The sequence below is a fragment of the Mycobacterium sp. 852002-30065_SCH5024008 genome (assembly GCF_001665645.1).
Lineage (GTDB): Bacteria > Actinomycetota > Actinomycetes > Mycobacteriales > Mycobacteriaceae > Mycobacterium > Mycobacterium paraffinicum.
Genome location: NZ_LZSZ01000004.1, coordinates 1 through 54563, shown reverse-complemented (window position 1 = coordinate 54563; position 54563 = coordinate 1). Strand labels below are relative to the sequence as shown.

At 68.0% G+C, this 54563-nt stretch carries 62 protein-coding genes and 1 pseudogene (1 of these 63 running past the window's edge); 32 read left to right on the top strand and 31 right to left on the bottom strand.

What is annotated here, in order from left to right; genetic code table 11:
• Window positions 1–286, top strand: the final stretch of a protein-coding gene (locus A5781_RS00345) for an acyl-CoA dehydrogenase family protein (RefSeq protein ID WP_067199338.1). The gene continues 875 nt to the left of window position 1, outside the view; only the last 286 of its 1161 coding nucleotides appear in the window; the start codon falls outside the window, past its left edge; the stop codon is at window positions 284–286.
• Window positions 287–879: 593 nt separating this feature from the next.
• On the top strand, window positions 880–3099 hold the full coding sequence (locus tag A5781_RS00340; RefSeq protein WP_067199335.1) for an LGFP repeat-containing protein: 2220 nt from the start codon (window positions 880–882) through the stop codon (window positions 3097–3099).
• 23 nt (window positions 3100–3122) lie between these two features.
• On the opposite strand, the gene lexA is transcribed toward A5781_RS00340, so the two are convergent.
• Window positions 3123–3821, bottom strand: a complete 699-nt coding sequence (gene lexA / locus A5781_RS00335; protein WP_067199332.1) for a transcriptional repressor LexA — start codon at window positions 3819–3821, stop codon at window positions 3123–3125.
• Window positions 3822–4110: 289 nt separating this feature from the next.
• Here lexA and A5781_RS00330 point away from each other — a divergent pair, with 289 nt between their 5' ends.
• From A5781_RS00330 to A5781_RS00320, 3 genes are all read left to right on the top strand, one after another.
• Window positions 4111–4605: a LysM peptidoglycan-binding domain-containing protein gene (locus tag A5781_RS00330; RefSeq protein ID WP_067199328.1), complete on the top strand. Its 495-nt coding sequence runs from the start codon at window positions 4111–4113 to the stop codon at window positions 4603–4605.
• A 103-nt stretch (window positions 4606–4708) separates the two neighbouring features.
• Window positions 4709–5173 (top strand): transcriptional regulator NrdR, encoded by a 465-nt coding sequence (gene nrdR, locus A5781_RS00325; protein ID WP_046184812.1) that lies wholly within the window; start codon window positions 4709–4711, stop codon window positions 5171–5173.
• A 38-nt stretch (window positions 5174–5211) separates the two neighbouring features.
• Window positions 5212–5694, top strand: a complete 483-nt coding sequence (locus tag A5781_RS00320) for a peroxynitrite isomerase (protein WP_067199325.1) — start codon at window positions 5212–5214, stop codon at window positions 5692–5694.
• 7 nt (window positions 5695–5701) lie between these two features.
• On the opposite strand, the gene A5781_RS00315 is transcribed toward A5781_RS00320, so the two are convergent.
• From A5781_RS00315 to A5781_RS00305, 3 genes are read right to left on the bottom strand one after another with little or no spacing between them, the layout of a single operon-like run.
• On the bottom strand, window positions 5702–6388 hold the full coding sequence (locus A5781_RS00315) for a PhzF family phenazine biosynthesis protein (RefSeq protein ID WP_067199321.1): 687 nt from the start codon (window positions 6386–6388) through the stop codon (window positions 5702–5704).
• A 36-nt stretch (window positions 6389–6424) separates the two neighbouring features.
• Window positions 6425–7456, bottom strand: a complete 1032-nt coding sequence (locus A5781_RS00310; RefSeq protein WP_067199318.1) for an alpha/beta fold hydrolase — start codon at window positions 7454–7456, stop codon at window positions 6425–6427.
• A 42-nt stretch (window positions 7457–7498) separates the two neighbouring features.
• Window positions 7499–8473, bottom strand: coding sequence for a proteasome assembly chaperone family protein (locus tag A5781_RS00305; protein ID WP_067199314.1), 975 nt, complete (start codon window positions 8471–8473; stop codon window positions 7499–7501).
• Window positions 8474–8671: 198 nt separating this feature from the next.
• Here A5781_RS00305 and A5781_RS00300 point away from each other — a divergent pair, with 198 nt between their 5' ends.
• Window positions 8672–9511, top strand: a complete 840-nt coding sequence (locus tag A5781_RS00300) for a serine protease (protein ID WP_067199311.1) — start codon at window positions 8672–8674, stop codon at window positions 9509–9511.
• Here the strand turns inward: A5781_RS00300 and sthA are convergent.
• Window positions 9508–10923, bottom strand: coding sequence for a Si-specific NAD(P)(+) transhydrogenase (gene sthA, locus A5781_RS00295; protein ID WP_067199308.1), 1416 nt, complete (start codon window positions 10921–10923; stop codon window positions 9508–9510). The genes A5781_RS00300 and sthA overlap by 4 nt on opposite strands.
• A gap of 111 nt (window positions 10924–11034) precedes the next feature.
• Between sthA and A5781_RS00290 the strand changes: the two genes are divergently transcribed.
• Window positions 11035–12093, top strand: a complete 1059-nt coding sequence (locus A5781_RS00290; RefSeq protein WP_067199637.1) for a DUF4192 domain-containing protein — start codon at window positions 11035–11037, stop codon at window positions 12091–12093.
• A 19-nt stretch (window positions 12094–12112) separates the two neighbouring features.
• On the opposite strand, the gene ideR is transcribed toward A5781_RS00290, so the two are convergent.
• The 3 genes from ideR to A5781_RS00275 form a co-directional block, all read right to left on the bottom strand.
• Window positions 12113–12802: an iron-dependent transcriptional regulator IdeR gene (ideR, locus tag A5781_RS00285; RefSeq protein WP_067199305.1), complete on the bottom strand. Its 690-nt coding sequence runs from the start codon at window positions 12800–12802 to the stop codon at window positions 12113–12115.
• A gap of 126 nt (window positions 12803–12928) precedes the next feature.
• Window positions 12929–13918: a sigma-70 family RNA polymerase sigma factor SigB gene (gene sigB, locus A5781_RS00280; RefSeq protein ID WP_082939153.1), complete on the bottom strand. Its 990-nt coding sequence runs from the start codon at window positions 13916–13918 to the stop codon at window positions 12929–12931.
• A 108-nt stretch (window positions 13919–14026) separates the two neighbouring features.
• The gene (locus tag A5781_RS00275; RefSeq protein ID WP_369817658.1) at window positions 14027–14440 is read right to left on the bottom strand and encodes a DUF3099 domain-containing protein; all 414 of its coding nucleotides are present in this window, start codon (window positions 14438–14440) and stop codon (window positions 14027–14029) included.
• A gap of 45 nt (window positions 14441–14485) precedes the next feature.
• Here A5781_RS00275 and A5781_RS00270 point away from each other — a divergent pair, with 45 nt between their 5' ends.
• Window positions 14486–14725 (top strand): DUF3039 domain-containing protein, encoded by a 240-nt coding sequence (locus A5781_RS00270; RefSeq protein ID WP_066950325.1) that lies wholly within the window; start codon window positions 14486–14488, stop codon window positions 14723–14725.
• On the opposite strand, the gene A5781_RS00265 is transcribed toward A5781_RS00270, so the two are convergent.
• Together A5781_RS00265 and A5781_RS24690 are read right to left on the bottom strand one after the other, a co-directional pair.
• The gene (locus A5781_RS00265) at window positions 14722–15717 is read right to left on the bottom strand and encodes a YihY/virulence factor BrkB family protein (protein ID WP_067199294.1); all 996 of its coding nucleotides are present in this window, start codon (window positions 15715–15717) and stop codon (window positions 14722–14724) included. The two genes, A5781_RS00270 and A5781_RS00265, sit on opposite strands and share 4 nt — an antisense overlap.
• A 64-nt stretch (window positions 15718–15781) precedes the next feature.
• A complete protein-coding gene (locus A5781_RS24690) occupies window positions 15782–15967 on the bottom strand; it encodes a hypothetical protein (RefSeq protein ID WP_082939152.1) in 186 nt (61 codons plus the stop codon).
• 136 nt (window positions 15968–16103) lie between these two features.
• On the opposite strand from A5781_RS24690, the gene A5781_RS00260 reads away from it, so the two are divergent.
• Window positions 16104–16460, top strand: coding sequence for a DUF952 domain-containing protein (locus A5781_RS00260; protein ID WP_067199290.1), 357 nt, complete (start codon window positions 16104–16106; stop codon window positions 16458–16460).
• Here the strand turns inward: A5781_RS00260 and A5781_RS00255 are convergent.
• The 3 genes from A5781_RS00255 to ppgK all read right to left on the bottom strand — a co-directional run bounded on the left by A5781_RS00255 (window position 16409) and on the right by ppgK (window position 19432).
• On the bottom strand, window positions 16409–16822 hold the full coding sequence (locus A5781_RS00255) for a RidA family protein (RefSeq protein WP_067199287.1): 414 nt from the start codon (window positions 16820–16822) through the stop codon (window positions 16409–16411). The two genes, A5781_RS00260 and A5781_RS00255, sit on opposite strands and share 52 nt — an antisense overlap.
• Window positions 16823–16925: 103 nt before the next feature.
• On the bottom strand, window positions 16926–18446 hold the full coding sequence (locus A5781_RS00250; protein ID WP_156624266.1) for an RNA polymerase sigma factor: 1521 nt from the start codon (window positions 18444–18446) through the stop codon (window positions 16926–16928).
• A gap of 176 nt (window positions 18447–18622) precedes the next feature.
• Window positions 18623–19432: a polyphosphate--glucose phosphotransferase gene (gene ppgK, locus A5781_RS00245; protein ID WP_067199281.1), complete on the bottom strand. Its 810-nt coding sequence runs from the start codon at window positions 19430–19432 to the stop codon at window positions 18623–18625.
• A 103-nt stretch (window positions 19433–19535) separates the two neighbouring features.
• Here ppgK and A5781_RS00240 point away from each other — a divergent pair, with 103 nt between their 5' ends.
• The gene (locus A5781_RS00240; RefSeq protein ID WP_067199280.1) at window positions 19536–20414 is read left to right on the top strand and encodes an inositol monophosphatase family protein; all 879 of its coding nucleotides are present in this window, start codon (window positions 19536–19538) and stop codon (window positions 20412–20414) included.
• 8 nt (window positions 20415–20422) lie between these two features.
• On the opposite strand, the gene cei is transcribed toward A5781_RS00240, so the two are convergent.
• Entirely contained in the window at window positions 20423–21076 is a 654-nt protein-coding gene (cei, locus tag A5781_RS00235) for an envelope integrity protein Cei (protein WP_067199277.1), read from the bottom strand.
• Window positions 21077–21269: 193 nt separating this feature from the next.
• Between cei and A5781_RS00230 the strand changes: the two genes are divergently transcribed.
• The gene (locus tag A5781_RS00230; RefSeq protein ID WP_007171590.1) at window positions 21270–21572 is read left to right on the top strand and encodes a DUF4193 domain-containing protein; all 303 of its coding nucleotides are present in this window, start codon (window positions 21270–21272) and stop codon (window positions 21570–21572) included.
• A 13-nt stretch (window positions 21573–21585) separates the two neighbouring features.
• Here A5781_RS00230 and A5781_RS00225 read toward each other — a convergent pair whose 3' ends face one another.
• The gene (locus A5781_RS00225) at window positions 21586–22071 is read right to left on the bottom strand and encodes a DUF3093 domain-containing protein (protein ID WP_067199274.1); all 486 of its coding nucleotides are present in this window, start codon (window positions 22069–22071) and stop codon (window positions 21586–21588) included.
• A gap of 25 nt (window positions 22072–22096) precedes the next feature.
• Here A5781_RS00225 and dut point away from each other — a divergent pair, with 25 nt between their 5' ends.
• Together dut and A5781_RS00215 are read left to right on the top strand one after the other, a co-directional pair.
• Window positions 22097–22561, top strand: coding sequence for a dUTP diphosphatase (gene dut, locus A5781_RS00220; RefSeq protein ID WP_067199272.1), 465 nt, complete (start codon window positions 22097–22099; stop codon window positions 22559–22561).
• Window positions 22558–23310, top strand: a complete 753-nt coding sequence (locus tag A5781_RS00215) for a DUF3710 domain-containing protein (RefSeq protein WP_067199270.1) — start codon at window positions 22558–22560, stop codon at window positions 23308–23310. The genes dut and A5781_RS00215 overlap by 4 nt, the downstream gene beginning before the upstream one ends.
• Window positions 23311–23320: 10 nt before the next feature.
• Here A5781_RS00215 and A5781_RS00210 read toward each other — a convergent pair whose 3' ends face one another.
• Window positions 23321–24022: an alpha/beta fold hydrolase gene (locus A5781_RS00210; RefSeq protein ID WP_067199268.1), complete on the bottom strand. Its 702-nt coding sequence runs from the start codon at window positions 24020–24022 to the stop codon at window positions 23321–23323.
• 137 nt (window positions 24023–24159) lie between these two features.
• On the opposite strand from A5781_RS00210, the gene A5781_RS00205 reads away from it, so the two are divergent.
• Both A5781_RS00205 and A5781_RS00200 read left to right on the top strand, forming a co-directional pair.
• A complete protein-coding gene (locus A5781_RS00205; protein WP_067199265.1) occupies window positions 24160–24528 on the top strand; it encodes an OB-fold nucleic acid binding domain-containing protein in 369 nt (122 codons plus the stop codon).
• A 74-nt stretch (window positions 24529–24602) separates the two neighbouring features.
• Window positions 24603–25244 carry a DUF3159 domain-containing protein gene (locus A5781_RS00200; protein WP_067199633.1) on the top strand — a complete coding sequence of 214 codons (642 nt, stop codon included), beginning with the start codon at window positions 24603–24605 and terminating at the stop codon, window positions 25242–25244.
• Here the strand turns inward: A5781_RS00200 and A5781_RS00195 are convergent.
• Together A5781_RS00195 and A5781_RS00190 are read right to left on the bottom strand one after the other, a co-directional pair.
• On the bottom strand, window positions 25241–25918 hold the full coding sequence (locus A5781_RS00195) for a TrkA family potassium uptake protein (protein ID WP_067199263.1): 678 nt from the start codon (window positions 25916–25918) through the stop codon (window positions 25241–25243). The two genes, A5781_RS00200 and A5781_RS00195, sit on opposite strands and share 4 nt — an antisense overlap.
• 13 nt (window positions 25919–25931) lie before the next feature.
• Window positions 25932–26600, bottom strand: a complete 669-nt coding sequence (locus A5781_RS00190) for a TrkA family potassium uptake protein (protein ID WP_156622740.1) — start codon at window positions 26598–26600, stop codon at window positions 25932–25934.
• A gap of 128 nt (window positions 26601–26728) precedes the next feature.
• Between A5781_RS00190 and A5781_RS00185 the strand changes: the two genes are divergently transcribed.
• The 4 genes from A5781_RS00185 to dxs all read left to right on the top strand — a co-directional run bounded on the left by A5781_RS00185 (window position 26729) and on the right by dxs (window position 33569).
• The gene (locus tag A5781_RS00185; protein WP_067199256.1) at window positions 26729–28723 is read left to right on the top strand and encodes an APC family permease; all 1995 of its coding nucleotides are present in this window, start codon (window positions 26729–26731) and stop codon (window positions 28721–28723) included.
• 29 nt (window positions 28724–28752) lie between these two features.
• Entirely contained in the window at window positions 28753–29946 is a 1194-nt protein-coding gene (locus A5781_RS00180; RefSeq protein ID WP_067199252.1) for a class I SAM-dependent RNA methyltransferase, read from the top strand.
• A gap of 191 nt (window positions 29947–30137) precedes the next feature.
• On the top strand, window positions 30138–31601 hold the full coding sequence (locus tag A5781_RS00175) for a cation:proton antiporter (protein WP_082939162.1): 1464 nt from the start codon (window positions 30138–30140) through the stop codon (window positions 31599–31601).
• Window positions 31602–31655: 54 nt separating this feature from the next.
• Window positions 31656–33569, top strand: a complete 1914-nt coding sequence (dxs, locus tag A5781_RS00170; RefSeq protein ID WP_067199249.1) for a 1-deoxy-D-xylulose-5-phosphate synthase — start codon at window positions 31656–31658, stop codon at window positions 33567–33569.
• Window positions 33570–33622: 53 nt separating this feature from the next.
• On the opposite strand, the gene A5781_RS00165 is transcribed toward dxs, so the two are convergent.
• The 4 genes and pseudogenes from A5781_RS00165 to A5781_RS00155 all read right to left on the bottom strand — a co-directional run bounded on the left by A5781_RS00165 (window position 33623) and on the right by A5781_RS00155 (window position 36545).
• A complete protein-coding gene (locus A5781_RS00165) occupies window positions 33623–34912 on the bottom strand; it encodes a ribonuclease D (protein WP_067199246.1) in 1290 nt (429 codons plus the stop codon).
• A 1-nt stretch (window position 34913) separates the two neighbouring features.
• On the bottom strand, window positions 34914–35549 hold the full coding sequence (locus tag A5781_RS00160; protein WP_067199242.1) for a DUF3000 domain-containing protein: 636 nt from the start codon (window positions 35547–35549) through the stop codon (window positions 34914–34916).
• Window positions 35546–35624, bottom strand: a pseudogene (locus A5781_RS26490) (hypothetical protein); the annotation flags it as partial. The pseudogene A5781_RS26490 and the gene A5781_RS00160, both read right to left, overlap by 4 nt.
• Window positions 35625–35723: 99 nt before the next feature.
• Complete coding sequence (locus tag A5781_RS00155; RefSeq protein ID WP_067199238.1) at window positions 35724–36545, bottom strand: enoyl-CoA hydratase/isomerase family protein; 822 nt, start codon at window positions 36543–36545, stop codon at window positions 35724–35726.
• Between the two features lie 47 nt (window positions 36546–36592).
• Between A5781_RS00155 and hemE the strand changes: the two genes are divergently transcribed.
• The 4 genes from hemE to A5781_RS00135 are packed head-to-tail and all read left to right on the top strand — an operon-like array spanning window position 36593 to window position 40450.
• Window positions 36593–37654, top strand: coding sequence for a uroporphyrinogen decarboxylase (gene hemE / locus A5781_RS00150; RefSeq protein ID WP_067199235.1), 1062 nt, complete (start codon window positions 36593–36595; stop codon window positions 37652–37654).
• Entirely contained in the window at window positions 37651–39003 is a 1353-nt protein-coding gene (locus tag A5781_RS00145) for a protoporphyrinogen oxidase (protein WP_067199232.1), read from the top strand. The genes hemE and A5781_RS00145 overlap by 4 nt, the downstream gene beginning before the upstream one ends.
• Before the next feature lie 5 nt (window positions 39004–39008).
• Window positions 39009–39704: a hydrogen peroxide-dependent heme synthase gene (gene hemQ / locus A5781_RS00140; protein ID WP_067199229.1), complete on the top strand. Its 696-nt coding sequence runs from the start codon at window positions 39009–39011 to the stop codon at window positions 39702–39704.
• Entirely contained in the window at window positions 39701–40450 is a 750-nt protein-coding gene (locus A5781_RS00135; protein ID WP_067199226.1) for a class I SAM-dependent methyltransferase, read from the top strand. Before hemQ ends, A5781_RS00135 begins: the two co-directional genes overlap by 4 nt.
• Window positions 40451–40531: 81 nt before the next feature.
• Here the strand turns inward: A5781_RS00135 and msrB are convergent, their stop codons facing one another.
• Genes msrB through A5781_RS00115 form a run of 4 tightly spaced genes read right to left on the bottom strand, consistent with a single transcriptional unit; the run spans window position 40532 to window position 44600 of the window.
• On the bottom strand, window positions 40532–40939 hold the full coding sequence (gene msrB / locus A5781_RS00130; RefSeq protein WP_067199223.1) for a peptide-methionine (R)-S-oxide reductase MsrB: 408 nt from the start codon (window positions 40937–40939) through the stop codon (window positions 40532–40534).
• The gene (gene aftC / locus A5781_RS00125; protein ID WP_067199219.1) at window positions 40936–42246 is read right to left on the bottom strand and encodes an arabinofuranan 3-O-arabinosyltransferase; all 1311 of its coding nucleotides are present in this window, start codon (window positions 42244–42246) and stop codon (window positions 40936–40938) included. Before aftC ends, msrB begins: the two co-directional genes overlap by 4 nt.
• A gap of 18 nt (window positions 42247–42264) precedes the next feature.
• Window positions 42265–43824 carry an alpha/beta fold hydrolase gene (locus A5781_RS00120; RefSeq protein WP_067199216.1) on the bottom strand — a complete coding sequence of 520 codons (1560 nt, stop codon included), beginning with the start codon at window positions 43822–43824 and terminating at the stop codon, window positions 42265–42267.
• Window positions 43825–43838: 14 nt separating this feature from the next.
• A complete protein-coding gene (locus tag A5781_RS00115) occupies window positions 43839–44600 on the bottom strand; it encodes a pyrimidine reductase family protein (protein WP_067199213.1) in 762 nt (253 codons plus the stop codon).
• Between A5781_RS00115 and zapE the strand changes: the two genes are divergently transcribed.
• Window positions 44599–45696: a cell division protein ZapE gene (zapE, locus tag A5781_RS00110; RefSeq protein WP_156624262.1), complete on the top strand. Its 1098-nt coding sequence runs from the start codon at window positions 44599–44601 to the stop codon at window positions 45694–45696. The two genes, A5781_RS00115 and zapE, sit on opposite strands and share 2 nt — an antisense overlap.
• On the opposite strand, the gene A5781_RS00105 is transcribed toward zapE, so the two are convergent.
• The 3 genes from A5781_RS00105 to A5781_RS00095 all read right to left on the bottom strand — a co-directional run bounded on the left by A5781_RS00105 (window position 45674) and on the right by A5781_RS00095 (window position 47518).
• Window positions 45674–46174 carry a GNAT family N-acetyltransferase gene (locus A5781_RS00105; protein ID WP_067199206.1) on the bottom strand — a complete coding sequence of 167 codons (501 nt, stop codon included), beginning with the start codon at window positions 46172–46174 and terminating at the stop codon, window positions 45674–45676. The genes zapE and A5781_RS00105 overlap by 23 nt on opposite strands.
• On the bottom strand, window positions 46162–46686 hold the full coding sequence (locus tag A5781_RS00100) for a hypothetical protein (RefSeq protein ID WP_067199203.1): 525 nt from the start codon (window positions 46684–46686) through the stop codon (window positions 46162–46164). Before A5781_RS00100 ends, A5781_RS00105 begins: the two co-directional genes overlap by 13 nt.
• 70 nt (window positions 46687–46756) lie before the next feature.
• Window positions 46757–47518, bottom strand: coding sequence for a Clp protease N-terminal domain-containing protein (locus A5781_RS00095; RefSeq protein ID WP_067199200.1), 762 nt, complete (start codon window positions 47516–47518; stop codon window positions 46757–46759).
• 50 nt (window positions 47519–47568) lie between these two features.
• Here A5781_RS00095 and A5781_RS00090 point away from each other — a divergent pair, with 50 nt between their 5' ends.
• The 4 genes from A5781_RS00090 to A5781_RS00075 all read left to right on the top strand — a co-directional run bounded on the left by A5781_RS00090 (window position 47569) and on the right by A5781_RS00075 (window position 50409).
• A complete protein-coding gene (locus A5781_RS00090; protein WP_231990554.1) occupies window positions 47569–47961 on the top strand; it encodes a DUF732 domain-containing protein in 393 nt (130 codons plus the stop codon).
• A 59-nt stretch (window positions 47962–48020) separates the two neighbouring features.
• Window positions 48021–48338: a DUF732 domain-containing protein gene (locus A5781_RS00085; RefSeq protein ID WP_067199193.1), complete on the top strand. Its 318-nt coding sequence runs from the start codon at window positions 48021–48023 to the stop codon at window positions 48336–48338.
• 136 nt (window positions 48339–48474) lie between these two features.
• Window positions 48475–49986 (top strand): sodium:alanine symporter family protein, encoded by a 1512-nt coding sequence (locus A5781_RS00080; RefSeq protein ID WP_067199190.1) that lies wholly within the window; start codon window positions 48475–48477, stop codon window positions 49984–49986.
• 81 nt (window positions 49987–50067) lie between these two features.
• Window positions 50068–50409 carry a DUF732 domain-containing protein gene (locus A5781_RS00075; protein WP_067199180.1) on the top strand — a complete coding sequence of 114 codons (342 nt, stop codon included), beginning with the start codon at window positions 50068–50070 and terminating at the stop codon, window positions 50407–50409.
• A gap of 168 nt (window positions 50410–50577) precedes the next feature.
• Here the strand turns inward: A5781_RS00075 and A5781_RS00070 are convergent, their stop codons facing one another.
• The gene (locus A5781_RS00070) at window positions 50578–51498 is read right to left on the bottom strand and encodes a cation diffusion facilitator family transporter (RefSeq protein ID WP_067199176.1); all 921 of its coding nucleotides are present in this window, start codon (window positions 51496–51498) and stop codon (window positions 50578–50580) included.
• An 84-nt stretch (window positions 51499–51582) separates the two neighbouring features.
• The gene (locus A5781_RS00065; RefSeq protein WP_067199174.1) at window positions 51583–51795 is read right to left on the bottom strand and encodes a hypothetical protein; all 213 of its coding nucleotides are present in this window, start codon (window positions 51793–51795) and stop codon (window positions 51583–51585) included.
• 685 nt (window positions 51796–52480) lie between these two features.
• Here A5781_RS00065 and A5781_RS00060 point away from each other — a divergent pair.
• From A5781_RS00060 to A5781_RS00045, 4 genes are all read left to right on the top strand, one after another.
• Entirely contained in the window at window positions 52481–52786 is a 306-nt protein-coding gene (locus tag A5781_RS00060) for a DUF732 domain-containing protein (RefSeq protein ID WP_082939149.1), read from the top strand.
• 374 nt (window positions 52787–53160) lie between these two features.
• The gene (locus tag A5781_RS00055; protein WP_156624260.1) at window positions 53161–53904 is read left to right on the top strand and encodes a hypothetical protein; all 744 of its coding nucleotides are present in this window, start codon (window positions 53161–53163) and stop codon (window positions 53902–53904) included.
• A gap of 88 nt (window positions 53905–53992) precedes the next feature.
• Window positions 53993–54223: a hypothetical protein gene (locus A5781_RS00050; RefSeq protein ID WP_067199165.1), complete on the top strand. Its 231-nt coding sequence runs from the start codon at window positions 53993–53995 to the stop codon at window positions 54221–54223.
• 128 nt (window positions 54224–54351) lie between these two features.
• On the top strand, window positions 54352–54563 hold a 212-nt coding region (locus tag A5781_RS00045), incomplete at its 3' end, for a hypothetical protein (protein WP_067199162.1).

Here is a 54563-nt window from a genome sequence, read left to right as displayed (position 1 = left end):
CGCCGAGCTGGCGACCGAGGCGACGGTGGTGCGCATGATGGTCGACGAGTTCATCCGGCTGCACCTGGACAAGAAGCTGACGGCGGAGCAAGCGGCGATGGCCAAGTGGTACTCCACCGAAAAGCAGGTGCACCTGATCGACCGTTGCCTGCAACTGCACGGCGGCTACGGCTACATGCGCGAATACCCCGTCGCCCGTGCCTATTTGGACGCGCGGGTGCAGACCATCTACGGCGGAACGACCGAGATCATGAAAGAGATCATCGGACGCAGCCTCGGGGTCTAGCGCTAACACGTTGGTCGACAACGCCATCGGCCGGCCAATTCGCACTCTGACGGCAAACCTCATCAATGCCCGGCGCGCGGGGCGATTTTTCGGATAGATCGGTGAAGGGTTAATGGCTTCACGTACCGTCGGCACATGTGTTCGGGGTATGTCGCCCGCGTAATGGCGCACCGTCGAGCCGAAAAGCGCGACGCCGCTGACGACCCCGGTAGGTCCGACAACACCCGCGGGCGCGCAATCGCAGCGCGCGACGGCAGCCGTGCGCGATTGCGCAGGCGGGCGTCGGGTTCGGGGTGGGGCACCAATACGAATACGTGGCGCGACCGATGCTGCTGCCGGTCGCGATTTGAGCGTGGCTCTGCATCATTTCGACATCGGCGTGGTATCCGTTTTTGTAATATTCGTGATTTGACTTCGCATTTTTCGTTCGCGGGAGCAAAGTTATGCGCGCCCGGCGATAATGCGGATCGGAACGGGGTTGTTTCCCCGCGGTCGGACTACGGCCCGCCTGCCGGCTGTGCAGGCACGGGCCTAGCCGCTGACAGGGGCATGGCCGTCGGCTGGGAGGCTTGGTGAACGGGCAGAGAGGTCACATGCGCAGGCTGGTCGGGAGCGCGCTGGTCACCTTGACCGCCACGGCAATAGCCGTCGGCTTGCTGGCGCCGCCGGCAGCGGCGTCTCCCATCGGCGACGCCGAGGCGGCCATGATGGCGGCCTGGGAGAAGGCTGGCGGCGACGGCTCACCCCTGGGCGCCCGGAAGGGCGATGTGTATCCCGCCGGGGATGGTTTCGCGCTGGACTTCGACGGCGGCAAGATGTTCTTCACCCCGGCGACCGGCGCCAAATTCGTCTACGGGCCGATCCTGGACAAATACGAGATGCTGGGCGGGCCCGCGGGCAGCGATCTGGGCTTTCCCGCCATCAACGAAGTGCCCGGCCTCGCCGGGCCCGACAGCCGCGTGAGCACCTTCTCCGCCAGCGACAAGCCGGTGATCTTCTGGACGCCCGAACACGGCGCGTTCGTGGTGCGCGGCGCGATCAACGCCGCCTGGGACAAGCTGGGCAGTTCGGGCGGCGTCCTCGGCGTCCCGGTCGGCGACGAAACGTACAACGGCGAGGTGTCCGCCCAGAAGTTCAGCGGCGGCCAGGTCTCGTGGAACAGGCAGACGAAACAGTTCTCCACCGAGCCGCCCGCACTGGCCGACCAGTTGAAGGGCCTGCAGGTGGCGATCGATCCCACCGCGGCCATCAACATGGCCTGGCGCGCGGCCGGCGGGCCCAATGGGCCGTTGGGGGTGAAGAAGGGGACGCAATATCCGATCGGCGGCGACGGAATCGTCCAGGACTTCGCCAACGGCAAGGTCTATTTCAGCCCCGCCACCGGCGCGAACGCCGTCGAGACCAACATCCTGGCCAAGTACGAGTCGCTCGGCGGACCCGCCGGCAGCGACCTGGGTTTCCCCACCGCCAACGAATCCGACGGCGGCATCCCGTCCAGCCGCATGGTCACGTTCTCCGGCGCCGACAAACCGGTGATCTTCTGGACGTCGGAGCGCGGCGCGTTCGTGGTGCGCGGCGCCATGAAGGCGGCGTGGGACAAACTCCGCGGACCGACCGGCAAGCTGGGCGCGCCCGTCGGCGACCAGGCCGTCGACGGCGACGTCGTCTCCCAGCAGTTCGCCGGCGGCAAGATCTCGTGGAACCGGGCGAAGAACACGTTCAGCACGGATCCCGCCAACCTTGCGCCGCTGCTGTCCGGCCTGCAGGTGTCTGGCCAGAACCAGCCGAGCAACTCGGCGATGCCCACCCACGCCAAGAAGTTCACGTGGCAGTGGTGGTGGCTGCTGGCCGCCATCCCGGTGCTGGTGCTGGTCGTCGTGGCGGGGTTGCTCGCGATCGGTTGGCGTCGGCGTCGCGCCATACGCGAGGATGCCGGCTACGAGCCTCCCCGCGACCTCGATGCCGGTTACGACGCCGGCGCCGAGCGGCAGTGGGAACGCGACGATGTCACCAACGAGCATTTCGCGCATCAGCCGGAAGCGCCCGAGGCGGCCGGCCGGGTCAGCTGGCGGCGCGGCGGCGCCGAAGAGGATTCATTCGAGCAGGACCCCGACGCGGTGGACACCGACTCCTTCTCCGCGGTCTCGCCGGCGGCCCTGTCGGAGGCCGGCTACCCCGAAACGGAGACCGAATACGCCGAATCCGATTACGCCGAATCCGATTACGCCGAATCGGATTACGCCGACGGGGATTACGCGGACGAGGATTACGCCGAGATCGAGTACGCCGACGATGAGCGGGAGTCCGCCTACGCGGACGCCGCCCGCGGGGACGATGACCATGCGGAGGCCGAATACCTCGACCTCGCCGTGGCGCCAACGCCCCCGGCCCCCGAGTTCGGCGCCGGTGGCCCCGACGTCGCCGCCCCCGAGGGCGAGTATCCGGATGTTGCGGTCACGCACGTCCCGGCGGACGTCGCCGAGGCCCGAACTCCAGAGGCCGCCGCTCCGGAAGCCGCCGCGCCGGAAGCCGTCGCGCCGGCGGCTGCCGCCGCATCCGAGCAGCGCAGCGGGCGGCACGCGGCCACCGATGATGAGGACACCGCCGGGGGAGCCGGCCCGGCCGGGCGCCCGACCATCCATCTACCGCTCGACGATCCCTATCAGGTGCCCGACGGATACCCGATCAAGGCGAGCGCCCGCTTCGGGCTGTACTACACACCGGGCAGCGAGCTCTACCACGACACGCTCGCCGAAATCTGGTTGTCCAGCGAAGAAGTGGCGCAGGCCAACGGCTTCGTCAAGGCGGACTGAGCCGGCCGGAAGTCCGCGACGGGCTAGACCTTGCGGATCACCGTGACGACCTTGCCGAGCACGGTCGCGTCATTGCCGGGAATGGGATCGAACGCGGGGTTGTGCGGCATCAGCCATACCTGACCGCCGGCGCGCTTGAACGTCTTAACGGTGGCCTCCCCGTCGAGCATGGCCGCGACGATGTCGCCGTTGTCGGCGACGTTCTGCTGGCGCACCACCACCCAGTCGCCGTCGCAGATCGCCGCCTCGATCATGGAGTCGCCGACGACCTTGAGCAGGAAGAGCGTGCCCTCGCCGACCAGCTCGCGCGGCAGCGGGAAGACGTCCTCGACCGCCTCCTCGGCGAGGATGGGGCCACCGGCCGCGATGCGCCCGAGGACCGGAACGAACGTCGGCTCCGGCAGGGCGTCCGAGCCGGCGACGTCGGTGGTGCGGGCCGCCACCTCGTCGTCGGCGCCGCGGACGTCGACCGCCCGCGGGCGGTTCGGGTCGCGACGCAGGTATCCCTTGCGCTCCAGGGTGCGCAGTTGATGAGCCACCGACGAGGTCGACGTCAGACCGACGGCGTCGCCGATCTCCCGGATGCTCGGCGGATAACCGCGACTGGTGACCGACGCGCGAATGACGTTCAGAATCGTGCGTTGCCGTTCGGTCAGCGATGGATCCACGGCGCGCAGCCGACCGTCCGCGCCGGCCGATGAAGTGTCGTTGCTGTCGCTCATGGCACTGAATGTAACCCCATGGCGGCCGAGAATCAAACATGTGTTCGACTAGCGTGTCGCGCCGCCGGGCAGCCGCAAACCCACCCGCCGAAGTCGTTAATCACAAAGGTGTAACTCTTCGGCAGACCGGGTATTTCAGCCGCATGTCAGCTCTAGCGACCACGGACTTGTCGGTGGCGGGGTCTAGCGTTCGACTCGTGCGACACGCTTCGCTCACATGTTCGGATTTCGAACACACGAGCGATACAGTCGAACAGCTGAGCGAATCAAGTTGACCGGAGGAACGCAGATGACAACCATCCACACGCTGGCGCCGCGTACCAGCAGCCCTCGGCGTCCGGTCAACGGACCGGTCCAGGGGCTTCGTTACGGCCGGGACGGGCTGGCCCGTTCCCGCCGGCCCGGTCCGTCGAGGCCGGCGGGCGCGCCCACGCGTTATTACGGCACCGGCGTCGCGATGTCCGCCGCGCCGCATCGCAAGCGTCCCGTCACGGTGGTGACCACCGTCTGGTTGGCGCTGGCGGCCGGCGCGATCACGCTGTGGCTGGGCCTCGTCGGGAACGTCGGTCAGGTGCTCAACGGCGACGCCGGGAGTTCGGCTGCTCACGTACCCGACCGATTGGCCGTGGTCCGCGTCGAGGCGGGGGAGTCGCTGCAAGACGTCGCTCACCGGGTGGCGCCCGACGCGCCGGCGCGCCAGGTTGCCGACCGCATCCGCGAACTCAACGCCATGAACTCACCGACGCTGGTGGCGGGCCAAACGCTGATCGCCCCGGTCGGCTGACCACCGCCCTCGCTGGGGTCGGCTGCATTCGCCGCGCAGGTGAGGGCACGGGTACGCTCGTGCTGCGGTACCTGGTGTTTGTCGGCACGGCGAAGGAGCGGCCATGCATTGCCCGTTCTGCCGGCATCCCGATTCCCGGGTGATCGACTCGAGGGAAACCGATGAAGGGCAGGCCATCCGGCGCCGCCGATCCTGCCCCGAGTGCGGGCGGCGTTTCACCACCGTTGAGACCGCCGTTCTCGCGGTGGTCAAGCGCAGCGGGGTCACCGAACCTTTCAGCAGGGAGAAGGTCATCAGCGGTGTCCGCCGGGCCTGCCAGGGCCGCCAGGTGGACGACGACGCGCTGAACCTGCTGGCTCAGCAGGTAGAGGACACCGTGCGGGCCGCGGGTTCCCCGGAGGTCGCGAGTCACGAGGTCGGGCTGGCCATCCTCGGCCCGCTGCGCGACCTCGACGAAGTGGCTTACCTGCGGTTCGCATCGGTATACCGGTCCTTTGAGTCCGCGGACGATTTCGAGCGCGAGATCCAGGCGCTGCGCGAGCACCGCCAGGTGACAACACCGAGCTGACGGCCGGGCCCAAGCCGCCCGGGCCTAGGCTCGGTTTCATGCCCACCGACTTGCATCCCGATCTCGAGGCACTGGCACCACTCCTGGGAACCTGGGCTGGCCAGGGTGCGGGCGAGTACCCGACGATCCAGCCCTTCGACTACCTCGAAGAAGTGGTCTTCTCCCACGTCGGTAAGCCGTTTCTGGCCTACGCGCAAAAGACCAAGGCGCCCGACGGCAAGCCGTTGCACGCCGAGACCGGATATCTTCGCGTGCCGCAGCCCGGTCACGTCGAGCTGGTGCTGGCGCACCCGAGCGGCATCACCGAAATCGAGGTCGGCACGTATTCGGCCGCCGGCGGCCAGATCGAAATCGAGCTGTCCACAACGGACGTCGGCCTGACCCCGACCGCCAAAGAGGTGACCGCGCTTGGCCGTTCCTTCCGCATCGACGGCGACGAGCTGTCGTATTCGGTCCAGATGGGCGCGGTCGGGCAGCCCTTGCAGCACCACCTGGCCGCGGTGCTGCACCGGCAGCGCTGAACCGGGGTCAGTTCAGGTGCGTCACACCGTCATTGACGACGCGCCCGGCCACCCCCACCCAGCCCTCAGCGTTCCACGTCGTCTCGATGACCGATCCCTTGCCCTGGGTGATGTGTAGGTCGCGGCTGAGGTAGTCGGTGATGCGCATCGCTGCCGAGCCGGTCGCCTCGTCTTCCGGCACACCGAGGTTGGCGGCAAACACGCGGGCGCGTACCGATCCGGCGGCCCGGTCGGTCCACGCCCACAGGTAGTGCGCCGTGTCGTCGGAAAAATCTCCCGGGTCGGCGGCGAGAAGGTCGTCGGCTGAATCGAATTCGTGCAGGGCGACCTCGGGAGCCCAGTCCGAACGTGCGCTGATGCCCGCGCTTTCCGCCCCATAGCTCACCTGCACGATGCCGGCCGTCACCTGCAGCGTGTTGATCGGAGTTCCGTTCTCGCGCAGCCACCACGCCGCGCCGACGGTCGGGTGCCCGGCGAACGCAATCTGGATTAGTGGGGTGTAAATGGTGGCGTGCGCCGTCGTTGATCCGCCAGCCGGAAGATCGACGAAAACCGTTTCGCTATAGCCCAATTGAGTTGCGAGCCGTTGCCGAGCGGCGGGCTCGACCTGGGCGGCATCCACGACACCGAGCGGATTGCCGAAATTCCCCTCCGAATCGGTGAACACCCGCAGCACGGTGACGTCGATACCCATGGCCCGACTGTACGGCCCCGGGCGCGGCCGCGGGGTTCAGGTGGCGCTGCGTTCGTCGGATCCCATGGCGTTCAGCACGGCGACGCGGGTGGGGGTGGGGCCGGTGACGGCCTTCTCGCCGCCGCCGCTGCGGAGCAGCTCGCGCAGGGCCGCCTGATCGTATTCGGCCGGCGAGGTGGTGTCGACGAAGCGTTCGACCACGTCGATGAAGCGAGCGGGGTCGTCGTGGAAGGGGAAGTGGCCGGAGCCCTGGAAGATTTCGAGGCGGGAGCCGGGCATCGCGGCGTGCGCCATCCACCCATGACGAACCGGGACGACCACATCCTTGGTGCCCCAGACGATCTGCACCGGGATGGCTTCGGTCAAATAGCACCGATCGAGCATGGTGACGATCTGTCCGCGCCAGTCCACCACCGCCCGCAGGGTCCGGCTGAACGCCGCCGACGCCGTCGGCTCCGGCAGGTCATCGAGGATCCGCAGGACGTTGGGCAGGTCGCGGCCCAGGCCGGTCGATCCGATCGCCAGGCCCGCGATCCGTCCCGCTAGCTGCACCGCCGGCAACACCAGGGGAAGCCGCAGCAAGGCCAGCGCCTCGCTGCCCATCGGCAACGAGGCCAACCGGAAGGCGACGTTGACGTCCTTGGTGACGCCGCCGGCCGCGACCAGGATCAGCCGGTCGACCAAATGCGGGAACTGGTAAGCGAATTGCATGGCCACGCCGCCGCCCAGCGAATGGCCGACAACCGTCACCCGCTCGATGTCGAGCACGCTGAGCAGGTCGCGCATCCCGTTGGCGTAGGCGGCGACCGAATAGTCGGCGCGCGGCTTGTCGGATCGCCCGTGGCCCAACAGGTCCGGGGCGATGACGGTGAACCGCTGGGCGAGCTTGGCCTGCACGGTGTTCCAGGTGGTGGAGTTGTCACCGATGCCGTGGACCAGCAGGATCGCCGGCCCGTCACCGGCGATCCGGTAGGCCCGCTTGTAGCCGTGGATGGTGCGGAACTCCAGCCGGGGCTCGCTGACCTCCCGCACCGGGCGGAGAGTGCTCTTGCGCTTCCGCTCGGTCATGTCGCCACCTTGGTGTCGGGCCGGGAAGGCCGGGCGGAACGGTCAGGCCTGGTCGTCGTCGCCGCGCTTCTTCTCCGCCTCCTGGGCGAGGAATCGCTCAAACTCTGCGCCAAGCTCGTCGCCGCTAGGCAGGTCCTCGTCCCGAGTTAGTAACGACCTGTTCTCCTGAGCGTCGATGAAGGCATCGTACTGGCGCTCGAGCGCGGTCACCACTTGAGCAACCTCCGCGCTCGCCTCGACCTGCTCGTCGATCTTGGTCCGGATCACCGCCGCCGCTTCGGTCAACGCCGTCAACGGCAGCTCGAGCGACGCGATCTTGGCCACCTGCTCGAGCAACGCCTCGGCGGCCGCCGGGTAGTCGGTTTGCGTCAGGTAGTGCGGCACATGCACGGTGTAACCGACGACCTCGTGGCCGTGCTGGGCCATCCGATATTCCAGCAGGTTCGACGCGCTGCCGGGGACCTGGATCTCCGAGATCCACGGCGTGAACTCGGCGATCAACTCGGGGGTGTTGGAGTGCGCGGTCATCGTGATGGGCCGCGTGTGCGGAACCGCCATCGGCACGGTGCCCAGGCCGATGGTCTGGCGAACGTTGAGGCGCTCCGCCAGCAGGCGGACCGCGGTGATGAAGCGCTCCCACTTCAGGTCCGGTTCCATTCCGGCGAGGAGCAGAAACGGGGTGCCGATGGTGTCGCGCAACGCGTACAGGCTCAGCTCGGGGTCGTCGTAGTTCGTGAAGTGATCGGTCTTGAAGGTCATCAGCGGCCGCCGCGACCGGTAATCGAGCAATTCGTCGATGGCGAAGGACGCCACCAGCTCGGAGTCCAAAGCCGCCTTCAGATGCGACGAGGCCAGCCGGATCGCGTGACCGGCATCCGAGAAACCTTCCAATGCGTGCACCAGCACCGGGCCTCGCCCGTCCGACGTCGACAGCTGGGGCGCGGGCAGCTCGAGCTCGTACATGCCGGCCTGTCCCGGCTGGTAGTGCTGCTCCTGCGGGTCCTGATCGTGAGCCATCGGAATCGCCTCCTCTCGGGGGTTTCACCAGGGTGCCCTACCAGTGTCCCCCGAATCGGTGGGCACCAATATCAAACAGCGATGTGAAGTTCGGGTTTAATCCACGAGTGAACATGTCGGGGGGTCGCTCGTGAGTTTTACCGGCGAGCCGGTCGGCACGCGACGCGTCGAAATCTGCTCTCTGTGCAGGTGTCAGGCATGATGAAACCGATGCGCGTACCGACCCTGTTGCTGTGCTTGGTGGTCGCCGTGGCGACGTCGGTGACGTCGTGCAAGCGGCCGCCGAATGATCGTGCGACGGCCCCGCCGGCGCCGGCCGTGCGCAGCAGTGCGCCGGTGCAGCGGCTCGGCACGCCCCAGCAAAAGGCGGTGGCGGGCCCGGTGGACCCGGACAAGCGCGTCGGCGCCATCTTCATTGACGGCGGTCCGCTGCACGTGTGCACGGGCTCGGTGGTGCATTCCGCGGGCGGCAACCTGATGATGACCGCGGCGCACTGCCTGGCCGGGGCCTCCAAGATCACCTTCGTGCCGGGTTTCGTCGGCGACGCGCCCCCCGCGCCGGCCGATGTGTGGAAGGCCGACGCCGTCTACCTCGATCCCCGCTGGACCGCCAGCAAGGATCCCAGCGCCGACTACGCGATCGCACGGCTGAGTAACGACGTCGGCGGTTCGGTGGAGTCGCACGCCGGCCTCGCGCTGACGCTGGGCACGACGCCGCCGCCCGGTAGCCACGTCACCGTGATGGGCTATCCGGCCGGTGTGGGTGGCGCTCCCATCGGGTGTCAGGCGAGCACGTCGTTGACCGAGGCCGGATTTCCCTCGTTTCCGTGCGAGGGGCTGGTGGACGGCACCAGCGGCGCGCCCTGGGTCAGCGGTACCACGCTGACCGGGGTGATCGGGGGTTTCGAGCGCGGCGGGTGCGCCGCGAACGTGTCGTATTCGGCCCCGTTCGACGCGCAGACCGCGCGACTGTTGGCCCGTGCCGATGCCGGCGGCCCCGGCGACCCGGTTCCCGGGGAGCTCGACGACAGCTGCTAGGCGCGGAACTGGTTGAGCGCGCGCACTTTGTTCATCACGTCGAGCGCGGCCACCTTGTAGGCCTCCGAGAACGTGGGGTAGTTGAAGACGGCGTCCACCAGGTATTCGACGGTGCCGCCGCAGCCCATGACGGCCTGCCCGATGTGCACCATCTCGGTGGCGCTGGTGCCGAAGATGTGCACGCCCAGCAGCTTGAGATCGTCGGTGGACACCAGCAGCTTGAGCATGCCGTAGGAGTCGCCGGCGATCTGGCCGCGGGCCAGTTCGCGGTACCTGGCCACGCCGACCTCGTAGGGGATCGCGTTCTTCGTCAGCTCGACCTCGGTGGCGCCCACGTAGGAGACCTCGGGGATGGAGTAGATGCCGATCGGCTGCAGTTCGGTGATCCCGTCGGTCGGCTCCCCGAAGGCGTGGTAGGCGGCCAGCCGGCCCTGTTCCATCGAGGTCGCGGCCAGCGCGGGGAAGCCGATCACGTCACCGACGGCGTAGATGTGCGGCACCTTGGTCTGGAAGAAGTCGTCGACGAAGATCCGGCCGCGGTTGTCGGCCTCCAGCTCGGCGTTGTGCAGGTCGAGGTGGTCGGTCTGACCCTGCCGCCCGGCGGAATACATCACGGTCTCGGCGGGGATCTGTTTGCCGCTGCCCAGGGTGGTGACGGTGCCGGCCGAGCCGACGTCGACCGCGGTCACCTCCTCACCGAACCGGAACGTCACCGCCAGGTCGCGCAGGTGGAACTTCAGCGCCTCCACCACTTCGGGGTCGCAGAAGTCCAGCATGTCGCTGCGCTTCTCCACGACGGTGACCTTGGTGCCCAGCGCGGCGAACATCGAGGCGTATTCGATGCCGATGACACCGGCACCCACCACCACCATCGAGGTGGGCAGCGATTTGAGGTCGAGGATCCCGTCGGAGTCGAGCACCCGCTCCTCGTCGAACTCGACGCCGGACGGCCGCGCTGGCCGGGTGCCGGTGGCGATGACGATGTATTTGCCGCTGACGGTTAACTTTTCGCGACGGGACGGGTCTTCGACCTCGATGGTGTGCGGGTCGACGAACCGGCCATGGCCCAGCAGCAGGTCGATGCGATTGCGCATCAGCTGGTTGCGCACCACGTCGACCTCCTTGCCGATCACGTGCTGGGTGCGGGCCAGCAGGTCGGCCGGGGTGATCTTCTCCTTGACGCGATAGCTCGCGCCGTACAGTTCCCGTTGGCTCATCCCGGTGAGGTAAAGGACGGCCTCGCGCAACGTCTTTGACGGGATGGTGCCGGTTTGGACGCACACCCCACCGAGCATCTGGCCGCGTTCGACGACCGCGACGGTCTTGCCGAGCTTGGCCGAGGCGATGGCGGCCTTCTGGCCGCCGGGCCCCGAGCCGATGACCACCATGTCGTACTCTTGCGCCGAACTCATGGGGTAACAGTAGAGCAGCAGAACTCACAGTGCTGGGTTCATTCACAGGCCCGGGATTCCATCCGTTCTCCCGAGCACCGGCTGACGGTGCGGCACGTCAGCGTGGTGCCCATGACGACGCATCGACGTGACTTCAAACTGAACCGGCCCGGCGCACTCATCGCCGCGCTGCCTGCCGTCCTCGGCTTCGTTCCCGAAAATTCATTGGTACTGGTGTCTTTGGATGGTGGCGACCTCGGAGCGGTGGTGCGTGTCGACCTGTCCGACGAGCTCGCCGCGCGGGTCGGACACCTCGCGGAGGTCGCCGCCGCGGCCCGGCCCGACGCCGTGATCGCGGTGATCGTCGACGCGGAGGGGGCGCACTGCCCGTGCTGTAACGACGATCACCGGCTGGTGTGCGATGCGCTCGCAAAGTCGTTGTCCGAGCACGACATCGAGCTGTGGGCCGCACACGTGGTCGACCGGGTCGCCCTCGGTGGGCGCTGGCACTGCGTGGACGGTTGCGGCTCGAGCGGCCTTGTCGACGATCCGTCGGCGTCGCCGCTGGCGGCCGCGGCGGTGCTCGACGGCAGGCGGCTGTACGCGCGCCGCGCCGACCTGCAGGCCGTCATCGCGATCGAGGACACGGCGCGCAGCGCCAAATTGACCGCCGTGATCGACCGGCAGGAGACCAGGCGCCGGTCCGTGCACCGCGCGGATCCGGCCCGCTGCACCCGCGCCGACGTGAAGCACGCGATGGCGGCCGCGTCCCGTGTCGCCGCCGGCGAGGCGCTGACCGCAGGCCAGCTGGCGAAGCTGGGCTGCGCACTCGTCGACGCGCAGGTGCGCGACATCCTCTACGCCCTGGCGGTCGGTGAGAATGCCGACGAGGCGGAGTCCTTGTGGGCGCTGCTGGCTCGCACCCTGCCCCCGCCCTGGCGGGTGGAGGCGCTGGTGCTGCTCGCGTTCAGCGCCTACGTCCGCGGCGACGGGCCGCTGGCCGGGATATCGCTGGAGGCCGGGCTGCGCTGCCAGCCCGGCCATCGAATGGCGGGCATGCTGGACACGGCGTTGCAATCGGGCCTGCGGCCCGAGGACATCCGGGAACTGGCGCTTACCGGCTACCGGCTGGCCAAAGAGCTCGGCGTGCGGTTGCCGCCGCGACGGCCTTCTGGCCGCCGGGCGTGCTAGCCCTAGGGCGAGCGAGCGGTCAGACTTTCTCGACCTTGACGGCGTGCGCCATCTCGTGCGGCAGGGTGACGTTCTCGTGGCCCGGGATGACGATGGTGACCCCGGCGGGCCCCGTCTCGACGGTCACCCGGGCGTTGGGGACGACGCCGGCGTCCTTCAGGCGGGTGATCAGGTCGATGTCACCTTGCACATGTTCGGTCAGTTGGCGGACGACCACGGCCACCGGCGAACCGGGCGGCAACTCGGTGAGCCGGACGAGGTTGGCGTCGTCGGCGCCGGACTCGGGGCCGACGCCCAGGTCCAACAGACCCGGGATCGGGTTACCGAAGGGGGAGGTGGTCGGGTGGTTGAGCACCTTCACCAGACGCCGCTCGACGTCCTCGCTCATCACGTGCTCCCACCGGCATGCCTCGGCGTGCACTTCCTCCCAGGGCACCCCGATGACGTCGACGAGCAATCGCTCGGCGAGGCGGTGCTTGCGCATGACGGAAATGGCCAGCGCCCGGCCCTTGTTGGTGAGCTCCAGGTGGCGGTCGCCGGCGACGTGGAGCAGCCCGTCGCGCTCCATGCGGGATACGGTCTGGCTGACTGTCGGCCCGCTCTGGTCGAGGCGTTCTGCGATGCGCGCACGCAGCGGGGTCACGCCCTCTTCTTCGAGGTCGTAGATGGTCCGCAAGTACATCTCGGTGGTGTCAACCAGGTCGTTCATTCAGCACCTTCCATCGACGCCGAGTCTACTTGGCCAGCTGCGCGAATGGGTGTAACGCTGCCCCGACAAGCAGTATGCCCGCCGCGTGCGCGGCGGGCATACTGTCTGCTACCTAGCTGGGGGGTCTTAGCTTGCGTACGACCGTAGCCGGTCGGCGCGCTCGCCGTGGCGGAGTTTGGACATTACGTCTCGCTCGATCTGCCGGACCCGCTCGCGCGAGAGGCCGAACAGCTTGCCGATCTGATCGAGGGTGCGTGGCTGGCCGTCGTCCAGGCCGAAGCGCAGCCGGATCACCTGGTGCTCGCGCTCGTCGAGAGTGGCGAGCACGCTGCGGATGTCGGTGTGCAGCAGCTCGGCGATCACCGCGTTCTCGGCGGACATCGCCTCGGCGTCCTCGATGAAATCGCCCAGCGGGGCCTCTTCTTCGGAGCCGACCGGCATGTCCAGGCTTACCGGGTCGCGGCTGTGCTCGAGCAGGTCGTTGATCTTTTCGACCGGGATCCCGGACTCGGCCGCGAGTTCCTCGTCGGTGGCCTCGCGTCCCAGGTTCTGGTGCATCTCCCGCTTGATTCGCGCCAGCTTGTTGACCTGCTCAACCAGGTGCACCGGCAGCCGGATGGTGCGGCTCTGGTCGGCCATGCCACGGGTGATGGCCTGGCGAATCCACCAAGTGGCATAGGTGGAGAACTTGAATCCCTTTGTGTAGTCGAACTTCTCCATCGCGCGGATCAAGCCCAGGTTGCCCTCCTGGATGAGGTCCAGCAGCGGCATACCGCGGCCCGTGTAGCGCTTGGCCAGCGACACCACCAGACGCAGGTTGGCTTCCAGCAGGTGACGGCGCGCGGCCTGTCCGTCGCGCGCGACGGCATCGAGGTCACGTCGGCGGTTCTCGCCGAGGCGCTTGCGCGTTTCGAGCAGATGCTCGGCGTAGAGCCCGGCCTCGATGCGCTTGGCCAGTTCAACCTCGCCCGCCGCGTTCAGCAGCGCCGTCTTACCGATGCCATTGAGATATACGCGCACGAGGTCAGCGGCCGGGCTTTGAGCATCCAGATCGCCGTCAAATCTGCTCGTGCTGGCGTTCGCCATAGCGACCTCCCGTTCGGCTTGTTCTGTCATGGAGTTCAACGACAGATCAGCCCTGAGAGTTCCCGGCCCGTTGTGATCTCACACGTCTTGACGTGCGGGAATGTGCCGTCGACCTGAGAATGTCCTGAGAAGTGCGGACTATTCCCAGCCCTGCGGTCCGGTTGGCCAGCTCGAGTGGGGATGCCGGGGCGGTTCGATCGCCGGGCGCTCGGCGCTCGGGAACAGCGGCGTGCGCCGCCGGGCATCGTCGAACCGCCGCGGCTCGTCGGGGCTGCGCGGTGGCCGGTCGTTGGCGATCAGGACCGCCATCCACGGCAACGGGATCGACACGGCCACGATCGCCAGTGAGATCAGGCCGTTGTGCCACGCGCCGTATGCCAGCGCGGCCAGGATTAGCGCCGGGATCCGGAACCCCATCAGCGTCAAGTATTTCCGGACCCGCGCGCGGTGCTGCTCTTCGTAAGAGGGTGCTGCGGCGGTGATGAGCACGGGCCGGCCCTCATCGTCGAACCCCAGATCGGATTCGCGCTTCATTTCTCCACTCTCCCACACCCGGGCAATTCCGGCAGGAGCGAGTTACGGGGCACAATGTCAGGTATGGAGACTCAGACGATCGAACGCACCGAGACCGACGAACGCGTCGACGACGGGACGGGCAGCGATACGCCGAAGTACTTCCACTACGTCAAGAAGGACAAGATCGCCGAGAGCGCGGTCATGGGTAGCCACGTGGTGGCGTTGTGCGGGGAGGTCTTTCCCGTCACCAAGGCGGCCAAGCCGGGTTCGCCGGTCTGCCCGGATTGCAAGCAGATCTACGACCGGATGAAGAAGGGCTAGGTCGGCCGCGACGGCTCGGCCGCCAGCGTCGCGTTATCGGCGGGCGCCGGCTCGGGTGACGAAGCAGCCGGACGCTTCAGCGCCGTCACGCGGTATTCCAGCCACTTGCGCAACCGGTGGGCGTGCGTCTTCGGCGCCGGGAACTCCTCCTGGACTGCCGCGTTGAGTTCGGCGCCGAGCATGACCGCGAAACCGCCGAAGAACGCGAACAGCAGGAACGCGATAGGTGTGGCCAGCGCACCGTAGGTGTAGCCGGTGCTGGTGATCCACCGCAGGTAGATCCGGAGGCCCAGCGTCGCGATCAGGAAGACCGCCGTGGCGAGCACGGCACCGAAGATCAGCCGGTGCGTCGGCAGGGGTTCGGGCAGCGCCACCCGGTACAGGATGACCACCCCGACCAGCAGTCCGAGGATCAGCGCCGGGTAATACCCGTAGCGCAGGACGTTGGCCAAGTCGTACGGGATGTGTTCGCTCACCTTGCGCGGGCCCACCACCAATACCGGCGCGGCCACCACCACGAACACCAGCATCACCATGTAGAGGAACAGGGCGAAGAGCCGCTGCCGCACGGGGTGCCGCAGCGGGGTCTGGTCGTGCGCCTCCACCACGGCGTCGACGTAGGCCGAGATCGCCGACGATCCCGCCCACATTGAGATCAGGAAGCCGACCGACACCACCTCGCCACGCGCATTGGCGGTGACGTCACGGATGGTCGGCTCGATGATCTCGTTGACGACGCTGGGCGAGAAGAAGCTGCGGATCGCGGAGATGATGCTCTTCTCGATCGCCGTCAACGTGTCGGGCCCGAACAGCGGCGCCACGTAGGCCATGCTTCCCAGCATCCCCAGGAGCAGCGGCGGTAGCGACAGCGCCGACCAGAAGCCCGCCTGCGCGGACTCGGAAAAGATGGAGTCATCCCAGCTTTTCGAGAGGGTCCTCAGACTGAGTCGCCAGATGTGATGGCGCGACGGTTTTGCGACTTGATCGCTCATACCCGTCCAGCATTACCGAAGACTTGCCCCGTCGCCCACATTGCCGACGGGTGAGTCCGGCGGACTAGCTTGCGCTGACCTCCAGGACGGCGGAAAGCTCGGTCAATTTCGCCTCGTGCTCATTGGCGTGATGCTGGCAGAAGAGAAGCTCAGCTCCGGAAGGCAGCGTGGCACGGACTCGAGCGGCGGCACCGCAGCGGTCGCAGCGGTCCGCACGGGTTAGCTCGGGACTGGTCAGAGTTGCATTCATGGCTTCTCCGTTCTTGCTTTTATTCACTCTCTCAGACGTATGGGGTTTTCGCGTTGTTCCCTGATCGTTATCGGGTGTGTCGTTTCTCACGGCCTGTAAACGTTTCGTTTCCGACGCATCTCTAATGTGTTCGTCCATGACTTCCGCTCCTGACCTGCTGGTACATCTGTGTGGGGTGGACGAATGGTCCCGTGCCCGCGCGTCCGGTGAGATCCACGCGTCCGGCGGCCAGTTCATCCATCTGTCGACGCCGGGGCAGGTTCACCTGCCGGCGAATCGGCTCTATCGGGGCCGCGATGACTTGGTGCTACTGCACATCGATCCGGCGCGGCTGCACTCCGAAGTGCGTTGGGAGCCAGGCGTTGCAACGGATCCGGAGTCGATGCTGTTCCCGCACCTGTACGGTCCGCTGCCCACGGACGCTGTGATCAGAGTCACGGCCTACCGCCCGGCGCCCGACGGAACCTTCCCGCCGGCCGGGGAGTCCACGTAGGCGTCGGCCTCGATCTCGACCAACAGCTCGGGCGCTATCAGCGCGGACACCTCCACCATGGTGGCCGCGGGACGGATCGCGCCGAAGACCTGCGCGTGTATCGCCGCGACCTCGCGCCAGCGGGAGATGTCGGTGACATAGATCCGGGTGCGGACCACGTCGGAGAGCGCCGCTCCCGCCTGTCGGAGCGCAACCTCGATGCGGCGCAACGCATCTCGGGCCTGGGCCGCGATGTCGCCGGCCGGCCCGGTGCCGGTCGTTCCGGCTACCGACACGTGCGGGCCGACCCGGACCGCGCGCGAATAGCCGACGGCGGCTTCGAACTCGGAGCCGGATGACACCACTGTGCGGTTGGCTGACATGGGAGTCACCGTACGACGGTCCCGCCGGCGGCGCGACGCATTTTCCGTGGGGCGCTGAGCGTCCTTGCGCGGCAACGGCTCCGGCGAAGACGTTCGGTGGTTACTAGTCGAGGTAGTCGCGCAAGACCTGGGAACGGCTGGGGTGGCGCAGCTTTGACATCGTCTTGGACTCGATCTGACGGATGCGCTCGCGGGTGACGCCGTAGACCTGGCCGATCTCGTCGAGGGTGCGCGGCTGGCCGTCGGTGAGGCCGAAACGCAGCCGTACTACGCCGGCTTCGCGCTCCGACAGCGTCTCCAGCACCGACTGCAACTGGTCCTGCAGCAGGGTGAACGACACCGCGTCGACGGCCACCACGGCCTCGCTGTCCTCGATGAAGTCACCCAGTTGACTGTCGCCCTCGTCGCCGATGGTCTGGTCCAGCGAGATCGGCTCACGGGCGTATTGCTGGATCTCCAGCACCTTTTCGGGCGTGATGTCCATTTCCTTGGCCAGCTCTTCAGGCGTGGGCTCGCGGCCCAGGTCCTGCAACAGCTCGCGTTGGATGCGGCCCAGCTTGTTGATCACCTCGACCATGTGCACCGGGATGCGGATGGTGCGGGCCTGGTCGGCCATGGCGCGGGTGATGGCCTGCCGGATCCACCACGTCGCGTAGGTGGAGAACTTGTAGCCCTTGGTGTAGTCGAACTTCTCGACCGCACGGATCAGGCCCAGGTTGCCTTCCTGAATGAGGTCCAGGAACGCCATCCCGCGGCCGGTGTACCGCTTGGCCAGCGACACCACCAGGCGCAGGTTGGCTTCCAGCAGATGGTTTTTCGCGCGGTCGCCGTCGCGGCAGATCCACATCATGTCGCGGCGCTGAGCGGCGGGCAGCTTGTCGCCGCGCTCGGCCATCTCGGCCATCAGCTGCGTGGCGTACAGGCCGGCTTCGATTCGCTTCGCCAGCTCGACCTCTTCCTCGGCGTTGAGCAGCGCCACCTTGCCGATCTGCTTGAGGTACGCGCGAACCGAGTCCGCGGATGCGGTGAGTTCGGCGTCCTTGCGCGCCTGCCGCAGCGCCTCGGACTCGTCTTCGTCCCAGACGAAATCGCCGGAGGCTTTGTCCTTTTCGGAGGGCTCGGCGATTTCCTCGTCGTCCTCGGCGGGAGCCGCGGCGGCCACGGCGGGCGCCGGGGCGGTTGCCCCTTCCTCGCTGTCGTCGGGGTCGGGCGGGTCGGCTTCGGCGTCCTCGCTTTCGGCCGCGACGTCGTCTTCCTCCAGGTCGTCCAGGCTCAGGTCGGCGGCGTCGATCTCGAGGTCTTCGCCGGGCTCGGCGTCGAGCTCCGCGTCGTCGAGATCTTCGACGGCCTCCAGGTCGACGTCGGACTCCGCCGGCGCGCCCTTGGCCGCTTTGGTCCCGCGGCCCGACGGTGCCTTGGCGGCGCGGGTCTTCTTGGTGTCGGCGGCGGCGCCGGCGCCGGCCTCGGCCTCGGCCGCGCGTGCCGGCGCCTTGGCGGCGCGTTTCGCGGGGGCGGAGCCATGAGCGGCCTTGGCCGCCGATCGCTTAGCGGGGGAGGACGGAGACTTCGTGGCGGTCCGTTTCACCGGCGCTTCGGTTGCCGGGCTTGCCTTGGTCGCTGCCACTTACACCCCTTCGTTTGGGCTCACCTTCGGTGGGTATTGGGCATGGTTAACCGAAAGTGTCTGCTATGTCGATGTCGGCGTTGGATCAGCGTAGGTGTTTGCACGCTATCGTTCGGGCGGTCGCCGATGACCATTGTAACGACAGTGAGCGGTGCAACGGCTCTGCCGGGCGAAAATCAGTGCGTCACGTCGGAGGTGGAGGCCATGGCCGCGCCGACGATCCCGGCGGTGTTGAGCAGGGCCGCCGCCACCACCGGGGTGCGATTTTCGAGCAGCGGTAGCCACTTGTCGGCCTTGCGGCTGATGCCGCCCCCCGCGATGAACAGGTCCGGCCACACCGCGTTCTCGATGGCCACCAGCACCCGGGTGACCTGCTTGGCCCACTTTTCGAAGCTCCAACCGTTCTTCTCCTTGACCGACGACGCCGCGCGCTGCTCGGCTTCCTTGCCGCCGACCTCGAGATGGCCGAACTCGGTGTTGGGTATCAAGACGCCGTTGTGGATGACCGCGGAGCCGATTCCCGTGCCGAACGTCAGCAACACGACCAGACCGGACCGATTTCTGCCGGCGCCGTAGTGCTCCTCGGCCAGCCCCGCGGCGTCCGCATCGTTGAGCACCGTGACGTCCTGGCCGTCCAACTCCGCGCTGATGATGTCGCGCGCGTTGCTGCCGATCCACGAATTGTCGACGTTGGCAGCCGTCTGGACGACACCGTGGGTGACGACCCCGGGATAGGTCACCCCGAGTGGACCGGTCCAGCCGAACGCGTTGACCACCTCGGCGATGGTCTTGGCAACCGCCGGCGGCGTTGCCGGCTGCGGGGTCAACAGCTTGATCCGCTCGCCGATCAGCTGCCCGGTGTCCATGTCGACGACGCCACCCTTGATGCCGCTGCCGCCGACGTCGATGCCGAATCCCCGACGCTGTGGGGCGCCGACGGCGGCGCCGGTGCCGGGCGTATCCGTGGTCGAGTCGGTGCTGGTCATCGAAGCTCCTGGACGTGGCTGAGGCTGTCCGCCCACCTTAGCCCGGCGCTGGTGCGCCTACGGGGTATCTGCGGGGCCGTGCCGCCTGTGATGCGATAGACCGGTGACCCGAGGAGATGACGAGCACGCCCGCTTGCGCACGGTGGCCGAATCGCTGGCCACGGAGGCCGCCGCGTTCGTGCGGCGTCGCCGCGCCGAGGTCTTCGGCGAGGCCCCGGCGAACTCGCAACTTCCGGGCAACGGCGCGGTGCGGTCGAAGAGCACCCCCACCGATCCGGTGACCGTCGTCGACACGGAGACCGAACGCCTGTTGCGGGACCGGCTGGCCGAATTACGGCCCGGTGACCCGATTCTCGGCGAGGAGGGCGGCGGCCCGGCCGACCCGGCGGGGACCCCCGCGGGCGCGGTGACGTGGGTGCTCGATCCCATCGACGGCACGGTGAACTTCGTCTACGACATCCCGGCGTACGCGGTGTCGGTCGGCGTGCAAGTCGATGGCGTGTCGGTGGCGGGCGCGGTCGCCGACGTCGTCGCCGGCCGGGTGTACTCGGCCGCGACCGGCCTGGGCGCGCATGTCATTGACGACCAGGGGCTGCGGCCGCTGCGGTGCGCCGCGGTCGACGATTTGTCGATGGCGCTGCTGGGCACGGGTTTCGGGTACTCGCGACAGCGGCGGGCGACGCAGGCGGCCCTGTTGGCGCGGCTGCTGCCGGTGGTCCGCGACGTCCGCCGGATCGGCTCGGCGGCGCTGGATCTGTGCATGGTCGCGGCGGGCCGGCTAGACGCGTTCTACGAGCACGGCCTGCAGCCGTGGGATTGCGCCGCCGGTGCGCTGATCGCCGCTGAGGCGGGCGCGCGGGTTTCCTTGCCGGCGAACGACATTGAGGGCGCCGGGCTGGTGCTGGCCGCCGCGCCGGGAATCGCCGACGAGCTGCTGGCCGCCCTGGACGAAATCGACGGCCTCGACCCCATCCTCGATTGACGCGGCCGTCAGCAGCTGCTGGCGTGAATCTTCGTGAGCAGCGCGGGGTCTGACGGCTCGGTGGCGCCGGGGCGCAGCGTGGCCAGCACGGCATCGATGTCGTCGTTGTGCGCCAGCGCGGTGAAGTCCGTACCCAACGCCAGGTCGACTGAGTCGTCGGCGCGGCTGTCGTTGAACAGCTCCATGCACGGCGCCACCAACCAGACCGCTGCCGCGGTGGCTTGCCCCGCCGTACCGAACCGGATCTGGCCCTGGCAGGTCAGCCGCGTGCCGGCATAGAGCGGATCGTTAGCGGCCGTCGGCTGGGCAAACCCGAGATCTTTGAGAGCGCCTGAGACGTCACCGGCCTGCCCGCCACGGCCGCTGGCGTTGAGCACGCGGACCTTGGTGTCGCTGAGCTTGGCGGGTGTGACGTCCATCATCGCGCTTCGCGACACCTGCTCACCGAGCTGAGCGGGCGCCCCGGATCCGGCCCCTTTCGGCGGCGGGTTGCACGCCGCGACCTCGTGCACCTTCGCCGGCCGGGTCAGCGCGATCGTCCACACCACGGCCGTCACCACCACGAGGAAAACGACGACGACGATGGCGGGGCGCGGATTGCGCCGCCGGAAGGGCCGGCCGTGCTTGTCGAAGGCGGTACCCTCGGTGATTTGTGCGACCACAGGTGCACTCTAGTCACACCCTAAACGCACTGTTCAAAGGCGAACGCAAGGGCGAAGATGGGTGTGTGACGTAAATCACACATAACCGGGGCGCGATCCGGGCACGAATCATTTGGTGGATGCGTTCGACGCTGGTACAAAGCGATGCCTGAGACACGAGGCATGAAGAGGCAATAGGGCAGGGGAAACGAATATGCCTACCGACTACGACGCTCCACGGCGCACCGAGACCGACGACGTCTCGGAAGACTCGCTGGAGGAGCTCAAAGCGCGGCGCAACGAGGCGGCTTCGGCCGTGGTGGACGTCGACGAATCCGAAACCGCTGAGTCTTTCGAGCTGCCCGGCGCCGATCTGTCCGGGGAAGAACTGTCAGTTCGCGTCATTCCGAAGCAGGCCGACGAATTCACCTGCTCGAGCTGTTTCCTGGTGCAACACCGCAGCCGGCTGGCCAGCGAGAAGAACGGCCTGATGATCTGTACCGACTGCGCGGCCTGACCGGGGTTCGGGATCAGCTGCGCAATGCCGACAGCACCCGCTCGGGGCGGCGACAACTCACCAGCCAGTACGGCGTCGGGTCGTCCGGGTCATCGAGGACGACCAGGATCATCGGCCCGATCCATGCCCGATGCAACACGTAAGCCGCCGGGTCGAGTTGGCGGCCCAGGGCCGCGGACTTGGCCGACGAGGCGACCGCGGCGGACCGGGCGATCACGGTGACCGGCAGGTGCGCCTCGCCGGCCCACAGTTCGACCCCGCCCGGGACGTTCGGGTCGGCGGTCACCCGGATCTCGACGCGGCCCAGCCACAACAGGGCGCCGGCCGCCACCGCGAAAAGCGTTGCGTACGGCAACCAGGAAGGCCGGGGGGCGACACCCATGTTGACTTCGAAGGCGATCAGCCCCGCCAGCCCGAAGGCCAGCGGCCACCACCACCATGGCACCCACAGTCGTTCGCGATATCGCACACTGTGCGGCGCGACGCGCGTATCGGACACGCAGTCAAGGGTAATCTGTGGCCCCGTGTCGACCAGTCTCGCCATCGTCCGTCTTGATCCCGAGCTTCCACTGCCCACGCGCGCTCACCAAGGCGACGCCGGGGTGGACCTCTACAGCGCGGAAGACCTCAAGCTGGAACCCGGGCGACGCGCCCTGGTCCGCACGGGCGTGGCCGTCGCGATCCCGTTCGGGATGGTCGGGTTGGTGCACCCGCGTTCGGGACTGGCGTCGCGCGTGGGGCTATCGATCGTCAACAGTCCGGGAACCATCGACGCGGGCTATCGCGGCGAGATCAAGGTTGCGCTGATCAACCTCGATCCCACCGAGCCCATCGTGGTGCACCGCGGCGACCGCATCGCCCAGCTGCTCGTGCAGCGGGTCGAGCTGCTAGAGCTGGTCGAGGTGTCGTCGTTCGACGAGGCCGGCCTGGCCGACACATCCCGTGGCGACGGTGGCCACGGTTCCTCCGGCGGACATGCGAGTTTGTGATGGCACTCAACAGACGTTCAAGCAACGACGACAGCGACGAGTCGGTGGACGCAGTCGCTGACCCGATCGACGACGAGTTCGACGAAGAACTCGAGGGCCCGTTCGATATCGACGATTTCGAGGACCCGTCGGTCGCGGAGCTGGCGCGCCTGGACCTGGGCTCGGTGCTCATTCCGATGCCGGAGGCGGGCCAGCTGCAGGTCGAACTGACCGAGACCGGCGTTCCGAGCGCCGTGTGGGTCGTCACGCCCAACGGCCGCTTCACCATCGCGGCCTACGCGGCACCGAAGACGGGCGGCCTGTGGCGGGAAGTGGCCAGTGAACTCGCCGATTCCCTGCGCAAGGACTCGGCCAAAGTCAGCATCAAGGACGGCCCCTGGGGCCGCGAGGTGGTCGGCTCCGCCTCCGGTGCGGTGCGCTTCATCGGGGTCGACGGCTACCGCTGGATGATCCGCTGCGTCATCAACGGCTCCCACGAGACCATGGAAGCCCTCGAGCAGGAGGCGCGAGCGGCGTTGGCGGACACCGTGGTTCGCCGCGGTGACACACCCCTTCCGGTGCGCACGCCGTTGACCGTGCAGCTGCCCGAGCCGATGGCGCAGCAATTGCGGGAGGCCGCGGCCGCCCAGCAGGCCCAGCAGGCCGAGGCGCAACAGGCCGCGGAGCAGGAGGGGTCCAACCAGCCGGCGGCGCGCCGCAGCGTCGACGGTTCGGCCATGCAGCAGCTGCGCACCACCACCGGCGGCTGAACCAATCCCGCTAGCTCAGCTCGGTGAGGGCGGCCAGGCACGCCGCGCCCAGCGCGGCGGGGTCCGAGCCGATCTGGTCGAGCGTCACGGTCCGCAGCGCGGCCCGCGGCGCGGCGGCAACCCACTCCACACCGACCTGGAGTGGATGGATGGGATCGTCGACGGCGGACGCCACAGCCAGTGGCACGCCCAGCCGGGCCAGCTCGGCGTGGTTGGGCGCCACGTGGCCGGCGGCTTCGTCCATGGCGTCGGGCAGTTGTGGCCACTGGGCGCGCCACGACCGCGCCAGCTCGTCGGCCAGCCACGGCGGGCTGGACGCCCGCATCTGGTTGGTCGTCGCCTCCAGTCCGTCAGCACGGAGCTGCGATGCCGTATGCCGCGCCGCGAGTGCCGCGGGCGCCGTTTCGGGTTCCCCGGCCCACGCTGGCAGCGCGGCCAGGACGGCGACCGCCCTGTCCGGGTGGGCCAGTGCCCAGGCGAGCGCCACCGCCGCGCCGATCGAGACGCCGCCGACGGCGATCGGGCGCGTGCGCGCGGCGGCATCCAAAGCGGACACGTAGCCGTCGATCAACCGATCCGGGTTGGGCCGCGGGGTCACCAGCACGGCGCCGGCCTCGCGCAGCGGGCCGGAAAAAGCCCGGCGAACGTAGTCGTCGTCGGACCCCGTGCCGGGCAGCAAGACGGTCGTGACACCCCGCAGATCGACAGTCATCCCCTGATATTGCCCCGGCGTTCATTTGTGCCCAACAGCGGCGTTTGAGTCGGTTGGCGCGCGGGAACCAACAGGTCTACGGTGTCCGTTGGCATAAATGGAAGCGCCAAGGCTTATCGGCATTGTCAGGAGGGGCCATGGGGGCCCAAGGATATCTGCGCCGGCTCACCCGCCGCTTGACGGAGGCTCCGGAGCAACGCGACTCGGAGGAGTTGTCCGACGAGGTCGCACTCACCGGCGCGCAACGAGTCATCGATTGCGAGCGTGGCCAAGAGGTCACCATGGTCGGCACGCTGCGCAGCGTGGAATGTAACGGCAAGGCCTGTCCGGGCGGTGTCCGCGCCGAGCTGTTCGACGGCAGCGACACCGTCACTTTGGTCTGGTTGGGCCAGCGCCGGATACCCGGCATCGACTCGGGCCGCAAGCTGCGCGTGCGGGGCCGGCTGGGCAAGCTGGAGAACGGCACCAAGGCCATCTACAACCCGCACTACGAAATTCAGCGGTGACTCGACCCGCCGATTGGGGGTCGAGTCCGGGACCGCATGAGTCGGGCTCGCCCGAACCCGCGACCGCCAGCCGCATCACACCGGAACGTCTGCTGGGGCAGGTGGGCGGCGTCAGCGGTGTCATCTATTCGTCGCTGCCCGTTGTGATCTTCGTCATTGCTTCGAGCGTGTCCGGTTTGCTCGTGGCGGTCGGGTCCGCGCTGGCCGTCGCCGCGCTGGTGTTGGTATGGCGGTTGATCCGCCGCGAATCCCCGCAACCGGCATTCTCCGGGTTCTTCGGCGTCGCCATCTGCGCGCTCATCGCCTACATCGTGGGGGAGTCGAAGGGCTACTTCCTGCTGGGCATCTGGATGTCGTTGGTGTGGGCGGTGGTGTTCGCCGCGTCGGTCGTCATCCGACGGCCTCTGGTCGGCTACGCGTGGAGCTGGGCCGGCGGGCGTGGTCGCGAATGGCGCGACGTGCCCCGGGCCGTCTACGCGTTCGACATCGCCTCGGTCTGCTGGGTGCTGGTGTTCGCCGCCCGGTTCGTCGTCCAGGGCCTGCTCTATGACGCCGACCAGACCGGTTGGCTGGCGGTTGCGCGGATCGCGATGGGGTGGCCACTGACCGTGGCGGCCGCGCTGGCGACATACGCGGCGATCAAAGCCGTGCAGCGTGCCCTGCCGGCGGTCGGTGACACCGGCGTCCAGATCGACGCCGACCCCGTCCGCGACTAGCTGTCGAGCGGCGGGCCGTCCGGCAGCAGGAGCTTGCGCAGGTCCTCTTCGACCTCCGCGACCGCGACGAAGAGCAGCTCGTCGCCGCCCTCCAGCGGCTCGTCCGCCTCGGGCACGATCACCCGCGGGCCGCGCAGGATCGTCACCAGCGAGGCGTCCCGGGGCAGTTGCAGGCGGCGCACCGGCTTGCCGCCCCAGGGCGTGTCGTCGGGCAGTGTGATCTCGACGAGGTTGGCCTGGCCGCGACGGAATTCCATGAGCCGCACCAGATCACCGACGGCGACGGCCTCTTCGATGAGCGACGCGAGCATGCGCGGCGTGGACACCGCCACATCCACGCCCCAGGCGTCGGTGAACAACCACTCGTTGCGGGGATCGTTGACCCGGGCCACGACCCGCGGCACCGCGAATTCGGTCTTGGCCAGCAAGCTGAGCACGACGTTGGCCTTGTCGTCGCCGGTCGCGGCCACCACCACGTCGAAGTCCTGCAGATGCACCGATTCCAGCAGGCTCAGCTCGCAGGCATCGCCGAGACGCCAGTGGGCGGCGGGGATGGCGTCGACGTCGACGTGATCGGGATTGCGCTCGATGAGCGTCACGTCGTGGCCGTTGCCGATGAGTTCGCGACTGACGGAGCGGCCGACGGCGCCGGCCCCGGCGACAGCTACCTTCATATCCGCCGTCTCCTTAACCGAGGTCTTCACTGGGTGGCATGGCCGCGATGGCGATAGCCTCGGCGGCGCGGCCGGAGATCGCGGCGACGTAGACCTGATCGCCGGCCTGGATGACCGTTTTCGGTTCCGGCAAGACGCCGGCACCGAACCGGATCAGAAACGCGACGCGGGCGCCGGTGGCCTGCTCGAGATCGGTCACCCGGTGCCCGATCCACTCCTCGTGCAGGACGACCTCGGCGACGGCCACGGTGCCGGTCGGGTCCCGCCATTTCGCGGTCTCGGTGTCGCGCAGCAGCGCGTTGAGCAGGCGGTCGGTGGTCCAGGGCACGGTGGCGATAGTCGGGATGCCGAGGCGTTCGTAGACCTCGGCGCGCTTGGCGTCGTAGATCCGGGCGACGACGCGCTTGACGCCGAAGGTCTCCCGGGCCAGCCGCGCCGAGATGATGTTCGAGTTATCCCCGGATGACACGGCGGCGAACGCGTCGGCCTCCTCGATGCCGGCCCGCAGCAGTACGTCCCGGTCAAACCCCTGCCCCAACACCCGCTCCCCGGCGTACTCGGGGCTGAGCCGGTTGAAGGCGGTGCTGTCGCGGTCGATGACCGCGACGTCGTGGCCGATCCGCGATAACCCGTCGGCCACTGAGGAACCGACGCGGCCGCAGCCCATCACCACTACTCGCACTTTCCGATCCTCTCGGCTGCGTCCTGCCCCCCGATCGGCAACCCACGTCGGCCAGCCGATTTCGGGTCGGCAAACATTCTCGCCTACGAAGCTACCGCCAAACCCTTGTGGGCTTACTCTTGGCTCTCGTGTCCAAACTTTCAACCGCAGCGCGTCGGTTGCTAATTGGCCGGCCGTTTCGCAGCGACCGGCTGAGTCACACCCTGCTGCCCAAGCGGATCGCCTTGCCGGTGTTCGCCTCCGACGCTTTGTCGTCGGTGGCGTACGCACCCGAAGAGGTCTTCCTGATGCTCTCGGTGGCCGGCCTGTCCGCGTACGCGTTGACGCCCTGGATCGGGCTGGCCGTGGCCGCGGTGATGCTGGTCGTGGTGGCCAGCTACCGGCAGAACGTGCACGCCTACCCGTCGGGCGGGGGCGACTTCGAGGTGGTCACCACCAACCTCGGTGACACCGCCGGCCTGGTGGTCGCCAGCGCCCTGATGGTGGATTACGTTCTCACCGTTGCCGTTTCAACGGCGTCGGCGATGTCTAACATCGGCTCCGCAATCCCGCTGGTGGCCCAGCACAAGGTGTGGTTCTGCGTGGCGGCCATCCTGCTGGTGATGGCGTTGAACCTGCGCGGAATCCGGGAGTCCGGGGTCGCGTTCGCCATTCCGACCTATGCGTTCATCGTCGGCGTCTTCATCATGATCGGCTGGGGCCTGTTCCGGATCTTCGTGCTGGGCAACCCGCTGCGTGCGGAGTCGGCCGGCTTCCAGATGCACGCCGAGCACGGCCAGGTCGTGGGCTTCGCGCTGGCATTCCTGGTGGCGAGGTCCTTCTCCTCGGGCTGCGCGGCGCTGACCGGTGTGGAGGCCATCAGCAACGGCGTTCCGGCTTTCGAGAAGCCCAAGTCACGCAACGCGGCGACGACGCTGCTGATGCTGGGGGGGATCGCGGTGGCCCTGCTGATGGGCATCATCGTGTTGGCCCAGCAGATCCGCGTTCAGCTGGTCGAGGATCCCGCCACGCAACTGGCCGGCGCCCCGCCGGGCTACTACCAGAAGACCCTGGTCACCCAACTGGCGGAAACGGTGTTCGGCAGCTTCCACATCGGCTTCCTGCTGATCGCCACGGTGACCGCGCTCATCCTGGTGCTGGCGGCCAACACCGCGTTCAACGGGTTCCCGGTGCTCGGCTCGGTGCTGGCGCAGCACAGTTACCTGCCGCGCCAGCTGCACACCCGCGGGGACCGGTTGGCGTTCTCCAACGGGATCCTGTTCCTGTCCGGGGCGGCGCTGCTGGCGATCATCGCGTTCCGCGCCGAGGTCACCGCCCTGATCCAGCTGTACATCGTCGGGGTGTTCATTTCGTTCACCCTGAGCCAGATCGGGATGGTGCGGCACTGGACTCGATTGCTGCGCACCGAGACCGACCCGCGTGCGCGGCGCAAGATGGTGCGCTCCCGGGTCGTCAATACGGTCGGATTGCTCTCCACCGGCGCGGTTTTGTTGGTCGTCCTGGTGACGAAGTTCGTCGCCGGCGCATGGATCGCGCTTTTCGCCATGGGTTTGCTGTTCGGAATGATGAAGATGATCCACCGGCACTACGGCACCGTCACCCGGGAACTGGAGGAGCAGGCCGCCGCCCAGCACGACGTGGTGTTGCCCAGCCGCAATCACGCTCTGGTGCTGGTGTCCAAACTGCATCTGCCCACGCTGCGCGCGCTGGCCTACGCCCGAGCGACCCGCCCCGATGCGCTCGAGGCGCTCACCGTCAGCGTGGACGACGGGGAAACCCGCGAGTTGGTGCACCAGTGGGAGGAAAGCGACATCAGTGTGCCGCTGAAGGTCATCGCCTCGCCGTACCGCGAAATCACCCGCCCCATACTGGATTACGTCAAGCGGGTCAGCAAGGAATCGCCGCGCACCGTGGTCACCGTCTTCATTCCCGAGTACGTGGTGGGCCGTTGGTGGGAGCAGGCGCTGCACAACCAAAGCGCGCTGCGGCTCAAGGGCCGGTTGTTGTTCATGCCGAACGTCATGGTGACTTCTGTTCCGTGGCAACTGACTTCGTCGGAACGGCTGCAGACGCTGCAGCACCACGTGGCCCCGGGGGACACTCGTCGGGGAATCTTCGATTGACCCCCGAATCCCCCCGCGCACCCGGCGCGGTGCTGCCGCCGCACGAGGAGCTCACATTGGTCACCGGCGCCCCGGCCAACGGCGGCAGCTGCGTGGCGCACCACGAGGGGCGTGTGGTGTTCGTCCGCTACGCGTTACCGGGTGAGCGGGTGCGGGTCCGGGTCACCGCCGACCGCGGATCTTATTGGCACGCCGAGGTTGTCGAGGTGCTCGAGCCGTCGGCCGACCGCGTCGAGTCGCTTTGCCCCATCGCCGGGGTGGACGGTGCCGGGTGCTGCGACTTGGCGTTCGCCGCCCCGGAGGCGGCCCGCGCGATCAAGGCGCAAGTGGTGGCCAATCAGCTGGAGCGGCTGGGCGGACACCGCTGGAACGGCGAGGCGGAACCGCTGTCGGACTCCGGGCCGACGGGTTGGCGCACCCGGGTCCGGCTCGACGTGGGCGCCGACCGCCGCGCCGGGTTTCACCGGTATCACAGCGACGAGCTGGTGACTGACCTGCGCTGCGCGCAGTTGCCGGCCGGCATGCTCGACGGGATCGCCGAATCCGAATGGCCGCCGACCGCCCAGCTGCACGTAGTCGTGGACGACGACGGTGCGCGCCACGTGGTGCGCACGCTGCGGCAGGGCAGGAAGACCGCGACCAAGGTCGTCGAGGGCAGCTACGAGGCGGTGCAGCGGGTCGACGCCCGCAGCTGGCAGATCCCGGTGACGGCCTTCTGGCAGGCGCACCGCGGCGCGGCGACGGTGTACAGCCGCCTGGTCGCCGACTGGGCGCAGCCCGGCACCGGCACGACCGCCTGGGATCTGTACGGCGGCGCCGGCGTTTTCGCCGCGGCGCTCGGCGCCGCGGTCGGGGAGACCGGTCGGGTGCTGAGCGTGGACACCTCGCGCGCGGCCACGCGCGCCGCCCGGGCCGCACTGGGCGACCTGCCGCAGGTGCAGGTCGTCACCGACTCGGTGCGGCGGGTGCTCAACGCGCAACGATCCGGCGCCGATGTGGCGGTGCTGGATCCGCCACGCGCGGGGGCCGGGCGCGAAATCGTCGATCTGCTGGCCGCCGCCGGTGTCCCGCGGATAGTGCACATCGGTTGCGAGGCCGCATCTTTCGCCCGCGATATCGGGCTCTACCTCGGCCACAGCTATGCCGTCGAGAAGATCAAGGTGTTCGACGCGTTCCCGCTGACCCATCACACCGAATGCGTCGCGCTGCTGACGCGCGCTTAGGGGCGCCGCCAGAGCCGACGAGACACGAGTAATCGCAATGACTCTGCGGGTGGGGTGCCCCGAAAGCGGCTAGACTCCATCGCGGTGTGCCGGGAAGTCTGGTCGGCGATGTCCTCGATGTCCCTGTCGACCAACCGAAAGGCACGAGTGCCTACCGACAAATCGCCGTCGCGTCTCCGGGTGCCGCGATCGTGAACGATGGTCTTCGGTTCGCGCTCATCATCTTGTTCTCCAGTGCGGTCGGGCTGGTCGCTGTCTTGGCGAACCGTCTGACGGAGCGGGTCAAGGTCCCCGTTCCACTGCTCGTGCTCGTCGGAACGGCAGCGGTGGTGCACTCCGTGCCCGCGGTGCAACCACCGTCCGAGCGGATCGTGCAACAGGTAATCACCATCGCGCTGGTGCTGGTGCTGTTCGACGGCGGAATGCATATCGGGCCTTCTCGTTTCCGCGCGGCGGTGGCTCCTATCCTGTCGGTCGGCGTCGTGGGCACCGCCCTCACCGCCGCCGGTGCCGCCTTGGTGCTGCACTACGCAGGCGGAGTGAGCTGGTTCCCCGCGGTGCTCGTCGCAACCGCCATAGCTCCCACCGATCCGGCCGTGGTGTTCTCTGTCCTGGGCAAACGCGAGATCAGAGGCCGCAGCAGCACCATCTTGGAGGGCGAGTCCGGCGCCAACGATCCGGTGGGCATCTCGTTGATGTCCAGCCTGATCGCCGCCGGCGGCCTCAGCGCAGCCGGATTCGCCGCCGTCGGAACTCAATTCGCTCTGCAGATGGCGATCGGCCTGGCCGTCGGGGTGATCGGCGGCCGCGCCTTGCTCGTCTTCATGCGCCGCGTGGCGCTGCCGAGCGAAGGCCTCTACCCGTTACGAACGCTGGCATCCATCCTGATGCTGTACGGCATCGCCACGCTTGCACACGGATCGGGATTTCTGGCGGTATTCGTCGCCGGCATCGTGATCGGCGACGCGCGCGCGCCCTACAAGCCGGAGATCAAGCGATTCCACGCCGCCCTGGCCGGTCTAGCCGAAATCGTCGCTTTCGCCGTGCTGGGTTTGACCGTCGACCTCGGCGTCCTTACCCACCCCGACGTGTGGATTCCCGGGATCGTCCTCGGAATTGCCCTGACGGCGCTGATCCGCCCGCTGGCCGTGAGCGCATGCCTGGTTGGCGTGCACCTGAAGCGAAACGAACGCGTCTTCATCCTGTTCGCCGGCCTCAAAGGGGCGGTGCCGATTCTGCTCGGCGAGTTGCTGCGCGCCGCACACATTCCCAACGCCGAACGCCTCTACGGCATCGTGGTCGTCGTCGTGATCTTCTCGGTTCTGGTGCAAGGCAGCTCGGTGCCCGGCGTCGCAAAACTGTTGGAACTGCCCATGCGCACCGTGGAGACCCAGCCATGGGAGATAGGTGTGCGGCTCGCGGACGAACCGGAGGGGGTCCATCGATTCAGCGTTGCCCCGGGCTCTGCCGCCGAGGGGTGCACGGTGGAGGGGCTCAGTGACCGTGTCGGCGACATCTGGGTGAGCATCGTGGTCCGCACCACCGGCCTGGTGCCGGTGCGGGGCGACACCGAGCTTCAGGCCGGTGACGAGGTCGTCGTCCTCGCGGATCCCGAACTTCGCGACACCCTGGCCGAGCTCTTCAGACCCTCGTAGGCCTGCTGCCTCCGGCCCCCTGCTGTTCCTTCCGACGCTGCGTAGACTATCGGGATGCTGGAACAGATCCGCGGGCCCGCTGATCTGCAACACTTGTCCCAACAGCAGCTGCGCGAACTGGCCGCCGAGATTCGCGAGTTCCTGATCCACAAGGTCGCTGCGACCGGGGGACACCTCGGGCCCAACCTCGGCGTCGTCGAACTGACGCTGGCGCTGCATCGGGTATTCGACTCGCCGCATGATCCGATCGTCTTCGACACCGGTCACCAGGCATACGTCCACAAGATGCTGACCGGGCGCTCGCAGGACTTCGAGAGCCTGCGCAAAAAGGGTGGGCTGTCGGGCTATCCGTCGCGCGCGGAGAGCGAACACGACTGGGTCGAGTCCAGCCACGCCAGCGCGGCGTTGTCGTACGCCGACGGCCTGGCCAAGGCGTTCGAGCTGACCGGCCACCGCAACCGGCACGTGGTCGCCGTGGTCGGCGACGGCGCGCTCACCGGCGGCATGTGCTGGGAGGCGCTGAACAACATCGCGGCGTCGAAGCGGCCGGTGATCATCGTGGTGAACGACAACGGCCGCAGTTACGCGCCGACGATCGGCGGCGTCGCCGACCATCTGGCCACCCTGCGACTGCAGCCGGCCTACGAGCACGCCCTGGAGAAGGGCCGCGACGCGGTGCGCTCGCTGCCGCTGCTCGGCGAGCTCGCCTACCGGTTCATGCACAGCGTCAAGGCCGGCATCAAGGACTCCCTGTCCCCGCAGCTGCTGTTCACCGACCTGGGGCTGAAGTACGTGGGACCGGTCGATGGCCACGACGAACGCGCGGTGGAGATGGCGCTGCGCCACGCGCGAGGCTTCGGCCGGCCGGTGATCGTGCACGTCGTCACCCGTAAGGGCATGGGTTTCGGTCCGGCGGAGGACGACGAGGCCGAGCAGATGCATTCCTGCGGTGTCATCGATCCGGTCACCGGGCAGGCCACCAAGGTCGCCGGTCCCGGTTGGACCGCCACCTTCTCCGACGCGCTGATCGGCTACGCCAGGAAGCGCCGCGACATCGTGGCCATCACCGCGGCGATGCCCGGCCCGACCGGGCTGAGCGCCTTCGGGCAACAGTTCCCGGATCGCCTGTTCGACGTCGGCATCGCCGAGCAGCACGCGCTGACGTCGGCGGCCGGCCTGGCGATGGGCGGCATGCACCCGGTGGTGGCCATCTATTCGACCTTCCTCAACCGGGCCTTCGACCAGATCATGATGGACGTGGCGCTGCACAAGCTGCCCGTCACCATGGTGCTCGACCGGGCCGGGATCACGGGTTCGGATGGCGCCAGCCACAACGGCATGTGGGACATGTCGATGCTGGGCATCGTGCCCGGCATGCGGGTGGCCGCGCCCCGCGACGCCACCCGGTTGCGCGAGGAACTCGGCGAGGCGCTTGAGGTCAACGACGGACCGACGGCGCTCCGGTTTCCCAAAGGCGATGTGGGCGAAGACATTCCGGCCCTCGAGCGGCGCGCGGGTGTCGACGTGCTCGCCGTCCCGGCCGCCGGGCTGAACCACGACGTGCTGCTGGTGGGCGTGGGCGCGTTCGTCCCGATGGCGCTCGAGGCCGCCAAGCGGCTACACAACCAGGGGATCGGCGTGACGGTGATCGACCCGCGTTGGGTGCTGCCGGTGTCCGAGGGAGTGATCGAGCTCGCCGCGCAGCACAAGCTGGTCGTCACGTGCGAGGACAACGGCGTCAACGGCGGCGTGGGGTCGGCGGTGTCGGCGGCCCTGCGGCGCGCGGAGATCGACGTGCCGTGCCGCGACGTCGGCCTGCCGCAGCGGTTCTACGAGCACGCCTCGCGGGGAGAGCTGCTGGCCGACCTGGGGCTGACGGACCAGGACGTGGCCCGCCGCATCACCGGGTGGGTCGCCGCGCTGGGTAACGCCGTCACCGAAGCGGAGATCCGCGAGCACCTCGACTAAGTGGCGATCGCGAGCGCTGCGGAGCCGGGCGAAGCGGGTCGCCACCGTCGGGGCTAGTCGCGGTCCTCTTCGGGCGGTTGCAGCGCCCGGGCCAGAACGGGATCCACCAATTCGCGCTGCCACTGCCGGGCCTGCCCGGCGCGTAGAAACGTCTCGACGGCGTCGAAAGGGTCGGGGGCGGGCTCCCAGTCCCAGCACAGCCGTCGCACCAGGTCGGGCGAGACCAAGTTCTCGGTCGGGACGTGCACCCGCTCGGACACCTCCGACAGCGCCGCCCGCGCCGCCTCCAGTCGTGCCGCCGCCTCCGGTTTGCGCCTGCTCCACCGCGCCGCCGGCGGAGGACCGTTCGGCGGTTCGGCATCGACGGGCGGGTTCTTGGTTTGCCGGGCAGCCTCCAGCGCCCCCAACCACGTGGCGGCGCTGCGACGTTGATTGCGCCCACCGAACACCGGCAAGGCGGTGAGGTCCTCGAGGGTCTTCGGGTCGGCGATGGCGGCCTCGATGATGGCCGAGTCCGGCAGGATGCGTCGCGGCGCGATGTCGCGGCGCTCGGCGATGCGGTCGCGCGTCAACCACAGCTCGCGGACCGCGGCCAGGCCGCGCTGGTCGCGTACCCGATGGATTCCCGACGTCCGCCGCCACCGGTCCCGCCGCGTCGCCGCGCTGGGCTCCCTGGCGCCCGCCACCCGTAGGTAGTCGAATTCCTCTGTGGCCCAACCGGTTTTGCCTTGCTCGGCCAGCACGTCGGCGATCGCGGCCCGCAGCTCGATGAGCAGTTCCACGTCCAGCGCCGCGTAATTGAGCCATTCATCGGGCAGCGGGCGTTTGGACCAATCGGCCGCCCCGTGCCCCTTGGCCAACCCGGAACCGAGCAGCCGCTCCACCATGGTTGCCAGGTTCACCCGTTCGAACCCGGCCAGCCGCCCGGCGAGCTCGGTGTCGTACAACGCGGATGGCCGCAAGCCGACTTCCGCGAGGCAGGGCAGGTCCTGGTCGGCCGAATGCAGGATCCATTCGTCTTCGCTGAGCACCTCGGCGACGGGCCGCAGCGCCTCGAGCGGGTCGGCGCCGTGGCTGACGGGGTCGATGAGGACGGTGCCTGCGCCGGCCCGCCGGATCTGAATCAGGTAGGCGCGGTTGGAGTACCGGAAACCGGAGGCGCGCTCGGCGTCGACCGCAAACGGTCCGCGACCACGGTCCAGGAGCTCCGCCGCCTCCTGGATCTGGCGGGCGGTCACCGAGAGGTCCGGAATCCCTTCGGCCGGGTGCAGCAGGGGCGTGGGCGCGGGTTCGGTGTCGTCGGGCGCCGTGCTGCCGGCCCCGTGGGCCGCCGGTTCGCACATGTCAGGCGCGTGACCGCGAACTCAGATCGGTGACGCCCGTCGGCGGGAGACCCGCCGCGTGTTCCAGTACCTCGCAGAAGGCCTCGACATGGGCGCCGACTTGGGGCGTGGTCGCCGTCCACGACGCCCGCAGCTCCAACTGGTGGGCACGCGGCGGCCCCGAAATGTCGCCGTAGCGCACCGAGGTGGTGGCGGTGACCGTGCCGCCGAGGGCGGTGACCTGCTCCATCCGGGACTCCAGCGCGTCGACCAGCCAACTCCACGCCACCTCCGGCAGCAGGGGGTCGACGGCCTCGCTGGGATCGAGGTCGGCCTGGATGTAGGCGACCAGGCGGATGGTGCCGTCCCACGCGTCGGCGCCTTCCGGGTCGTACAGCAGGATCAGGCGGCCGAAGGCGTCGCCGTCGGATCGCTCGGGGACGATTTCGCGGTCGGGATGCTTGACCTCGGCCCCCAGCGCGTAGCTGTAGGGCGCCAGGCGTTGCGGCGGGCGGATGGGGCCTAGCTCGATTTCCGGTCGGACGGTGACGCCGTTCATCGCCGCTACCGCCTCGCGGAATGGCTCCGGTTCAGCTGAGGTCACTTGGCGCCGCTCCTGTTCATCCGGGCCACTCTGCGTCGTCGCGGCCCGGGTCATTTGCGCCGCTCCTCCGCATCGCTGCCGTCCCCCGCAAGCGGGAGGTGCCCCCACTGCGTCGTCGCGGCGCGGGTCACAGGGTCCGACGGTAGACCTATCAGCCGACACGCGGAATCAGGCGCGCCGACCGCTACCAACCCGTTACCCGACCTCGTCGGCCGGTATCGCCCCTGCTCAGAAGCCATTTCCGCCGGTAAATCGGGCCGGCCGCTTCTCGCGGTGCGCCGCCAGCCCTTCCTGCACGTCGGGGCCGCTGAAGCTGAGGAATTCCAGGCCGAGCGAGGTCTCGAAGGTGGGCGCGAACATGCGGTACCAGGAGTTGAGGCTGTGCTTTGTCCACCGGATGGCGCTCTGCGCGCCGCGGGCCAGATCCTCGGCGATCCGCGTCGCCGTGGAGAGCACCTCATCGTCGTCGACGCAGGTGGACACCAGGCCGATGCGCTCGGCTTCCTCGCCGAGCAGCGTCTCGCAGGTGAGCAGGTAGTACTTGGCTTTGGCCATGCCGACCAGCAGCGGCCAGCAGATCGCGGCGTGGTCGCCCGCGGCCACGCCAAGCTTGGTGTGCCCGTCGATGAGTTTCGCGGTGCGGCCCGCCACCGAGACGTCGGCGAGCAGGGCCACCACCAGGCCCGCGCCGACGGCCGGGCCCCGGATCGCCGAGACCACGGGCTTGTCGAAGTTGACCATGTTGAGCACCAGATCGCGGGCCTCCCGCATGATGCGCATCCGGCCCTCGTAGTCGCCGATGGTTTCGGCGATCAGGTCGAAGCTGCCGCCGGAGGAGAATGCCTTGCCCTCGCCGCGGACCAGCACGACGCGCACGTCGGGGTCGCGGGCGATCGCCGGCCAGATGTCGGCGAGGTCCCGGTGCATCTGCGGCCCGACCGAATTGAGGCCGGGGGCGTCGAGAACCAGCGTCAGGATGCCGTTGTCCCCGACCTCGCAGCGCAGGCTGGGGAACTCGTCGTAATTCACGGGCGGGTGGCTGACTGGCACGGTCGTCGATATTACGCAGCAGCACCCTCGTGGCAGCATTGAGGACAATGAGTACTCGCCGCGACCTCCCCGAGTCGCCGTATCTGGCCGCCGTCACCGGTGGCAAACCCGGCCGGATCCCGGTGTGGTTCATGCGGCAGGCGGGTCGTTCGCTGCCCGAATACCGGGCGCTGCGGGCCCAGACCGACATGTTGTCGGCCTGCTTCGACGCCGACCTGGTCTGCGAGATCACCCTGCAGCCGGTGCGCCGGCACGACGTCGACGCGGCGATATTGTTCTCCGACATCGTGGTGCCGCTGCTCGGCGCGGGCGTCGACCTGGACATCGTCGCGGGTGTCGGGCCGGTGATCGCGTCGCCCGTGCGCACCGCGGCCGACGTCGATGCGATGAAACCCCTTGACCGGCAACGGATTCAGCCGGTGTGCGACGCGGTGACGCTGCTGGTGGCCGCGCTCGGCAGCGTCCCGCTGATCGGGTTCGCGGGCGCGCCGTTCACCCTGGCGTCCTATCTGATCGAGGGCGGCCCCAGCCGCCACCACGCCCGCACCAAGGCGATGATGCTGGCCGAACCGGACAGCTGGCATGCGCTGATGGAAAAGCTGACCGACATCACCGTGGGCTTCCTGCGGGCGCAGCTGGAGGCCGGCGTGGACGCCATACAGGTGTTCGACTCGTGGGCGGGCGCGCTGTCGCTCGCCGACTACCGCACCTACGTGCAACCGCACAGCGCCCGGGTTTTCGGCGCGCTGGCCGAGTACGGCGTGCCGATGACGCACTTCGGGGTCGGCACCGCCGAACTGCTGGGGGCCATGTCCACCGTCTTGAAACCAGCCACAGCCACGGTGGTGGGCGTGGACTGGCGAACCTCGCTCACCGACGCGGCCGCCCGGGTCGCGGCGGGTACCGCGCTGCAGGGCAACCTCGATCCGGTGGTGCTGCTGGCGGGATGGCCCGCCGTCGAACGCGCCGCCCGGGCCGTGGTCGACGATGGGCGCCGCGCCGTCGACGCGGGCGTGACCGGTCACGTCTTCAACCTCGGCCACGGTGTGCTGCCCGAGACCGACCCCGGTGTGCTGACCGATCTGGTGTCACTGGTCCACTCGCTATGACGCCTTCGTATTGTGTTGTCGGAGGCGGTATTTCGGGCCTGACGGCGGCATATCGGCTGCGCGCGGCGGTGGGCGACGACGCGGCCATCACCGTGTTCGATCCCGGCGACCGGCTGGGCGGGATCTTGCGCACCGAGCGGGTCGGCGGGCAGACCATGGACCTGGGTGCCGAGGCGTTCATCCTGCGCCGGCCCGAGATGCCCGCGCTCCTGGCCGAGCTGGGCCTGTCGGGGCGCCAACTGGTGTCGACCGGCGCCCGGCCGTTGATCTACAGCCAGCAGACGCTGCACCCGTTGCCCACCGGCACGGTGATCGGGATTCCGTCGTCGGCCGCCTCCGTGGCGGGGTTGGTCGACGAGGCGACCGTGGCGGGCATCGAAGCGGAACCCGGCCGCCCGCTGGACTGGCGACCCGGCAGCGATCCCTCGACGGCCGAACTGGTGGGTGAGCGGTTCGGCGAGCAGGTGGTGGCGCGGTCGGTGGATCCGCTGCTGAGCGGGGTGTACGCCGGTTCGGCGGCCACGATCGGGCTGCGCGCGGCGGCCCCCGGCGTCGCGGCGGCCTTGGACCGCGGGGCCACCAGCCTGACGGACGCTGTCCGCCAGGCGCTGCCGCCGGCGACCGGCGCACCCGTGTTCGGGGCGCTGGACGGCGGGTACCAGGTGCTGCTCGACGCGCTCGTCGAGCGCGGCCGGCCGCACCGGGTCCGGGCCGCGGTGAAACGGCTCGAACCGTCCGCACCGGGGTGGTCGCTGCTGGATGACACCGGCGCCCGATGGCACGCCGACGCGGTGATCCTGGCCGTCCCGGCCCCGCGGGTGGCGCGCCTGGTCGCCGACGTCGCCCCGAGCAGCGCCGCCGCCGCCGGCCGGATCACCAGCGCGTCGTCGGTGGTGGTCGCGCTCGCGGTGCCGGGCGACACGCCGTTCCCGCAGTGTTCCGGCGTGCTGGTGGCCACCGGAGAGCCGTTGCGGAGCAAGGCGATTACGCTCTCGTCGCGTAAATGGGGCGCCCGCGGGGACACCCAGCTGCTCAGGCTGTCGTTCGGTCGTTGCGGCGACGACGTGGCTGTCAGCGTCTCGGACGACGAACTGCTGGGCTGGGCGCTGAGCGACCTGGTCGACGTGTTCGACCTGGCCGTCGACCCGGTCGATGCCCGCGTGCAGCGCTGGATCGAGGCCATGCCGCAGTACGGGCCCGGCCACGCCGAACTGGCGGCCGAGATCCGCGCGGGCCTGCCGCCGACGCTCGCCGTGGCCGGCAGCTACCTCGACGGCATCGGCGTGCCCGCATGCATCGGGGCGGCCGGCCGCGCGATCGAGGCCCTCGATGTGGAAGTGGCACGATAGGTTCCATGGCCAAGCTCGACTACGAAACCCTCAACGCGACGATCCGCTACCTGATGTTCTCGGTCTTCTCCGTGCGGCCGGGCGAGCTCGGAGAAGACCGCGATGCCGTCATCGATGACGCGTCGCGGTTTTTCAAGCAGCAGGAGGAGCGCGGCGTCGTGGTGCGCGGCCTCTACGACGTGGCGGGCCTGCGGGCCGACGCCGACTTCATGATCTGGACCCACGCCGAAACCATCGAGGCGCTGCAGGCCACCTACGCCGACTTCCGGCGCACCACCGCGCTGGGGCGGGCCTGTTCGCCGGTGTGGAGCAGCGTGGCGCTGCACCGGCCGGCCGAGTTCAACAAGAGTCACATCCCGGCGTTCTTGGCCGGCGAGGAGCCCGGCAACTACATCTGCGTGTATCCGTTCGTGCGGTCCTACGAGTGGTACCTATTACCCGACGAGGAGCGACGCCGCATGCTCGCCGAACACGGCATGGCCGCCCGCGAGTACAAGGACGTCCGCGCCAACACGGTGCCGGCGTTCGCGCTCGGTGACTACGAATGGATCCTGGCCTTCGAGGCCCCCGAACTGCACCGCATCGTCGACTTGATGCGCGAGCTGCGCGCCACCGACGCCCGCCGGCACACCCGCGAGGAGACGCCGTTCTTCACCGGCCCGCGCGTGCCGGTCGAGCAGTTGGTGAACGCGCTGCCATGAGCCACCCCGACGTCACCGACCCGGCCCGTTTCGAGGAGATGTACCGCGATGAGCGGACGTCCCACGGACTGCCGGCCGCCACGCCGTGGGACATCGGCGGCCCGCAGCCGGTGGTTCAGCGACTGGTCGCCCTGGGCGCGATCAAAGGTGAGGTGCTCGACCCGGGCACCGGGCCGGGCCACCACGCGATCTACTACGCGTCGAAGGGGTATGCGGCCACCGGCATCGACGGGTCGGAAGCCGCGCTGGAGCGGGCCCGCGAAAACGCCCGCAGGGCAGGGGTTTCGGTCAACTTCGAGCTGGCCGACGCCACCAAGCTCGAGGGCATGGAAGGCCGTTTCGACACCGTCGTCGACTGCGCCTTCTACCACACCTTCAGCACCGATCCCGAGCTACAGAGGTCCTACGTGCAAGCGCTGCACCGAGCCACCAAGCCCGGTGCGCGGCTGTACATGTTCGAGTTCGGCGAGCACAACGTCAACGGATTCAAGATGCTGCGGACGTTGTCCGATAAGGCTTTTCGCGACGTGCTTCCCCTCGGCGGCTGGGAGATCACCTACCTCGGCCCGACGACCTACCTGGTCAACATGAGCGTCGAGCAGATCGAGATGATGGCCGCGCGCAATCCCGACGTGGCCGATCAGGTCGAGGAACTGCTGGAACAGTTCCGCTTGATGGAACCGTGGCTGGTGCACGGCCGGGTGCACGCCCCGTTCTGGGAAGTGCACGCCACCCGGGTGGACTGAGTTCGCGCCGTCTCGCGCGGCCCCTTGCGGCCGCTCCCGCGACACATAAACGTCGCCAAGAAAGCCGGGCCGGAAAGCCGACTACGCCCCCTTAGGCACCAGGCGCAGCGAGATGGAATTGATGCAGTAGCGCTGATCGGTCGGTGTCGGGTAGCCCTCGCCGGCGAAGACGTGGCCCAGGTGGCTGTGGCAGTTCGCGCACAGCACCTCTGTGCGCGTCGTGCCCATCGAGTGGTCGGGCCGCAGGATCACCGCATCGGAGTTCGTCGGGTCGAAGAACGACGGCCAGCCGCAGTGCGACTCGAACTTCTCTGTGCTGCGGAACAATTCGGCCCCGCAGGCGCGGCACTGGTAGACGCCTTCGGTCTTGGTGTCGGTGTACTCACCGGTGAAGGGCCGCTCGGTGCCGGCCTGGCGCAACACGTGAAACTCTTCGGGCGTGAGCTTCTGGCGCCACTCGGCATCGGTCAGCTGCAGCTTCGGATTCATGCATCCACGCTAGCGCGCTGGCGCCCGGGCGTCAGCCACGCCGGATCGATGCCCTCGTCCAGCCGGTTCTCGGCCTTCGCGTCCAGATACCGGAACAACAGCACGGTGAACACCACGATGAGCAGCAGCGACCAGCCGTAGGTGATCTTCAGGTAGTGCAACGCGCGGCCGTATCTCATCCACCGGTAGATCAGCCAGTCGTCCAGCGCCAAGAAGCCGTAGATACCGAGCCACGCCGGCCAGTTGCGGATCAGCGAGTTGGGCAACACCACGGTCATCAGGAACGGGAACAGCATCATCGAGTAGTAGCCCTGGGCCAGCGACAGCACCAGCCACGACCACAGCAACAGCACGCCCGACGAGCTGGTGAACCAGAACAGTGGGTCGCGGGTGCGGTAGTAGCGATACAGCAGCCACATCGCGCCGATCGCCAGCACGGTGAACAGAAGCCGCAGGAACACGATCAGCCAGGTGGGCAGGCCGAAGTAGACGCCGTTGCCCTCGATCGAGCTGTTGAAGTAGTCACGCGTGCCCAGGATGTAGGGCACCGTCTTGGTGACGAAGTCCATGGGATCGCTGACCAGAGGCCACGCGGCCAGGTTGACGACGACGGGCACCACGATCGCGGGAACCAGCGCCCGCCACTGGCGGTTCAGCAGCGGCAGCAAGAGCAACGGCCCGAGCAGCGGTTTGAGCGTCAGCGTCAGCCCGATCGCGATGCCGGCCCACCACTGATGGCTGACCCGGCCGTCGAGCAGCCAGCGCAGGAACAGTATCTCCGCCAGCAGCACGCAGCCGTTGATGTTGGTGAACACCAGAGTGCTGGTGACGCTTTCCGTGCAGAACATGGCCAGCAGCAGGGCGGGCGCGGCCACCGAGGACAGGGTGAATTTGAACATCCGCAGCAGCAGGTACCAGGCCAGCAGGATCGCGACGGTGTTGATCAGAACGAACAGATACCGCGACGGCGTGAATGACAGATACCCGAACGGCGCCATGAGCAGCGTGCCGCCGGGCGGGTACAGGTAGTGCGGGTCGACGTAGTCGAAGTGCTCGTTGTAGATGTCCCAGCCGCGCCGGAAGTTCAGCACCGCCCGGTAGACCGGCTTGAAGTCGTCGGTGATGTTGCCGTTGAGGGTGAGGATGATGCTGCGGTGCAGCACCGACATAATCGCCAGGGGCCACAACGCCGACCGCACGATGGTCGCCGCGCTCGGGGGGCCGCTGCGGGGACGAAAGGCGGCCAGGATCCAATCGCGGGAGCCGGCTCGGCTCGATTCAGCTGCCGTCACCAGCGCACCGTACACCGGCGCGCGGCCGGAAAATCAGGCGGGACAGTACGTGTCGGTGCCGGGCAGTTTGCCGCTGTTGACGTAGCCGATCAGCGGGGGGACCGCGCAGCTCGAGTAGATGCTGGCGCCGTGTCCGATGCCCTGCCACATCACCCGCTTGCTGGCCGCGTTGGCGTTGATGACGGTGGCCGCCGTCGCCGCGACCCCTTCGGTGCCGACGATCGGGTCGTTCTGCACGCCCAGCAATAGGACGTCGACCTTCAACGATTTCGGCGGCGCCGGCGGCGAGCCGGTGGGCCAGTGCACACACTTGACCATGTTGAGCGCCGCGACGGTGCCGAACTGCGGATACAGCTTGGCCCACGCCACGACCAGTTCGCGCACGCGGTCCGGGGTCGGGCGGTTGACGGCGTCGCTGCAGGTGTTGACGAACTGGCCGTCGGAGTCCTCGGTGGCGTCGGCGTGGTTGATCAGGTTGGTCAGCTGATTGGTGTCGCCGGACCGTGCGGATGCCAGAGCGTTGGCCAGGCTGGTGGTGGCGTTGACGCGGCCGCCCGAGGGAAAGCCGAGCGCGACAGTGATGGCGCTCGCCAGCTGGGCCACCGACGCCCCGGCGGGCCCCTTGCCGGCGCGGGCGTCCGCCAGCATCCCGCTGACGGCGCCCTTGGGGTCGGAACCCAGCGCGCAGTTCACGGCGAGGCACTGGGCGGCGAACGCATCGAGCGCGGCCTGCTGGCCCTTGACCTGTTGCTCGGCGGCGGCTTCGGCGCTGGCGCCCAACGCAACTGGCGAGTCGAGTATCAGCCGGGCGACCTTGTCGGGTCGCGCCGCGGCGTAGGCCAGCGCCACCTGCGCGCCATTGCCGATCCCGACAAGCGCGAGCGCCGGCACGTCCCACAGCGACCGCAGTCGCTCGATGTCCGAGGCGGCGTGGGCGTTGTCGTAGGCGGACGCACCCGGCGCGATGGCGTCGGTGCAGCTGGTGGTGGCGTTGTTCGCGACGTCCGACAGGTTGGCGACGGGGTCGTCGCCGGTCTGGAACTGCGCCTGATCGCGCATGATTTGCCGGTCGGAGGTGTCCCGGCAGTCGATCGGGTTCGACATGCCCATGCCGCGACGGTCGACGGCGACGATCGGGTGGGTCTGCAGCACGTCGGCGCCGCCCCGGGACAGCCAGACCGGCAACTGCGCCGAAGACGGCAAGTCCGAGCCTGTGGTGAAGACCAGTGGGCCCGCGTCGCGCGGCGTCTGGTTCGAGCGGGCGCGGACCACGCCGACGCTCACGGTGCCGGTTCCGCCGCCATTCGGGTCCAGGTCGGCGTCGTAGTTCGCGCAATCCAGCTGGACCCCGGCCGCGGGCGGCACCGCGGCGTCGCCGAACACCCGCGACGTGCAGTCGTGCCACGGCAGGTCGTTCTTGGGGGCGGCGAGCGGCGGCGGGCCGCTGGGGGGCGGCTTGGCGGTGGCCGCACCCTGGGGTTTGGCGCCGGAGTTGGTGGCGAAGCGCGGGTCGGCGGCCAGGCCCGGGACGCAGCCGGCCACCACGGTGGTCGCCGCAATCAAGATCGTGGCGAACGTGATCTGCCGACTCATGTCGACCACAGTAGCTAGGCCTTGACGTAGCGGGTGTACAGGTAACCGGCGTCGTCGGTCAAAACGTGGGCACAGCGCATCCGGGTGAGCAGCTGGCTGGGGCCCGTCGCGATCCGCCGGGCCAGCCCGCCGACGATGTAGGGCGCGATGGTCAGGCAGAGCTCGTCGAGCATGTCGCGCTGGATCAACGAATCGAGCAGCATCGGCCCGCCCTCGGTCAGGACGCGGCGCATCCCGCGAGCGCCGAGGATCGCCAGCATGACGGCCTCGTCGACCTCGCCCGGGTCGCTCCCGGAGCAGTCGATCACTTCGCACAGGTCGGTGAGCAGCCGGCGCGCCGGGGCTGCGGCCGCCGCGCAGGTGAGGACCAGCGGCGGCACCTCGGTCCTGGTGAACACCGCCATGTCGCGGTCGAGGCGACCCGACTTGGTGACGATCGCCAGTGGCGGGACCTCGCTTTGCCCGCGGGCCTGCCGCTGCTGGCGCTGGGCGACGCTCAGCTGCACGCCGGAATAGCCCTCGACCCGCACGGTGCCCGCGCCGACCACGATGACGTCGGCGAGCTCACGCAGCAGGTTGAAGACGAATCGGTCGCCGGGACCGCCCATCGTTCCGCTGCTGCCGCCGGAGGTGGCCCCACCGTCCACGCTGGTGATGAAATTGGCCCGCACCCATGTCCCGTCGTGTTCGGGGTAGCCGTAGAGCCGGGGGAGTTCACCGTCGTCGACTTCGCGTATCGATCCGAGCAGCGACAGTGGCGTCTCGGGAAGGGACATGAGGTCGATTGCAGCACGCCGTTACAGTTCTGGCATGCACGGGTCCCCGTCCACGCGAGTGGCGCACCTGGCGGATCGGCATCCGACCGTCTCACCCGAGCGGTTGATCGCTCAATTGAGGCCGCCCCCAACGTTCGCCGACGTGAGCTTCGAGACGTACCAGCCCGATCCGTCCGAGCCGACGCAGGCCGCCGCCGTCGTGGCATGCCGGGACTTCTGCCGGCAGGCCGTGGAACGACGGGCGGGCCGACGAAAAATGTTGGGCCGACGGGCGGTTCTGCCCGGTGTGGGGTTGTACCTGGACGGCGGCTTCGGCGTGGGCAAGACCCACCTGCTCGCGTCCGCCTACTACGAGCTGCCCGGCGACGGGCCGGAGTCGTCAAATCCCAAGGCCTTCGCAACTTTTGGGGAACTAACGCAGTTGGCCGGGGTGTTCGGTTTCGCCGAATGCGTCGACCTGCTGGCCGACTACACCGCGGTGTGCATCGACGAGTTCGAGCTGGACGATCCCGGCAACACCACGCTGATCTCGCGGCTGCTCTCGTCACTGGTCGAGCGGGGGGTGTCCGTGGCGGCCACCTCCAATACGCTGCCCGAGCAGCTCGGCCAGGGCCGATTCGCCGCTCAGGACTTCCTGCGGGAAATCAACACGCTGGCAAGCATTTTCACTACCGTGCAGATCGAGGGTCCCGACTACCGGCACCGCGGCTTGCCGCCGGCGCCGCAGCCGCTGCCGGACGAAGAGGTGGCCGAGCGCGCCGCACGGGTCGACGGCGCGACGCTCGATGATTTCGACGCGTTGTGCGCGCACCTGGCCACCATGCACCCGTCGCGGTATCTGACCCTCATCGAGGGAGTGACCGCCGTGTTTCTGACGGGCGTGCACGGCATCGAAGACCAGAACGTCGCGCTGCGGCTGGTGGCGCTGACCGACCGGCTCTATGACGCCGGCGTGCCGGTGGTGGCCTCGGGCGCGAAGCTGGACACCATCTTCAGCGAGGAGATGCTGGCCGGCGGGTACCGAAAGAAGTATCTGCGGGCCATGTCTCGACTCCTGGCGCTGACGGCCGGCGTCAACGAAGCACGTGGGTCATGACGAAGTCGTCCTCGCGCCCGGCGCCGACCTGAAAAGTCCGCGTGCCGCTGACCGTGAAGCCGCTCTTGGCGTAGAACCGCTGCGCGCGTTGGTTTGCCTGATTGACGCCCAGCCACACGCGGCGCGCGCCCCATTCGCGGGCCGTGGCCAGCGCGAGATCCATCAGCGCGGTCGCGACCCCGCTGCCGTGGTGCTCGGGCGCAACGTAGATCTTGGACAGCTCGGCGGCGTCACCGTCGCGAATCAGCATGGCGTAACCGACGATTCGGTCGTCGTCCGCCGCGGTCAGAACCGCGCGTTGCGGATCGGCCAGGTATTCGGCGAAGCGGTCTGGCGACAGGTTGGCCTCGACGAATGCTGCGATGTTCGCCGGCGCCATCGATGCGGGGCAGGCTAACGGGAATGTGCGCGCGGCAATGTCGGCAAGCTGTTGAACGTCAACCGAGTTCGTTGTTACGACGCGTGTCAGAGGTTCCACTGTGCGAGGTGGTAGCCCGTCTTCTTGTCCAGCAACACCACGGTGGAGACGGGATCACGGTAGGCGTCCCAATACACCTCGCCGCGCACGATCGCTCCATTCGGCGCGTTGGTGAGCACGTTGTCGAGGGCGTCGGGCGCATCGGTGGCTCGTGGCTTGTAGGCGTCGGCGAACGGGGTTACGCCGTCGAAGCTGAAGTTGGTGGCCATGATGAACGGATTGGGTACCCGGACCGCGCGGACGACCACGTCGGCACGCTCGACGGTGCTGCCCGGGAAGCCCTTATAGGTGCCTTCGCGCGTGTAGCCGAATCCGGGGGGTGGGTCGCAGGGTGACACGCCGGTGACGGTGACGTCGGCAACGTAGGTGCCGGTGTCCACCCGCAGCGTGTCCCCGATGTGGCCGATCGGGGCATCACCGGCCCAGGCGCGGGGAGCGGGAAGTCCCGCGACGGCGGTGGCGCTCGCCGCGGCGACGAGGAACGCACACAGGACGAACAGCCAGCGGTGCATCTTCGCCTCCTAGCACCCTTGGAAGGGGACCATCGAATGATCGCACACGCGGTGAGGCGGCCGGGAGGGGTCAGACCACACCCGATCCGCCGTCCGCGCGGTCGGTCTTGCCGCCGCCGAGCGATTCCAGCGCCTTGATCAAATCGGCCTCCACACGGGCCTTGTCGACACCGCATCGGCCCAGCGGTCCCTCGTCGGAGGAGGCTTCCTCCAACTCGAGCAGGGCCAGCAGCAGATGCTCAGTCCCAATGTAGTTGTGGCCCAAACGAAGTGCTTCCCGGAAGGTCAGCTCGAGGGCTTTGCGCGCCGGGCCGCTGAACGGGATGAGGTCGGGAGTCCCGCTGCTGGGCGGGGGCAGCTCGACCGCGGCGCGCAGCGCTTCGGTGTCGACCTTTTGCAGGTGCAGCAACACCGTGGCCAGCGCGGCCGGATCGTCGAGGAGGCCGAGGAGCAGGTGCTCGGGGGTGATCTCGTTGTTGGCCGCCTGGTGAGCGGCGTTCTGGGCCGCCACCACGGCGCCGCGCGCCCGCGGGGTGAAGCGGCCGAAGCCCTGTTCGGGGTCCAGGGTGGCCGGCTCGGCGCGCGGCACGAACCGCTTCTGGGCGGCCTGTTTGGTGACGCCCATGCTCTTGCCGATGTCGGTCCACGACGCCCCGGATCGGCGGGCCTGATCGACGAAATGCCCGATGAGGTGGTCGGCGACCTCGCCCAGGTGCTCGGCGGCCAGCACGGCGTCGGCCAGTTGATCCAGCGCGTCGGTGTGGACCGATTTGATGGCGCCGATCAGCTCGTCGAGGCGGACGGGGTAGGCGATGCGGGTCGGGTCGGGCATGCCGTCAACGGTAGGTTGACGAAGTGCGGCTGTCAACCAAAGGTTGACGATTGTTAAAAATTGTTTCGCCAGCGGCGAACCGCCCGCGCGTCTGGGACGATTTCGAATTTATGAAGCTTGTTCTGACGATTTCCAGTGTTGCGGCCGTGATTGGCTTGGCCGTTCCCGCGCACGCCGACGACACCGACGACGCGTTCCTTGCGTCGCTGAATTCGGCCGGCTTCACCTATAACGACCCGGCGCAGGTGATCCAGGCCGCCCACTACGTGTGCTCGGCGGCAGGCAGCGGCACGGCGATGGCGGATATCGCGAAGGCGATGACCTCCAAGGCAGCCGCACTGACCGAGGAAAAAGCGGAGAAATTCACCGCGATCGCGGCGAGCGCCTACTGTCCGGACGCGATCTCGTCGACCACTACGACGACCGCGACCGGCAGCTCCTGAGCGACCGATCCGCGCTACGAGATGCGGGCCGGCCGCAGCTCTGGAACGATCTGTGAGCCGTGAGGCTACTTCTGATTTCGCTCGGTATTGCGGCCGCGATCGGCCTGGCCGGTCCCGCGCGCGCCGACAGCAGCGACGACGCATTCCTCGCCACGGTGCACGCGGCGGGCCTGTCCTATTCGGACCCGGATCAGGCGATTACGTCCGGCAGGTCGGTCTGCAAGTTGGTGAGTGAGGGCTCGCAGCTTTCGGACGTCGTCCGGATGATTCAGATGCTCAATCGTGGGCTTCAGGGGGACGACGCCACCCGGTTCGCGGCAATCGCCGCCAACTCGTATTGTCCCCAAGCGCTTTCGGCACCCACCGCCGCCTCTTAGGGGTGGACCCGGTGGCGAATGTGATGCGCTTTTTACATATCCGCCCGCTAACGGCGAGTGAACGAAACCTGTAATCAACAATTCGCCCATACCATTTCGGCGACGGACAGCGGCCGTAGTCGAAAGGAAGCAGGGGTTGGACTTCCTTCAGCAGCAGTTGGTCGAACCCCTTAGCAACATCCTCAATACGCACGTCTTGATCTATTTGCTGATCGGTGGCGGCATCTATTTCACGGTGCGCACCCGATTCATTCAGATCCGCTACTTCGGGCGCATGCTTCGCCAGCTCCGCCGAGCGCGCCACCACGACGACGGCGGGATCTCGTCGTTCCAGGCGTTCTGTGTGGGTCTCGCGTCGCGGGTGGGCACCGGAAATATCGCCGGCGTCGCGATCGCGCTGACCGTCGGCGGGCCCGGTGCTGTCTTCTGGATGTGGGTGGTGGCAGCGGTCGGCATGGCCACGGCGGTGATCGAAGCCACCCTGGCCCAGATCTTCAAAGTCCGCTCGGACGACGGCGCCTTCCGTGGCGGTCCCGCGTTCTACATCCAACGCGGGCTGCGGTCACGCGCGGGCGGCGTCGTGTTCGCCATGCTGTTGGTGGTCACCTTCTCCACCGCGTTCAACATGGTGGAGACCAACGCGATCAGCGGGGTCTTGCAATCGTCGCACGGCATCGGGGTCGGTTGGACGACAGTCGTTTTGGCGGTGCTGGCGGCGCCCGTGCTTTTCGGTGGCGTGCGACGGGTCGCCCAGTTCGCGGGATCCGTGCTTCCGGTGGTGGCCCTGGTGTACACGCTGCTCGCGCTGGGAATTGTGGCCGTCAACATCACCGAACTGCCGATGGTGATCAAGGAGATCATCGGCGGCGCATTCGGAATCCGGCAAATGTCAGGCGGTTTCGCGGGCGGTGCGCTCGCCGCGATGTTCACCGGCGTCAAGCGCGGCCTGTTCGCCTGTGAGGCGGGGATGGGCAGTTCGCCCAATATCGCCGGCGCCGCAACCGTGGCACATCCGGTGGAGCAGGGGCTGATTCAGTCGCTCGCCGTGTTCGTCGACACGATGGTGATCTGCACGGCGACGGCATTCATCGTGCTGCTGTCGGGCCCTGAAACCTACAACCCGGCCCGCCTGGGATCGATTGCCGGTGCGAGCCTGACGGAGTCGGCGGTCGCCGCCGATCTCGGTTCGTGGACCACGGTGTTGATGACGGCGGTGGTGTTCGTCTTCGCGTTCGCCTCGGTGCTGAGCAATTACGTGGTCGCCGAGGCCAATCTGTTCTACCTGGGCGGCCGGCGCCTGGCGGCCAACGTGCTGAAGGTGGTCACGCTGCTGTCCATCATCTTCGGGGCCCTGGCCAAGCTCACGTTGGTGTGGGCGCTTGCCGATCTGACCATGGCGGTGATGGCCATCGCGAACCTGCTCACCATCTGCCTGCTGGGGAAGTGGGCGTTCGCGGCGCTCAGGGATTACCACCGGCAGTTCGTGCAAGGCGTCGCGCCGGTTTTCATTGCCAGCCAGGCAGGCCTGCCCGGCGTCCTCGACGGCGACATCTGGGAACCCGCGGAGCGCCGGCAGGTCGGAGCGCTGCCCGATGCGTTGACGCTGCGCCGCCCCGCCCTGCGCTTCTCCCGCGCGCCCGCGGCGTAGCCGCGGGGCCGGGGGAGAGTTCACCCGCCGTTTGCCCGGCGAGGTGCTATTCCCCAACAGGTCTGCGACAATCGCTGCGTTATGCGATTTCTACTGGTGCTGACGAGCGTCGCCGCAATCGGCCTGGCCGCGCCCGCGTATGCCGACATCGACAACGATCAGGACTTCCTCAAAGACCTGCGCGACGCCGGCATCACCTACCAGGACGGCGGCAACGCGGTCACCATCGCCAAGTCGGTGTGTGACCTGCTCGACGACGGACAGTCGTCCGCGGAGGTCGTGACGCAACTCCGCAACCAGAATCCGGCTTTCCAGGGTGCCAGCGCGGCCAAGTTCACGTACCTGGCTTCTGCCCATTACTGCCCGAAGTACATAACCGGCGAGGACCGTGGCCCCAAGCCCGAGGGGCAACCCGGCAACTGAGCGTCGGCGTCTAGACCGCGCCCAAACGAGAAGGCGCACGCGGCGCGGGTGGACACCGAGTTGGACAACGCGGAAAGAGCCGAGATCCAAAGCGTCGCACCGTCGGGGCTGTGGTGGGAAAACGACCCACAGCTGCGGGAGCGATTCCGCCGGGGCTGAGCGCGCGCTTTAGGCGGCCCGCGCGGTCCAGGTGAAGTTGTGCATCTCGGGGATCTTCGGCGCCAGGGCGGCGGCAACCAGACGGCCGGTCTGATCGGCCGCGGCCAGGGGAGTCTCGGGAGAGAGGAAGCCTTCCACCTCGACGCGCAATGTCCGGCCGGTCCACCGGGCCCGGGCGTGCGCGTGCGTGACGCCCGGCACCGTGGCGGCGACGGCCTCGGCGGTCGTGATGATGTCGGGGTCCACGCCGTCGAGCAGGCGGTGAGCGATGTCGGCAGTCACCTCCCAGCCGACGTGGCAGATGAATCCGGTGACGACGATCCCGGCAATCGCGTCGGCCCAGGCCCAGCCGAGCGCCACCCCGATCAGCCCCAGCATCGCCCCAGCCGACGACAACGCGTCCAGCCAGGAGTGCTTGGCGTCGGCCACCATGGTCGCCGAGCGAATCCGCTTGCCCACCACCAACTTGTAGCGGGCCACCAGCTGATTGCCCGCGATTCCCACGATGGCCGCGGCAATGCCCCAGCCCACGTATTGGGTGCCGCCGTGCCGGAGCAGCTTGTTGATGCTCTCGTAGGCGGCGACGGCGGCGCTGCCCCAAATGACCAGGGCCACACCGATTCCAGCGAGGTCTTCGGCGCGTTCGTAGCCGTAGGGGTAGCGCTCGGTGGGGACTTTGCGCGACGCCCGAAAGCCGACGAACACCAGGATGCTGGTGGAGACGTCCGACAGGTTGTGTAGCGCGTCGCCGAGCAATGCCACCGAGCCGGACAGCAGCGCGATGGCCAATTCGATGAGACCGGTCAGCGCCAGGCCGACGGCGCTGACGGCGACAGCCCGGTTGGCCTGCCGGCGCTCGGCCGCATCGTCGGTGACGGTGTCGAGGGGAAAACTTGCCGCGGGGTCACGGACGCCGTTGACGATGTGCATAGTGCAAGCATGCCCGATCGAGGGCCGGCGCCGCACCCGTGGCATCGTGGCTGGTCCACACGCGCCGATCCTGACGCGCGGCAATCACTTGTCTTGATCGATGCGGGGGGCCTGTTCCCGCGGTGAGCGATTGCGCCTCGGCAGCAGCATGAGCATCACCGGGAACCGCAGCCGCGCGTCGCGGTGGGAGATTTCGAGGAACACGGTCTCTATCTCGAGGTTTCGTATCGGTTGTCGTTCCATCATCAACCGCGTCCGCAGATAGTGCGGGGTCCTCAGCCACTCCACCAAATTCATGCCCGCGACTGTACTCCTCTGGCGAAAGCCGTTGCAGCGCAGAGTTGTTGAGCGTGCATGACCCCAAGTAGTGCACGTCGTCGCGCATTCAGCTGGGCGGTAGGTAGGGGTACTTGGTCCCGTTGACTTTGGATCGCGTCACCGCCGATTGTCAGGAATTCTCCAGGTCTTTAACAGGACCGCGCGACTAAAATTCATAACGTGAACGCGCAGGCCGAAGGCTAGCGACAGTCGCCTTGGTGGATCCCCATTCACCGGAACCGCGATGAGGAAGTCGGCAGCGATATTTATGGCCGTTGGGGCATTAATGCTCAGCGGGGCCACCGCTCACGCTGACAAGCCCCCACCGGGTCCCACGCCGCCGCCCGGCACGCCCAAATGCCTGACGTTCGATGGCCCCCAGCTGAACTGGCTGCCCTGTGGGTGGACCACCGATGGCCGGCGATGGACGCCGCCGCCACCGCCGCCCGCTCCCTGACTGGTGGCCCGCTAACCCGGGGACCCCGGCGATAGGTTCTCGCAAATCCGACTATTCAGCTTCCCATAAGCTGCATTTTCCCTGCATTTCCTATTCTTCGTATTCCTCCCGCATGGGAGCCGGCCCTGGCGGCATCGTCGCCGGCGTGAGAAAGGAACAGGATCCATGCAGCTTCCTCGTTGGTCGGCACGACTCGTCGCCCCCGTCATGGCGTTCGCGGCTCTGTTCGCGAGCGCCGCGATTGCCGTCGCGGATCCCGCCGATGACGCCTACCTCGCCCAACTGCGCGCCGCGGGATTTAGTTGGCCGCCTGACCACGACGCCGCTCTGACCGGGATGGGGCGCCTCATCTGCGACGATATCGGGTGGGGCTGGACGTACGACCAGATCGCTCAAAATGTGCACGCCGACCTGGATCCGAGGAACGTGACGCTGGGAGACGTCCAATCCATGGTGAGCATCGCGCATTCGACCTACTGCCCGCTTCAGCGGTGCTGGGCGGAGCACTGCTGAGCTTCGCAGAGCCGGGGTGGGACCAGACTCCTTGCGGAGGCACCGGCTGGGTGAAACGCGAAATCGCTTGTCAAGGGGCTGGGTTCACGCCGCGCGCCGCCAACGCCATGTTCGCGGAAGGAAACTCGCGGGGCTGATCGTCAGTTGGCAGGCCGCTCGTGCGAAGAAGGGCAGTGCGAATGGCGACCGTTGGCGCCCAAGTTTATCTTTCCTAGGTTCCTTCGGTCCTAACGGGCCGGCGGCATTGCTGATGGCCGCGAGTTTTCCTTAAGGAATTGCGGCTGGAGTTCTTACTGTCATTCCAAACACATAACGTTTGCCGCTGGTGTAGCGTCCCGATCAATTTCATAGGGACGTGGCAGAAAGACCGGGCAATGAAAGCAGCAATCGCGGCCACAACGGCAGCCGTTTTTGCGTTAGGTCTGCCCACTGCCGCGCCGGCTCACGCGGATACGACTGCGACCGTCAAAGCACAGACCACCAACCGGATGAACAGCCCCAACTTGAAGGCGGGCCAAGAAGGCGTTTACAACGCCGGCCAAGTCCTCACTCTCGTGTGCCATGCCGCGGGCGACCCGGTGAAGGGCTTCTTCAGCTACCAGATTGCCAATGGGGGCTGGGACAGCCTCTGGTACAAGACAACTGACGGCCATTACGTCGCCGATGTCGACATCGACACACGCACGCTCGATGCCCTCGGTCCGGACTGCGGCGGGGGCGGGGGAACGCCCGCTTCAGCGGCCGGTGAAGACAAGGCCGCCAATGCTCTGGCGTGGGCTCGCGACCAAATGGCCGCTGACCCCAATAACACGGTCCAGTGCGAGGCATTTGTCGAGCAGGCCTACAACCATGCGTTCAGATATCCGTCGGCGATGGATGCTTTCAACGACTTCAACCGTAAAGGGCAGATCCACACCAACGCCGACAACATTCCGGAAGGGGCCCTCGTTTTTACGAGCAATCCCGGATTCGATCACGGCACCGGCCACGTCATGCTCAGCGAGGGCAGCGGCCAGTACCTCACCGCCAACTACTTCACTCCGCCGCACATTCGGGAAATAAGGCCAAGCCCCAACGACTCGCAAAACATCTTTCTCGGTTGGGCGTATGCCCCGTAGTTGCTGAGGTCGAGGCGCACCGGCTTTTAGACTCCTCGGGGCCAAGACCAGTTCCGGGGACGCCGCGGGCTGTGGTACTTACGACCACATGAACAATCCTTCGCCGGGCCCGGGCTGGTGGCTGGCCTCCGACGGCAAGTGGTATCCGCAGCAGTGGGAATACACGTGGGATTACCGGGAGGGGGACACCGCCATGGACGAGATGAAGCTGAGGGCGGACGAGCTGGGGCGGCTGGGGTGGGAGATGGTCGGACTCGACGCCGACCACCGCGGAGCCTTCTCTGTCGCATGCTTCTTCAAGCGGCCGATCGCACCGTAGGCCCGACGCACTAGATCGATTCGGGCCCACACGAGTGAGGCGTTGCCGGCACAAGTGGGTAAACAACCCAGTAACGCGGCGGGACGCGTCGGTTTGCGATCAGGTCACTAGTCGGAAGGCGGCAGCAAATGGTTCGTCAAGAGGGCGGCCGGTGGGACGTCGGCATCAAAGACAACGCGGTTTACGTGCAGCGCGTCTCGGAGGGCGACGAGCGATTATTCGACGACTCGCTGGACTCTGATGAGGCCCGCAAACTTGCGGAGCTCTTGACGAAATTCGCCGACAAGCTCGACCGCTCCGACAAGTCCGAGGATTCCGACGAGGACAAGGACTCGAAGGA

Excerpts from the sequence above, each read along its gene's own strand:
- A5781_RS00340 (WP_067199335.1), top strand. The coding sequence starts at position 880 with ATGCGCAGGCTGGTCGGGAGCGCGCTGGTCACCTTGACCGCCACGGCA.
- lexA (WP_067199332.1), bottom strand. The coding sequence starts at position 3,821 with ATGAGCGACAGCAACGACACTTCATCGGCCGGCGCGGACGGTCGGCTG.
- A5781_RS00330 (WP_067199328.1), top strand. The coding sequence starts at position 4,111 with ATGACAACCATCCACACGCTGGCGCCGCGTACCAGCAGCCCTCGGCGT.
- nrdR (WP_046184812.1), top strand. The coding sequence starts at position 4,709 with ATGCATTGCCCGTTCTGCCGGCATCCCGATTCCCGGGTGATCGACTCG.
- A5781_RS00320 (WP_067199325.1), top strand. The coding sequence starts at position 5,212 with ATGCCCACCGACTTGCATCCCGATCTCGAGGCACTGGCACCACTCCTG.
- A5781_RS00315 (WP_067199321.1), bottom strand. The coding sequence starts at position 6,388 with ATGGGTATCGACGTCACCGTGCTGCGGGTGTTCACCGATTCGGAGGGG.
- A5781_RS00310 (WP_067199318.1), bottom strand. The coding sequence starts at position 7,456 with ATGACCGAGCGGAAGCGCAAGAGCACTCTCCGCCCGGTGCGGGAGGTC.
- A5781_RS00305 (WP_067199314.1), bottom strand. The coding sequence starts at position 8,473 with ATGGCTCACGATCAGGACCCGCAGGAGCAGCACTACCAGCCGGGACAG.
- A5781_RS00300 (WP_067199311.1), top strand. The coding sequence starts at position 8,672 with ATGATGAAACCGATGCGCGTACCGACCCTGTTGCTGTGCTTGGTGGTC.
- sthA (WP_067199308.1), bottom strand. The coding sequence starts at position 10,923 with ATGAGTTCGGCGCAAGAGTACGACATGGTGGTCATCGGCTCGGGGCCC.
- A5781_RS00290 (WP_067199637.1), top strand. The coding sequence starts at position 11,035 with ATGACGACGCATCGACGTGACTTCAAACTGAACCGGCCCGGCGCACTC.
- ideR (WP_067199305.1), bottom strand. The coding sequence starts at position 12,802 with ATGAACGACCTGGTTGACACCACCGAGATGTACTTGCGGACCATCTAC.
- sigB (WP_082939153.1), bottom strand. The coding sequence starts at position 13,918 with ATGACAGAACAAGCCGAACGGGAGGTCGCTATGGCGAACGCCAGCACG.
- A5781_RS00270 (WP_066950325.1), top strand. The coding sequence starts at position 14,486 with ATGGAGACTCAGACGATCGAACGCACCGAGACCGACGAACGCGTCGAC.
- A5781_RS00265 (WP_067199294.1), bottom strand. The coding sequence starts at position 15,717 with ATGAGCGATCAAGTCGCAAAACCGTCGCGCCATCACATCTGGCGACTC.
- A5781_RS24690 (WP_082939152.1), bottom strand. The coding sequence starts at position 15,967 with ATGAATGCAACTCTGACCAGTCCCGAGCTAACCCGTGCGGACCGCTGC.
- A5781_RS00260 (WP_067199290.1), top strand. The coding sequence starts at position 16,104 with ATGACTTCCGCTCCTGACCTGCTGGTACATCTGTGTGGGGTGGACGAA.
- A5781_RS00255 (WP_067199287.1), bottom strand. The coding sequence starts at position 16,822 with ATGTCAGCCAACCGCACAGTGGTGTCATCCGGCTCCGAGTTCGAAGCC.
- ppgK (WP_067199281.1), bottom strand. The coding sequence starts at position 19,432 with ATGACCAGCACCGACTCGACCACGGATACGCCCGGCACCGGCGCCGCC.
- A5781_RS00230 (WP_007171590.1), top strand. The coding sequence starts at position 21,270 with ATGCCTACCGACTACGACGCTCCACGGCGCACCGAGACCGACGACGTC.
- A5781_RS00210 (WP_067199268.1), bottom strand. The coding sequence starts at position 24,022 with ATGACTGTCGATCTGCGGGGTGTCACGACCGTCTTGCTGCCCGGCACG.
- A5781_RS00205 (WP_067199265.1), top strand. The coding sequence starts at position 24,160 with ATGGGGGCCCAAGGATATCTGCGCCGGCTCACCCGCCGCTTGACGGAG.
- A5781_RS00195 (WP_067199263.1), bottom strand. The coding sequence starts at position 25,918 with ATGAAGGTAGCTGTCGCCGGGGCCGGCGCCGTCGGCCGCTCCGTCAGT.
- dxs (WP_067199249.1), top strand. The coding sequence starts at position 31,656 with ATGCTGGAACAGATCCGCGGGCCCGCTGATCTGCAACACTTGTCCCAA.
- A5781_RS00165 (WP_067199246.1), bottom strand. The coding sequence starts at position 34,912 with ATGTGCGAACCGGCGGCCCACGGGGCCGGCAGCACGGCGCCCGACGAC.
- A5781_RS00160 (WP_067199242.1), bottom strand. The coding sequence starts at position 35,549 with ATGACCCGGGCCGCGACGACGCAGAGTGGCCCGGATGAACAGGAGCGG.
- hemE (WP_067199235.1), top strand. The coding sequence starts at position 36,593 with ATGAGTACTCGCCGCGACCTCCCCGAGTCGCCGTATCTGGCCGCCGTC.
- A5781_RS00145 (WP_067199232.1), top strand. The coding sequence starts at position 37,651 with ATGACGCCTTCGTATTGTGTTGTCGGAGGCGGTATTTCGGGCCTGACG.
- hemQ (WP_067199229.1), top strand. The coding sequence starts at position 39,009 with ATGGCCAAGCTCGACTACGAAACCCTCAACGCGACGATCCGCTACCTG.
- A5781_RS00135 (WP_067199226.1), top strand. The coding sequence starts at position 39,701 with ATGAGCCACCCCGACGTCACCGACCCGGCCCGTTTCGAGGAGATGTAC.
- msrB (WP_067199223.1), bottom strand. The coding sequence starts at position 40,939 with ATGAATCCGAAGCTGCAGCTGACCGATGCCGAGTGGCGCCAGAAGCTC.
- A5781_RS00120 (WP_067199216.1), bottom strand. The coding sequence starts at position 43,824 with ATGAGTCGGCAGATCACGTTCGCCACGATCTTGATTGCGGCGACCACC.
- zapE (WP_156624262.1), top strand. The coding sequence starts at position 44,599 with ATGAGGTCGATTGCAGCACGCCGTTACAGTTCTGGCATGCACGGGTCC.
- A5781_RS00115 (WP_067199213.1), bottom strand. The coding sequence starts at position 44,600 with ATGTCCCTTCCCGAGACGCCACTGTCGCTGCTCGGATCGATACGCGAA.
- A5781_RS00100 (WP_067199203.1), bottom strand. The coding sequence starts at position 46,686 with ATGCACCGCTGGCTGTTCGTCCTGTGTGCGTTCCTCGTCGCCGCGGCG.
- A5781_RS00095 (WP_067199200.1), bottom strand. The coding sequence starts at position 47,518 with ATGCCCGACCCGACCCGCATCGCCTACCCCGTCCGCCTCGACGAGCTG.
- A5781_RS00075 (WP_067199180.1), top strand. The coding sequence starts at position 50,068 with ATGCGATTTCTACTGGTGCTGACGAGCGTCGCCGCAATCGGCCTGGCC.
- A5781_RS00070 (WP_067199176.1), bottom strand. The coding sequence starts at position 51,498 with ATGCACATCGTCAACGGCGTCCGTGACCCCGCGGCAAGTTTTCCCCTC.
- A5781_RS00065 (WP_067199174.1), bottom strand. The coding sequence starts at position 51,795 with ATGAATTTGGTGGAGTGGCTGAGGACCCCGCACTATCTGCGGACGCGG.
- A5781_RS00060 (WP_082939149.1), top strand. The coding sequence starts at position 52,481 with ATGGCGTTCGCGGCTCTGTTCGCGAGCGCCGCGATTGCCGTCGCGGAT.
- A5781_RS00055 (WP_156624260.1), top strand. The coding sequence starts at position 53,161 with ATGAAAGCAGCAATCGCGGCCACAACGGCAGCCGTTTTTGCGTTAGGT.
- A5781_RS00050 (WP_067199165.1), top strand. The coding sequence starts at position 53,993 with ATGAACAATCCTTCGCCGGGCCCGGGCTGGTGGCTGGCCTCCGACGGC.